Source organism: Streptomyces sp. NPDC012637 (assembly GCF_042954805.1).
Classification (GTDB): Bacteria; Actinomycetota; Actinomycetes; order Streptomycetales; family Streptomycetaceae; genus Streptomyces.
On the sequence record NZ_JBIBDS010000002.1, the window covers coordinates 864,219 to 920,544 of the forward strand.

The window sequence follows — 56,326 nt, forward strand, 5'->3', positions numbered from 1 at the left end:
AGCAGCAGTCCGCCGAAGACGATCACGTAGGCGTTGAAGACCCACTGCAGCTCGCCCTGGGAGAAGCCCAGGTCCTCCTGCATCTTCGGCAGTGCGACGCCGATGATCGAGGTGTCCATGATGACCATGAACTGCGCGGCGGCGAGCACGGCAAGTGCCCACCAGCGCCGGGGATTGACGGTTGACATTGCCCTGACCCTTCACTCGCGGTGACATACCCCTGGGGGGTACCTGCGGGAGCACCGTAGCATACCCATGGGGGGTATGTAAGACGAGATGAGGGCCGGATGGAGCACGCGCTTCCGGCGGCAGGGGCCGGGGCCGGGGCGGCAGAATGCGAGCCATGACCGCCCCGATGAAGGCAGCCCAGGAACAGGAACTCCTCCACCGCTGGACCGCGACCCTGCTCGCGGCACGGGCCGGGCGTGAGGGCCCGGACCCGCTCCCGTACGGCCGGAACCTGTTGTCCCGCTGGACGGAGCCGCAGCGCCGCTACCACACCGCCGAGCACCTGCTGGCGGTCCTCGACCGCATCGACGAGCTGTCCGAAAAGGGCGGCGAGGGCGGCGAGTTGGAGCTGGTCCGGCTCGCCGCCTGGTTCCACGACGCGGTCTACCGCCCGGACCGCTCGGAGAACGAGGAACGCTCGGCGGTCCTGGCCGAAAAGGCCCTGCACGAGGCGGGCCTGACCACCCACCAGGTCGCCGAGGTCGCCCGCCTGGTCCGGCTCACCGCCACGCACGACGCCGCCCCCGGCGACCTCAACGGCGAGACCCTGTGCGATGCCGACCTGGCGATCCTGGCGAGCGACCCGGATACGTATAGGGGGTATACGGCCGCGGTGCGCGAGGAGTACGCCTTCGTCCCGGAGGCCGCCTTCCGCGAAGGCCGGGCGGCGATCCTGCGCCACCTCCTCGCCCTGCCCCGGCTGTTCCGCACGCCGTACGGAGCGGCGGTCTGGGAGGAGAAGGCACGGGAGAACCTGGAGGAGGAGCTGAGGCGGCTGACGGAGGCCTGACCCGGCCCGCCCGCCCGGCCGTCGCGCGTATCCTCTCGCCGTCCCCCGTTGGAGGGGTACACGTCAACGAGAGAGCAGGACCTGTCCCGTGCGACCCAGAGTCATCCGGGCGGCGGCGGCCGCGGCCGCCGCGCTCGCCCTCACGCTCGCGGGTGCGGTGGTCACCGCCGCACCGGCGAGCGCCGCGTCCACCACCTTCGACTACGAGGTGACCCGGAACGCCGACGCCTACCTCGACGTCCCCGGCACCGAGATCGCCTTCGACGCGGCCGCCGGCGAGCGGTCCTACCTGTGGTCCCGCTTCTTCACCACGCAGCCGGTCGACAGCCTGTCCGCCGGCGACAACATCGGCAACACCTTCGCCATCCGCTGCCGCAACGCCGACGGCACCGCGCTCCCCGCCGGTACCGAGGCCGGGGTGTACTGGGCCGCGAACCTCGTTCCGCCGGGCGAGAGCAAGCTGACCGCCGCCCTGCGCTGGGTGTTCGTCGCGCCCTCCGCCGGCAGCTACACCTGCCGCCTCTCGATCGTCTCGTACTCCTCGATCATCGTGAACGGCCGCACCGTCACCATGCGCGTCCCGGCCGGCGCCGAACTCGCCCGCCGTACGGAGCCCGACTACACCGACCAGACGCGCTGGACCCTGCTCGCGGGCAGCGGCACCACGGTCGCCCGCGGCACCACCGCCACCACCCTCGGCTACACGGTCACCCCGACGACCGGCAACCGCCTGTCGATCTACCAGGACGCGGCCCTGTCGACCTGCGCGGCCGGCTCCCCGATCTGCTCCGGTGGCACCACCGCGTACGACGGCACCGTCGTCGAGACCTGGGTCGAGGCCCAGCCGCGCAACCCCGACGGCTCCGTGTGCGGAAGTCCGATCGCCGGCCCGGTCTCCCGCTGGGACATCACCAACGCCAAGCACCACCAGACCGCGGCGAACACCCTCACCCTGACCACCGCCCAACTCGGCGGCTGCACCCAGGTCCGCGCGACCCTGAAGGTCCGCAACGTCGACGGCAACCCGGTCAGGATCCACGACGGCTACGCCTCGGGCACGATCGCGGCGACCCACGGCGCGGCGATCACGTACACGGTGGCCTGACGACGCCTGCCGGCGCGCGTCGGCGGGCGTACCGTACGCCCCGCCGGAAGCCCTCCCCGGGTGATCGTCTCGCATCCCGAGACGATCACCCGGGGGAGGAATGACAGGGACTAACCACAGGTTGCCCATGTCATGCCGTCGACCCCTGCCGAAGCCGCACCGCCCGCTCCCGCCCCGGCCGCCGTCGGCGGCCGCATGCCGCTGGCGGTCTACATTCTCGGACTGTCCGTCTTCGCACTCGGCACGAGCGAGTTCATGCTGTCCGGGCTGCTGCCGCCCATCGCGGAGGACATGAACGTGTCCATTCCCCGCGCCGGGCTGCTCATCTCGGCCTTCGCCATCGGCATGGTCGTCGGGGCGCCGCTGCTCGCCGTCGCCACGCTGCGGCTGCCCCGTAAGACCACCCTCGTCGCCCTGATCAGCGTCTTCGGGCTCGGGCAGGTCGCCGGCGCGCTCGCGCCGAACTACGCGGTGCTCTTCGCCTCCCGCGTGGTGAGCGCGCTCGCCTGCGCCGGGTTCTGGGCGGTCGGGGCGGCCGTCGCCATCGCCATGGTGCCGGTCGGCGCCCGGGCACGGGCCATGGCCGTCATGATCGGCGGGCTCTCCATAGCCAACGTGCTCGGGGTGCCCGCCGGTGCCTTCCTCGGCGAGCACCTCGGCTGGCGCTCCGCCTTCTGGGCCGTCGGCGCGGCCTCCGCCATCGCCCTCGTCGGCGTCGTCACCCGCATCCCGCACATACCCCTGCCCGAGACCAAGCCGCGGCTCAAGGGCGAACTGGTCATCTACCGCGACCGGCAGGTGCTGCTCTCCGTCCTGATCACCGCGCTCGCGGCCGGCGGCGTCTTCTGCGCCTTCTCCTACCTCGCCCCGCTGCTCACCGACGTCGCCGGCCTCGACGAGGGGTGGGTCTCCGCCGTCCTCGCGCTGTTCGGCATCGGCGCGCTCATCGGCACGTACATCGGCGGCCGGGTCGCCGACGCCCACCTCTTCGGCGTCCTCCTCAGCGGCATCACCGCCTCCACCGTCTTCCTGGTGGCCCTCGCCCTCCTCGCGTCCAGCCCGGTCGCCACGATCACGCTGACCTTCCTGCTCGGCGTCTCCGCGTTCTACACGGCGCCCGCCCTCAACGCCCGCATGTTCAACGTCGCGGGCGCCGCCCCCACCCTCGCCGGCGCCACCACGACCGCCGCCTTCAACCTCGGCAACACCGGCGGCCCCTGGCTCGGCGGCACGGTCATCGACGCCGGCCTCGGCTTCGCCTCCCCCGCCTGGGCCGGCGCGGCCATGACCCTGCTCGGCCTCGGCGCCGTCGCCGCGTCCCTGCGGCTGACGAAGTCACGCTCGCGGGTGGTCATGGGGGCGTCCGCGAAGGAGCCGGAGCAGACCCCGGTCACACCTCGCTGACCTCACGGTTCCCGAGGGATCGGTGGATCCGCTCGCCGGCCTCGCCGGCTACTCCACGTCCTGACGCGGCAGCTTCTGCCCCTGCGCCGGCCGTCCCTTCGGACGGCGCAGCCCCGCCTCCGTGATCCGGCGGACGATCTCCTTCGAGCCGACCTCGACCGCGCCGGCCGCGACGGCCGAGGCGTAGTGGTCGGAGGGGACGTCGTAGTGGTCGCGCTCGAAGGCGCGGGGCGGGCAGCCGATGGCGGCGGCGAAGGCGTGCAGCTCCTCGAAGGAGACGTCGCTGACCAGGTGCGACCACATGCGGCCGTGACCCGGCCAGGTCGGCGGGTCGATGTAGAGGGTCACGTGAGGCCGCCCACCGGGGCGACCACCACTCCCTGCTTGCCGCAGACCCAGTGCGGGTCCGGGCCCATCTCCGGTTCGACGTCGAGGGCGTGCGGGTCGCCGGAGGCGCAGACCGGGCACAGCGGCCAGCGGCCGTACCGTTCGAGCAGGGCGTCCTGGACGTCCTGCGCTATCAGACCGGCCACGAAGGCCCGGCCCTCGGGCCACTGCTCGACCCACCAGCGGCGGTGGGCGACGGCGTCCTCCACCATCGAGACGACCTCGGCCATGGCGACCTCGCGGGCCACCAGGTCGGCGAGGACCAGGGCGCGGGCGGCATGGAGGGACTGCTCCAAGGGGTCGATGTCGTCCATGTTCACATTCTGCTCCCTGCTCTCGCGGGGGACCAATGTCCTGCGCCGATGCGGACCCGGCCCGGACGGTACGGGGCCTCCGAGGGCTTGACGCTCCCTCCACCCGAAAATATCTTTCAGGTGTGACCAATGACGTGAAGGAAAGTTTCACCGACGCGGGCGGGCCGGGCAACGGGACGGCCGGCGTCGCCGCCGGCACGGCGGCCCCGCTCGCGGCGGCCCCGCCCGCGCCCGCCGCGCTCGCGGCCAAGGTGCGGACCCTCGCCCCCTCCATGACCCGCTCCATGCAGCGGGTCGCCGAGGCCGTCGCCGGCGACCCGGCCGGCTGCGCCGCCCTCACGGTCACCGGTCTCGCCGAGCTCACCGGCACCAGCGAGGCGACCGTCGTGCGCACCGCGCGCCTCCTCGGCTACCCCGGCTACCGCGACCTGCGCCTCGCCCTGGCCGGCCTCGCCGCCCAGCAGCAGTCCGGCCGCGCGCCCTCCGTCACCGCCGACATCGCCGTCGACGACCCGGTCGCCGACGTGGTCGCCAAGCTCGCCTACGACGAGCAGCAGACCCTCGCCGACACCGCCGCCGGACTCGACACCGTCCAGCTCGGCGCCGCCGTCGCCGCCCTCGCCACCGCCCGCCGCATCGACATCTACGGCGTCGGCGCCTCCGGCCTCGTCGCCCAGGACCTCGGCCAGAAGCTGCTCCGCATCGGCCTCGTCGCGCACGCCCACAGCGACCCGCACCTCGCCGTCACCAACGCCGTGCAGCTGCGCTCCGGCGACGTCGCCATCGCCATCACCCACTCCGGCTCCACCGGCGACGTCATAGAACCGCTCCGCGTCGCCTTCGACCACGGCGCCACCACGGTCGCCATCACCGGCCGCCCCGACGGCCCGGTGGCGCAGTACGCCGACCACGTACTGACCACCTCCACCGCCCGCGAGAGCGAACTGCGCCCCGCGGCCATGTCCTCCCGCACCAGCCAACTCCTGGTCGTGGACTGCCTGTTCACCTGCGTCACTCAGCGTACGTACGAGACGGCGGCCCCTGCCCTCGCGGCCTCGTACGAAGCCCTGGCGCACCGCCACTCCCCCCGCACCCGCTGAAAGAGCCGCCACACATGTCCACCAGGTCCGCCTCCGCCTACGCCGAACTGCGCGCCCAGCTGGCCACCCTCACCACCGAGGCCTTCCGCCCCGAACTCGCCGAGATCGACACGCTGCCCACCGCCGAGATCGCCGCGCTGATGAACGCCGAGGACCAGACCGTCCCCGCCGCCGTGGCCGGGCAGCTCCCGGCGATCGCCGCCGCGATCGACGCCACCGCCGAGCGGATGGCCCGCGGCGGCCGGCTCATCTACCTCGGCGCCGGCACCGCGGGACGGCTCGGCGTCCTCGACGCCAGCGAGTGCCCGCCCACCTTCAACACCGACCCCTCCGAGGTCGTCGGCCTCATCGCGGGCGGCCCCTCCGCCATGGTCAGGTCCGTCGAGGGCGCGGAGGACTCCAGGGAACTCGCGGTCGAGGACCTGACCGCGCTCGGCCTGACCGCCGACGACACCGTGGTCGGCGTCTCCGCCTCCGGCCGTACGCCGTACGCCGTCGGCGCCGTCGAACACGCCCGCGCCCACGGCGCGCTCACCATCGGCCTGTCGTGCAACGCGGACAGCGCGCTCGCCGCCGCCGCCGAGCACGGCATCGAGGTCGTCACCGGGCCCGAACTGCTCACCGGATCCACCCGGTTGAAGGCCGGCACGGCCCAGAAGCTCGTCCTCAACATGATCTCGACGATCACCATGATCCGGCTCGGCAAGACCTACGGAAACCTCATGGTCGACGTCCGCGCCTCCAACGACAAGCTCCAGGCCCGCTCGCGCCGCATCGTGGCACTCGCCACCGGCGCGCCGGACGAGCAGATCGAGACCGCCCTCGCCGGCGCCGACGGCGAGGTGAAGACCGCGATCCTGATGATCCTCGCCGACATCGATGCCAAGGCCGCCGAGCAGCGGCTGAAGGACTCCCGGGGCCACCTGCGCGCGGCACTCCACGCGTAGGGCACGGGCCCGCACCCCCTCACAGCAAGGCACCACCGCACATGAGCACAGACGACAAGAACCGCGCCGTCGCCGCCGCGATCCTCCCCCTCGTCGGCGGGCCCGCGAACATCGACTCCGTGGCCCACTGCATGACCCGCCTCCGGCTGGGCCTCCGGGACCGCGCGCTCGTCCAGGACGAGGCCCTGAAGGCCCTGCCGTCGGTGCTGGGCGTGGTGGAGGACGACACGTACCAGATCGTCCTCGGCCCGGGCACGGTCGCCAGGGTGACGCCCGAGTTCGAGGCGCTGGTGGCCGAAGCGGCCGTGAAGCACACGGCGGCGGACCTGGCGGCGGCGGGCGCGGCGATCAAGGCCGCCCGGAAGGCGAAGAACGCCACGCCGTTCAAGCTCTTCCTCCGCCGGATCGCGAACATCTTCGTCCCGCTGATCCCCGCCCTCATCGGCTGCGGCATCATCGCCGGCCTCAACGGCCTGCTCGTCAACCTCGGCTGGCTGCCCGGCATCACCCCGGCGCTCGCCGCCGTCGCCAGCGGATTCATGGCGCTGATCGCGGTCTTCGTCGGCCACAACACGGCCAAGGAGTTCGGCGGTACGGCGATCCTCGGCGGCGCGGTCGCGTCCGTCATCGTCTTCGCGGGCGTCGCGAAGGTCGAGGTCTTCGGCCGGACCCTGTCCCCCGGCCAGGGCGGGGTGCTCGGCGCGCTGGGCGCGGCGGTCCTGGCCGTGCACGTGGAGAAGTGGTGCCGCCGCCGGGTCCCGGAGTCCCTCGACGTCCTCGTCACCCCCACGCTCACGGTCCTGGTCTCCGGCCTGGTCACGGTCTTCGGCCTGATGTACGTGGCCGGCGAGGTCTCCCGGGCCATCGGCGACTTCGCCGACTGGCTCCTCGCGAACGCCGGCGCCGGCGCCGGCCTCGTCCTCGGCGCCCTGTTCCTGCCGCTGGTGATGCTGGGCCTGCACCAGGCCCTCATCCCGATCCACACCACTCTGATCGAGCAGCAGGGCTACACGGTCCTCCTGCCCATCCTGGCGATGGCCGGCGCGGGCCAGGTCGGCGCGGCCATGGCCGTCTACGTGCGCCTCCCCCGCAACGGGTCCATCCGCCGCACCATCAGGTCCGCCCTCCCGGCCGGCTTCCTCGGCGTCGGCGAGCCCCTCATCTACGGCGTCTCGCTCCCCCTGGGCCGCCCCTTCGTCACCGCCTGCGTCGGCGGCGCCTTCGGAGGCGGCTTCGTCGGCCTGTTCAACATGCTCGGCGACAAGGTCGGCTCCACCGCCATCGGCCCTTCCGGCTGGGCCCTCTTCCCCCTCCTCGACGGCAACAAGGGCCTCGGCGAGACCATCGCGATCTACGCGGGCGGGCTCCTGGTCGGTTACGTGGTGGGCTTCGTGGCCACGTACTTCTTCGGCTTCGGCAAGGGGCTGATCGAGGAGTTCGACGTGGACACGGAGACGGAGTCGGAAAGGGAGAAGGGGAGGGAGAGGGAGAGGGAGAGGGAGACGGCGGGGCCGATCACCGAGGACCCGGACTCGAGCGGGGAGCCGGTCGCCGCTCCCGTGAAGGCCTGAGCCGGCAGGCCCGGCAGGTCTCGGCACCTCGACGGAGCTCAGCAGGTCGCATCGGCGGCCGGACGCTCGCCCGTGAGGAGGAAGCGGGTGACCGTCCGGTCGCCGCAGGCGTTGCCGTTGCCCAGGTACATGCCGTGGCCGCCGTGGTCGACGGAGACGAGGCGGGCGCGGGCGCCGAGGGCCGCGCGCATCTCCAGGCCCGCGGAGTGCGGGGTCGAGGGGTCGCGAAGGCCCTGGATCATGAGGATGTTCGACGGGCCCTCGTCGGTGATGCGCGTCGGCTTCTCGACCGGGGAGTCCTTCCAGAAGGAGCAGGGCGTGATGTTGACCGGCATGCCCGCGGTCAGCGGGTGGGCGGCGCGGTCGGCGGCGACGGCGCGCCGGTGGGAGGGGACGGAGCCGCGCCACCGCACGTCGTTGCAGACGACGCCGACGGTGACGGTCGCGTCCTCGTCGGGCATCGGGCCGGACAGCACGGGCGGGAGCGCGGGCGTCCCGCCGGCTTCGCCCGCCTGCTGCACCAGGCGGGCGAAGTCGGCGAAGGCGGCGTCGGAGTAGAGGGCGTTCTGCAGGGCCTGACGGAGCAGGTTGCCGGTCAGCGGCACGCCCGGCGTGGCCGAGGGCTTCGGCTGCCGGTCCAGGCGGGCGGCGAGGCCCAGGACCAGCGGGCGGACGTCCTCGGGCCGTTCGGCGAGCCGCAGCCCGTCGTTCGCGCGGTCCGGGTGCGCCGCCCAGGCCGCGAAGTCGGGGAAGCGGTCGTCGGCGCCGCGCGCCATGCCGGCCAGCCAGCCCTGGGCGACCTTCCTCGGGTCCGGGTCGGCGCTGCTGTCGAGGACGACGCGGTCGGTGCGGTGCGGGAACTTCTGCGCGTACTGGGCGGTGACGTACGTGCCGTACGAGGAGCCCCACGCCGACAGCTTCCGCTCCCCGAGCGCCTGCCGCAGCCGGTCCATGTCCCGGACCTCGTTGGCGGTGGTGAGGCCGCGCAGTTCGGCGCCGCCGTTGCGGGCGCAGGCCTCGGCGACGCGGCGGGAACGCTCCACGTTCTCGTCGATCGAGCCGTCGGCGGCGGGCCAGGCCCGCAGGGTCACCAGGTGCCGGTCCTGCTCGGCGAGCCCGCAGTGCGCCTTGGTGCTGCCGCCGACGCCGCGCGGGTCGAAGGCCACCAGGTCGTACGCCCCGCCCAGCTCCTTCTTCAGGGCCGGCCCCTTCGAGGTCAGCCGCTGCACTCCGGAGCTGCCGGGCCCGCCGGGCACGACGAGGAGGGTGCCGCGCCGGGCCGCGGGCTCGGTGCTGCGGATCCGGGAGACGGCCAGCTCGACCTGCCGGCCGTCCGGGTCGGCGTAGTCGAGCGGCGCCCGGAGCGTGGCGCACTCCTGGCCGAGGCCGGCAGGCCCGCAGGCGCTCCAGGAGAGACCGGGGACGGACGGGGGAACGGGCGCCGGGCCGTGGGACGGGGCGGCGAGAGGGCCGGCGGAGGCGAGGGCGAGAGCGAGCGCGATTCCTGCGTAAGTCGTCATGCGGCAAGCTTTGTTGATCTGCCGTCAGCTCCCCACCCGGCAGGCACGCGGGTACGGGGTGGGGCTGTCCCCCTAGACTCCGGCCCATGACCGACGCCGACGCCCGCACCCGCGACTCCGATTCCACCTCCGCCTCCGTCCGGGCCCTCGTCGCCGACCTGGCGCCGACCGGGACCCTGCGCGCCTCCATCAACCTCGGCAACCCGGTCCTCGCCCAGGGCACTCCCGAGGCTCCCGGCGGCATCACCGTGGACCTCGCCCGCGAGATCGGCGCCCGGCTGGGCGTGCCCGTGGAACTGCTCTGCTTCGACGCGGCCCGCAAGTCGTACGAGGCGATGGCGACCGGACGCGCCGACCTCTGCTTCCTGGCCGTCGATCCGGCGCGCGAGGCGGAGGTCGCGTTCACCGCCCCGTACGTCGTCATCGAGGGCGTGTACGCGGTGCCGCGCGACTCCGAGCTGAAGAGCCCCGCCGACGTCGACGCCCCCGGCGTCCGCATCGGCGTGAAGGCCGGCTCGGCGTACGACCTCCACCTCACCCGCACCCTGCGCCACGCCACCGTCGTCCGGGGCGCGGAGGGCGTCGACACCTTCGCCGAGCAGGGCCTGGAGGCGGGCGCGGGCATCCGCCAGCCGATGACCGCGTACGCCGCGTCCCACCCGGAGGTCCGGCTGCTCGACGAGCGCTTCATGGAGATCCGCCAGGCGGTCGGCACGACCTCGTCCCGGTCTCCGGAGACCGTCGCCTTCCTGCGCGCCACGGTCGAGGAACTGAAGGCGAACGGCTTCGTCGAGGACGCCCTCCGCCGCGCGGACCAGGACCCGGCCCTGCTCGCCCCGCCGGCCCAGGGGGTGTCCGGAAAGTAGCGCCGTCTGCCCGCAGGCCAGGCGGGACTTTGCGGACACCCTCTGGGCCGTTCCTCTCGGATCGGGGCCGGACAGGCCGCGGACCCGGCCGGGATCCGGAAGGGACGGCCCGGGACCCGCCGGGCGAATCGGGGCCGGGCCGCCGGACGGACACCCGGGGCGCCGGACACGGCCTAGGACACGGTCAGCGGGCACCCGTCCCCGACGCGGGCCACCAACTCGCGCCGCATGCGGGCCAGTTCCTCCATCCGCCCGTCGATGACCCGGATCTTCTCCTCGAACAGCGCGGACAGCCGCTCCGCGCTGTCCGGCGCGTCCCGCAGTTCCGCGCCGATGCGGGCGATCTCCGCGAGCGAGAAGCCGAGGGTCTGGGCCGTACGGACGTAGAGGAGCCACGGCACGGCCTCCGGCGGGAAGTCGCGATAGCCGTTGGCGCGGCGCTCGCCGGTGACGAGGCCGCGCTTCTCGTAGAAGCGGATGGTGTCGCGCGCCATGCCGGTCGCGGCGGCGAGTTCGCCGATGAGCATGCGTCTCCTCGAAGGGCTCGGGCTCGGCCCGGGGTTGACCTTGGACCGTGCTCCACTGTTTAGCGTCGCCGACATGACCGCTGATTCCCGTTCCTACCTCCTCCTCGTCCGCACGAGCGGCTGGTACGACCTCGTCGTCACGGCCGCGTTCGTGACCCCGTGGACGTACGCCCTGCTGCACGAGGCCCTGGCGCTCGGCCCGCTGCCCGAGGGCAACCCGGTACCGGTCCTGTACGCGAACCTCATGGGCTCCGTCATCGTGGTCTGGTCCCTGCTGCGCGTGCTGCGGCCGCTGCCCCTCCACGGTCTCCTCGACGGTGTCGCGCGCGTGCTGTTCACGACCTGGCAGGCGTACGCGCTGGCACACGGCGCGCCCGCCGTGGTGTGGCTCTTCCTCGTCGTCGAGGTGACGTTCGGCGTGGCCCAACTGGCGCCGTGGGCACGGCCGGACGCGTGGAGAAACCGTCCCGGCCTCCGTCCGGAAACCCCCTGAGACGGCGCGCGAAGCCCTCTCCCGGCCCCTGTCCCGCACCTCCGGGACAGGGCCCGCCGCCCCCTCCGCGGACGCCCGCCAAGCCCCCGTACAGCCCCGTCCGCCACCTCACCGAACAGGCTCTGACCTGGGCTTTCGCCAACGGCTCCCGTAGCGTTTCCCTGACACGGAAGGGGATCCGCATGGACCGCACGACCCGTACCGCCGAGGACGTACTCCGGCTGCTGGACGGCCTGTTCGCCGAAGACGCCGACAAGTGGCAGGGGTTCTACGAGGACCGCTCACGGCCGGTCCCGTTCTTCGTCGCCAAGCCGGACGAGAACCTGGCCGACCACCTCGGCACCGGGCTGCTGCCCACCGGCGGCCGCGCCCTCGACCTCGGCTGCGGCCCCGGCCGCAACGCGCTCCACCTCGCGGCCCGCGGCTTCGAGGTCGACGCGGTGGACCTGTCAGCGGGCGCGCTCGCCTGGGCGCGGGAGCGGGCGGACGAGGCCGGCCTGGACAACATCCGCTTCCTCCACGGCGACGCCTTCACGACGGACGGCCTGGTGGGCGACCGAGGCGCCTACGACCTGATCCACGACTCCGGCTGCTTCCACCACCTGCCGCCGCACCGCCGCGTCAGCTACCTCGCCTTCCTCGACCGCCACCTCGCCCCCGGCGGCCACTTCTCCCTGACCTGCTTCGCCGCGGGCCCCGGCGGCATGGGCTCCGAACTCCCCGACGCCGCCTTCTACCGCGACGCCTCCCTCCACGGCGGCCTCGCCTACACCGCGGACGCCCTGCGCGGCACCTTCGACGGCTTCGAGGAACTGACCCTCCGCCGCATGCACGACGAACCCGCCGGCTCGCCCCACTTCGGCGAATCGTTCCTCTGGACGGGCCTCTTCCGCCGTCCCCGGGCCGCCTGAGCCCCCTCGCGCCTTGCCGCTCCCGTCAGCCCGCCGCCCGCGCCCTCCGCGGGCACAGACAGAACGGGTGGCCGGCCGGATCCGTGAGCACGAGGAACCGCTCCGGATCCGGCTGGTACGCGGCCCGCGCCGCGCCCAGGGACAGCAGGCGGGCCTCCGCCTCCGCCAGGTCGTCCACGTCGAAGTCCAGGTGCAGCTGCTGCGGCGCGTCCTGGCCGGGCCAGCGCGGCGGGCGGTAGCCGTCGACGCGCTGGAAGCCGATCATCGGCGCGCCCTCGCGCGACACGGCGGCGAAGTCGGCGCGGTTCGCGGGATGCAGCGGAAGCCCGGTCGCCCGGTGGTAGAACTCGGCGAGGGCGAGCGGGTCGGCGCAGTCGAGGGTGATCGCGGAGAGCTCCATGATCCCCAGCCTAGGGACGGCCTTCGCCGCCCCGCCGCGAAATCCCGCTGCCGACCGTCCGCCCGCACGCCTACCCTGGCGTGCATGAGCTACACCAAGACCTCGTACGTGTGCCTCCCGTGCCGGGCCTCGTACAAGCAGGGCTACGGGCCGGAGCGCGAGCGGCACTGCCCGCGCTGCGCGCGCGTGATGATCCACGCGGGCTCGGCGTTCCAGCCGCCCCGCCGCCGCGACCGGGACGCCTGGCGGGCGCTGTCCGTCGTCCTGAACGCCGGGATCCGCTTCCACAAGAGCTGCTGCGGCGGCCCCGGCTGGCGACCGCGCACCCTGCGCGAGGTCAAGGAGCGCACCGCGTACGCCCGCCGCACGGGCGAACCCGTGGCGCGGGCGCTGCTGCGCCACGAGCTGCCGTAACGCGGCACGTCGGCCCCGAAGCTCAAGTCTCGAGACTCGGGCCTTCTTTCTACGGATCGGGCATGAGCCTGGGACCGAACCCGCCCACCCACCCTGTGAGTTGACGCTTCGCGACCGACTTGCCACGCAGCGTCATATGCCTCTAGCGTGGCGTCCGATAGTCGTGCATGACGCAAACGACCCCCAGCAGGTGCGCCAACACCTGGAGGGGGTCTCACCACCGAATCGAGAAAGCAGTCTCGACGCCATGGTTGATGCCGAGCTTAGTGCTCCCCTCCACCCCCTCGCCAACCCCGGCTACGGCAAGCGCTCCACCGGGTACGAACGCCCCCGCGCCGCCGCCGACTTCGCGCACCTCCCGCCCCGCGAGGCCGCCATCGCCGCGTACATCGACCGGCTGCCCGAGGGCAGCGACATCTCGGTGAAGACGCTGGCCAAGCACCTGCCGTACGGGCAGTGCGCACTGCGCACCGCGCTCAACCGCATCCAGCGGGCCGGGCATCTGCGGCGCGGGCGGGAGTGTCTGGGCGGGCGCTGGATCACCCGAACGTGGTTCACCCGTACGCCCCGTGACCACGTCTGGTGGGCGGCGTTCCGGCGCGGGGACGTGCCCCGGGAGCCGAAACGGCCGACGCGGTCACGGGCCTACGTGCTGCTCGCCGCGCTCGGGCGGACGAACTCCGCCATGTCCCTCTCCCACGCCGAGTGCCACGCCCTCTCCCCGCTCGTCGACGAGTGGTTCGCACGCGACGCCGAGGAGGACGACGTCGTACGCGCCCTGCTCAGCGGCCTGCCGACGCCAGTCCACCACCCGGCCGCCCTCGCCCGCCGCCGGCTGACCGACAAGCTCCCGCCGGAGCCGATCCGCAGCGACCAGATCCGCCGCCGCATGCTCGAATGCGCCGAGTGCGGCGCACCCGACTACACGGACTCCCTCGTCGACGGCCACTGCGCTCCCTGCCGCGGTGCGCCCTCTGCACCCACGAGCGGCTGCCTCCCCCGGGCCGACGTCCACGCCAGGGTCGCCGCCATCCGCCAGGAAATGAAAGGGACCCCTAGATGACCCCCGACATGTGGGGGACCCCAGGGCGTTCTCATGGTCGTCGAGGTCAGGTCCCCCGGCGCCAAGGCCCGCAATCACGACCTCGTCGAGAAGCGCGACGGTTACGCCGCCTCCGGTATCCCGGTCCACCTCCTCGTCGACCGCGAGACGACCACGCTCCACGTCTTCACCGACCCCGAGCGCGGCGCCTACCGTACCGAGGAGCCCTACCCCTTCGGCACCGCCGTCCCCCTCCCCTCCCCCGTCGACATCACCCTCGACACCGACAAGCTCAAGGACTACGTGTCCTGACCTGTACCGTCAGGCCCCCATCGCCCTCAGGTGCTCCGCCAGCCTGTCGTACTCCTCCCGCACGCCCCCCTCCATGCCCGCCGCGAGTGCCTGGTCCCGGATCTCCGTCGTCGGCCAGAAGGACGTGCTGGTCAGGGCCGTGCCGCCGTCGGGTGTGGCGTCGAAGGAGAGGGTCACGCGGACCGGTTCGGCGCCCGGCATCTGTTCGAAGACCTCGGAGTAGACGAGCCGCTCGCGCGGGACGATCTCCTCGTACACACCGGAGAAGACGATCTCCTGGCCGTCGGGAGCGCGCTGCCCCCAGCGCCACGCTCCGCCCGGCCGCAGGTCGATCTCGCAGACCGACATGGTGAGCGCGGCGGCGCCGTACCACTTCCGTACGTGCTCGGGGCGCGTCCACGCCTCCCAGACCCGCTCCACCGGGGCGTCGAAGGTGCGGGTGATGACCAGCTCGCGGTCGGCCGGCGTGGTCAGCAGCGTGATCATCGGATCCTCCCGTACGTAACGGGGCCGACTCCGTCTCCCGGTTCCCTCTCCTCGTTCCCTCTCCTCAGCATGGACCCGGCGGACTTCCCGGGCGAACCGGGAATCGAGTGAACACGTTCAACCGTCAAGCGCTATCGTGCTCCCACGCGGCCTGCGATTTTCCAACGCGCCGCTCTTCCGACCTGTGGGGGGTCCACCAGATGCGCTCAACGCGCACGCTGCCGCATGCCTTGGTACGTGCGGCAACCGTATTCGCACTTTCGGCAGGCGTCGCCCTGCCGGCCGTCGTCGCGGCTCCCGCCGCGTACGCGGCCACCGTCACGCAGACGACCACCCTGGACGACGGCCGGCTGACCCTGGCGGGGCTGCCGAACACCGCGCTCTGGGTGAAGGTGAGCGTCCTCGCCTCCGCCGACGCCGACGCCGCCGTGCTCGCCTCGACGGACGAGCTCTCGGCCACCGGCACCTACGCCTGGACGACCGACGCCCCGATCAAGCTGCCCGAGGGCACCGCCTTCGGCGACTACCCGCTCGCCGTCGAGTACCGCCTCCCCGGCGGCCTCGTCACGCGCTGGACCGGCGGGACCTTCGGCTACAAGCTCCACACCGGTGTCTCCTCGGTCGCCTTCGACCGCGCGACCACCACCTTCGACCAGCGTGACGTCACGCTGTCCGGCAAGGCCACCACCTGGAACCCGGCCACCGGCGAGCGCACGCCCGCCGCCGAGGGCACCTCGGTGAAGGTCACGCTGAACCTGACCGACGCCTACGGCCTGCCGAAGACGAAGACCGCCACCGCCACCACGGTGGCCGACGGCGCCTTCTCGCTGCCCGTCACGCCTGACGCGAAGATCACCGGCGGCACCGCCGAGGTCCAGGCCACGACCGAGGTCGACCCGGACGCCGCGCGCCAGGTGCCCGCCGTGGGCGTCGAGAAGCTCACGTACCGGATCACCTCGGACGCGAGCAAGTACCGCGTCAACGCGGGCACCGACGTCACCGTCTCCGGTCGCGTCGAGCGCCTGACCGAGGACGGCTGGAAGGGCTTCGGCGGCGCCCCGGTGGTCACCACCGGGACCGAGCAGCTGTCGTACGAGAAGGTGCTGCGGAACGAGATCGGTTCCGGCACCTCGCTCCAGGACGGCTCCTTCTCCTACCTGTCGCGGGTCCAGTACTCGACGACCGGCGCCTACACCGGTCTGCGTCCCTCCGTGTACTACGGCGAGGGCAACGATCGCCCGACCGACGTGGTCAAGCTCGCGGTGCCGCAGCAGTTCTCGTTCACCTCGACCGCGCAGACGCTCAGCCAGTTCGGTGAGCTCCAGGTGCGCGGCCGGCTGGGCGACGGCACGCGGTACTGCGACGTGAAGCCCGACTGGGTCGCCCTCCAGGTCTCCCTGGACGGCGGACGCACCTGGGGCCAGATGAAGTCCATGCCGGTGGACACGTGGTGCAACTACACGTTCAACGTCTGGGGTTACGAGAACGCCCTGTACCGGGTCTACCACCCGGAGACGGATCGTTTCGTCACCAAGACGAGCAGCCCGGTCCGCCTGTCCCGCATCCCGACCCGGATCGTCAACGTCACCATCAGCCCCTCGCGTCCGCGCACCGGCGGCAGCATGACCGTCAAGGGCCTGGTGCAGCAGAAGGTCAACGGCGTCTGGAAGGCCATGCCGGGCGCGCGCCTGACGCTCTACTACAAGCCCAAGGGCGACCCGAGCTGGTACTGGGCCAAGAAGGACATCCCGACCAACTCCTACGGCAACTTCAGCTTCAGCACCACCAACTACGGCGACGGCACGTGGGCCCTGGGCTGGCAGGAGAAGGCCGGTTACTTCTACAGCGAGTCGAGGACGATCTATGTCGATGCGCTCTGATCTCCGACGGCTCTCCGCCGTCTCCCTCGTCACGGCCCTCACCCTGGGCGCGGCGGTCGGCCCGGCCTTCGCCGAGGACGCTCCCGCCGCGAGCCCCGTGGGCATCGGCCGTGCGCTCACCAACGACGCCCAGCGCGGCACCTTCAAGGTGACCGCCTGGACCGACGCGCCGCAGGCGACCGTCACCTCCGTCTCCGCGAAGGTCCGGCAGGGCGACACCGTCCTCGCCGAGATCCCGGCGCTGGAGGAGAACACGGCGAGCCGAGGCACCTTCGCGCTGCCCGAGGCGTCCACGCTCAAGCTCACCGAGGACGGCGGCACCATCCCGTCGCTCGGCAAGTACGCGATCGACGTCACCGCCACCGACTCGCTGGGCAACACGGTGACGCGGTCCGACGCGGGCACGCTCGACTTCACGCTGAAGCCGCGGCTGGGCGACTTCACCATCGGCAACCCCAGCTGGACCGACCGGAACCTGCACCCGAAGGGCTCGCTGTTCGGCGTCCAGCCGGGCTCGGGCGACGAGGTGCCGCTGTCCGGCCGCACCGTGTCGTACGAGAGCACCGGCGGGAGCACGACGCTCGGCTCCGCCGTGACCGACGAGACCGGCGCGTTCGCCGGCGAGGCGGTCCCGGTGGCGACGCGGTACTCGTACGCCGAGGCCAGGTTCACCGAGGACAGCGCCCAGGTGCACGGCACCGCGACGTACAACGCGTACACCAGCGGGAACGAGAAGTGGTCCACGGTCACCGCCTCCGCCGACAAGGCCCGCGCGGAGTCCGGCGAGACGGTCACCATCACCGGTCAGGTCACCGACCCGGCCGCCAACGGCGTACCGCTGGCTGACATCCCGCTGTCGGCGCGACTGGGCGGCGGTCTCCCGAAGACCGTGCGCACCGACGCCGAGGGCCGCTTCAGCGTGCAGCTCGTCGCCGCGCCCGGCCGGGACGCGAACGGCTCCACCTGGTCCGGCTGGTCGGTCCAGTCGGCGGACTCGTTCGTCACCTTCTACACCAGCGGGCCGTTGGCGCTGCCCTCCGACTCCCTCACCTCCGTGGTCGGTTACAAGCTCGGGACCGACGCGCGGCTGAGCGTCTACGGCGAGCTCCGCTCCCCGTACCAGAGCTGGACGTCCACCTCGTCCCAGCAGACGGTGGTCCTGGAGCAGTCCCCGGACGGGCAGACCGGCTGGAAGCAGATCGCCTCCACCAACTTCTACAACTACAACGAGGGCCGGACCCCGTTCGTCGCCGCCGCGTGGAACAAGGGCGGCTGGTTCCGGCTGCGCCACGTCGCGAACGACTACTTCGGGGCGTCCGTCAGCAAGCCCTTCTACGTCGTCCGCACCGAGTCCCGGGTCACCGGCCTCAAGGCCTCCCAGGACCCGGTGGCCAAGGGTTCGGCGATCACGGTCACGGGCTCGCTGCAGCACTACACCAGCGGCGCCTGGCGCGGTCTGGGCTCGCAGTCGGTGAGCGTCTGGTACAAGAAGTGGGGCACGACGACCTGGAAGCAGGTCGCCTCCGGCAAGTCCTCCTCGACGGGCGCGGTCTCGCTGAAGACCACGGCGACCGCCGACGGCTGGTACCAGATCCGTTACTACGGCGACGGCACCCACTTCCAGACGTTCAGCGGCCAGGACTGGGTCGACGTCCGCTGAGCCCCTTCCCGTAGGCCCCGGATTCCCGCAGGTCCCGGAAGCACTTCCCGGAAACCGCGGAATCCACGGGACCACGGAACCCCGGAAACACTGAAGGGCGGCACCCTCTCGGGTGCCGCCCTTCGGCGTTGCTCAGGAGATCCGATCCGTCAGGATCAGAAGTCCATGTCACCGCCCGGCATGCCGCCGCCGGCCGGCGCGGCGGCCTTCTCCGGCTTGTCGGCGATGACGGCCTCGGTGGTGAGGAACAGGGCCGCGATGGAGGACGCGTTCTGCAGCGCGGAACGGGTCACCTTGGCGGGGTCGATGATGCCCTCGGCGATCATGTCGACGTACTCACCGGTCGCGGCGTTCAGGCCGTGGCCGACGGGCAGGTTGCGCACCTTCTCGACGATGACGCCGCCCTCGAGACCACCGTTGACGGCGATCTGCTTCAGCGGAGCCTCCAGGGCCAGCTTGACGATGTTGGCACCGGTGGCCTCGTCGCCGTCCAGCTCCAGCTTCTCGAAGACGGAGGAGGCCTGCAGCAGGGCCACGCCACCACCGGCGACGATGCCCTCCTCGACGGCCGCCTTCGCGTTGCGCACGGCGTCCTCGATGCGGTGCTTGCGCTCCTTGAGCTCGACCTCGGTCGCGGCACCGGCCTTGATGACGGCGACGCCACCGGCGAGCTTCGCCAGGCGCTCCTGGAGCTTCTCGCGGTCGTAGTCCGAGTCGGAGTTCTCGATCTCGGCGCGGATCTGGTTCACGCGACCCGCGACCTGCTCGCTGTCACCGGCACCGTCGACGATGGTGGTCTCGTCCTTGGTGATGACGACCTTGCGGGCGCGGCCCAGCAGGTCCAGGCCGGCGTTCTCGAGCTTGAGGCCGACCTCCTCGGAGATGACCGTGCCGCCGGTGAGGATGGCGATGTCGTTCAGCATGGCCTTGCGGCGGTCGCCGAAGCCCGGGGCCTTGACCGCGACGGACTTGAAGGTGCCGCGGATCTTGTTGACGACCAGGGTCGACAGGGCCTCGCCCTCGACGTCCTCGGCGATGATCAGCAGCGGCTTGCCCGACTGCATGACCTTCTCGAGGAGCGGGAGCAGGTCCTTCACCGAAGAGACCTTGGAGTTGACGATGAGGATGTACGGGTCCTCGAGCGCGGCCTCCATGCGCTCCATGTCGGTCGCGAAGTACGCCGAGATGTAGCCCTTGTCGAAGCGCATGCCCTCGGTGAGCTCGAGCTCCAGACCGAAGGTCTGGGACTCCTCGACCGTGATGACGCCTTCCTTGCCGACCTTGTCCATGGCCTCGGCGATGAGCTCGCCGATCTGGGTGTCAGCGGCGGAGATGGAGGCGGTGGAGGCGATCTGCTCCTTGGTCTCGACCTCCTTGGCCTGGTCGAGCAGCGCACCGGAGACGGCCTCGACGGCCTTCTCGATGCCGCGCTTCAGGGCCATGGGGTTGGCACCCGCGGCGACGTTGCGGAGGCCCTCGCGGACCAGGGCCTGGGCGAGAACGGTGGCGGTGGTCGTACCGTCGCCGGCGACGTCGTCCGTCTTCTTGGCGACTTCCTTGACCAGCTCGGCGCCGATCTTCTCGTACGGGTCCTCGAGCTCGATCTCCTTGGCGATGGAGACACCATCGTTGGTGATCGTGGGGGCGCCCCACTTCTTCTCGAGGACGACGTTGCGACCCTTGGGGCCGAGGGTGACCTTGACGGCGTCAGCGAGCTGGTTCATGCCGCGCTCGAGACCGCGCCGGGCCTCCTCGTCGAACGCGATGATCTTGGCCATGTGAAGTGGTCCTCCCGGACATGGGGTGGATAACGCTCCTGGACCGCGCCGACGCCCGCGACGGACGGCCCGCGCTCCTCGTGGGTTCCTTCCCCACTCGGTCCGCGACCTCGTCTGCCCGATCCTCGTAAGCACTCTCACCTTCAGAGTGCTAACGCCAATGATTAGCACTCGCCCTAGGAGAGTGCAAGCGACTCAGGAGGATCGACCACCCTCCGGTCACCCGCGGGCCCACGCTCCGGCCACCGGTGGACCCGCGCGCCGGCACCGGTGGACCCGCGCGCCGCCACCCGTGGGCGCACCCGCCGGTCCCCCACCCGCACATGCCGCCGACCTCCACGGACAAACGCGCGAGGGGCCCGCATCCAGGTCAGGATGCGGGCCCCTCGACGGAAGTGCGTCGGTGGCCGATCGCGCCGCGCTCAGACGGCGAGCTTGACCATGTCCGCCTGCGGACCCTTCTGGCCCTGCGAGATCTCGAACTCGACCCGCTGACCCTCTTCGAGGGTGCGGTACCCGTCCATCTGGATCGCGCTGTAGTGGACGAAAACATCCGCACCACCGTCGACCGCGATGAAGCCGTAGCCCTTCTCCGCGTTGAACCACTTGACGGTGCCCTGAGCCATGCCTAACTCCCCTATTACTGGCCCTTGCGCGGGACCGCACTTCGCGGACCCGGGTCAGACCCTGCGCCGGAACGCGTCGACCGCGGCTGAATGTATCTGCCCAACTGCCCTCTGCAACAGGTCAATCGGACGAGAATTCTGGGCACCCCGGAAAGGGGAATTGGGGAGATTACGCTGAATTCCGGGGCAAGTCGGGCCCGGCAAACGGCGCAGATGGGGCACAAGGCGCGGGCACTTTGGCTGCTTCTTGTCAGGTCGAGGCGCATTCTCATATGCGTCTGGCATGGGCAGCGGAGGGGGCTTCCCCAACTCTATCGCGCTCAACCATGCAGAATTGCCCCTTCCGCTTCTTCCCGCGGAAGGGGCAATTCAGTACTGACCGGTAAGGGTCGGCCTTTACGGATCGGCGCTGACGGATCAGCCGCTTACGGACCGGCCTCTTACGACTCGTCCGCCGAGGGATCGGCCGCTGACGAATCGGTAGCCGATCGATCGGCCGCAGACGGAGCGGTCGCCGACGGATCGGCCGTTGACGGAGCGGTCGCCGACGGATCGGTCGCAGACGGAGCGGTCGCCGACGGATCGGTCGCAGACGGCTCAGCAGCCTCCGGCGACCGCCGGGATGATCGAGACGCCGGCGCCGTCCGGAGTCGCCGTCTCCAGACCCTGCTCGAAGCGCACGTCGTCGTCGTTCACGTACACGTTGACGAAGCGGCGCAGCTTGCCCTGGTCGTCCAGGACGCGGGCGGCGATGCCCGTGTGGTTCTTCTCCAGGTCGGCGATGACCTCGGCGAGGGTCGTGCCCTCGGCGGGGACCTCGGCCTGGCCGCCCGTGTAGGTGCGGAGGATGGTGGGGATGCGGACGTTCACGGCCATGTCTTCGTAACCTCTCGGCGCGTCGGGCGGGTCAGTGGGCCAGGCCCGCGTCGCGGAACGCGTCCAGGCTCGGGCGGATGGTGGCGGTCGCCTGCGAGCTGTCGGCCACAGCGTCCAGGGTCTTGAGGCCGTCGCCGGTGTTGAGGACGACCGTCGTCAGCGTGGGGTCGAGCAGACCGTTCTCGACGAGCTTGCGCGTCACGCCGACGGTCACGCCGCCCGCGGTCTCGGCGAAGATGCCCTCGGTGCGGGCGAGGACCTTGATGGCGTCGACGACCTGCTCGTCGTTCACGTCCTCCACGGCGCCGCCCGTACGGCGGGCGATGTCGAGGACGTACGGGCCGTCGGCCGGGTTGCCGATGGCCAGCGACTTGGCGATGGTGTTCGGCTTCTGGGGCCGTACGACGTCGTGGCCGGCCTTGAAGGCCGCCGACACCGGGGAGCAGCCCTCGGCCTGGGCGCCGAAGATCTTGTACGGCTTGTCCTCGACCAGGCCCAGCTTGACGAGCTCCTGCAGACCCTTGTCGATCTTGGTGAGCTGGGAGCCGGAGGCGATCGGGATGACCAGCTGGTCCGGGATGACCCAGCCGAGCTGCTCGCAGATCTCGTACGCGAGCGTCTTCGAGCCCTCGCCGTAGTACGGGCGGAGGTTGACGTTGACGAAGCCCCAGCCCTCGCCGAGCGGGTCGCCGATGAGCTCCGAGCAGAAGCGGTTCACGTCGTCGTAGTTGCCCTCGATGGCGACCAGGTCGCCGCCGTAGACACCGGCCATGACGACCTTGCCCTGCTCCAGGTCGTGCGGGATGAACACGCAGGAGCGGAAGCCGGCCCGGGCGGCGGCGGCGCCGACGGCACCGGCCAGGTTGCCCGTGGAGGAGCAGGAGAGGGTGGTGAAGCCGAAGGCGCGCGCGGCCTCGATGGCCTGGGCGACGACCCGGTCCTTGAAGGAGTGGGTCGGGTTGCCGGAGTCGTCCTTGACGAACAGCTTGCCGGGCTCGACGCCGATCTCGCGGGCGAGGTTGTCGGCCTGGACGAGCTTGGTCCAGCCGGGGTTCAGGTTGGGCTTCTCCGCGACGTCGGCGGGGACGGGCAGCAGCGGCGCGTAGCGCCAGATGTTGGCCGGGCCGGCCTCGATGCGCTTGCGCAGCGCCTCGGGGTCGCCGGTCGGCAGGTCGTAGGCGACTTCGAGCGGGCCGAAACACAGCTCGCAGGCGAAGATCGGGCCGAGCGGGAAGGTCTCACCGCATTCACGACAGGAGAGGCCGGACGCGGGACCGAGGTCGACGGTGGTACCGGGAGCAGAGGTTCCGGAAGCGGGTGCGACGGTCTGTACAGCCATTGGAGGCGAGGCCCTTTCTCCTCATCTTCCTCATGACGCATTTCGCCATGAGACGGATTTGGCACCTTCCCTAGTCGGGGACCTCACTGGAGGACGAGTAGTGACCGACTGGAGGGTTGCCGGGGCTTCAACGGGCCGTTTCCCTCTGCCCCTCTGGATGAGCGGTATTCGATTGTGAGACGCGGGCGGCACCCCGACATGCATCGGGCATCCGCGTTGTTCAAGACTGTAACCGAAGCCCTGGACGGGCGAGACGGTCGTCCGATCCGCGAGATGGAGATCACGTTGCTGGAAGAAGTGGAGCGCTGGCTGGCCCGGCGGTCCTGGTCCGTGGCCGACCGTCCGCTGGAGCGGGTCCTCGCCGCGAAGCGCGGGACGAAGGTCAGCGTGGTCCTGCCCGCGCTGAACGAGGAGGCGACGGTCGGCGCGATCGTCTCCGTGATCCGCCGCGAGCTGATGACGGAGGCGGTGCCGCTGGTGGACGAGCTGGTGGTGATCGACTCGGGCTCCACGGACCGTACGGCGGAGGTGGCCGCGGCGGCCGGCGCGCGGGTGGTGGCGCGGGACGCGATCCTGCCGCGGATACCCGCGGTCCCCGGCAAGGGCGAGGTGCTCTGGCGGTCACTGATGGTGACGAGCGGGGACGTCGTCTGCTTCGTCGACGCGGATCTGCGGGACTTCTCGGCGGACTTCGTGACGGGGATCGTCGGCCCGCTTCTCACCGACCCGGACGTGGACTTCGTGAAGGCGATGTACGACCGGCCGCTCGGCGACGCCCCTGGTCAGGGCGGGCGTGTGACGGAGCTGGTGGCCCGGCCGCTGCTCAATCTGCACTGGCCGCGACTGGCCGGGTTCGTGCAGCCGCTGGGCGGCGAGTACGCGGCACGGCGCTCGCTCCTCGAGCAACTGCCGTTCCCGGTCGGTTACGGAGTGGAGCTGGGCCTGCTGGTGGACGCGCTGCACACGGTCGGCCTGGACGCGCTCGCACAGGTGGACGTGGGAGTGCGCAAGCACCGCCACCAGGACGGGCAGGCTCTGGGCCGGATGGCGGCGGCGATCTACCGGACGGCGCAGCTGCGGCTCTCGCGCGGCCATCTCGTACGGCCGCTGCTGACCCAGTTCGAGCGGGGCGAGGACGGCTTCGCGCCGCGCACGTACCCGGTGGACACGGAGGAGCGCCCGCCGATGACGGAGATCGCGGAGTACGCGGAGCGGCGCCGCGTGGCGTAACACCCGATAATGCGCCTTTCTGGATAAATTTCCGTTTCATGCGGTTCAGAACGGAAACGGGAATTCTGCTGGGAGCCCTGGGCCTCATCACCGGGGCGCTGTCCTGCGCCGGAGCCGGCCCCGCCGCCGCCGGCACGGTCGAGCCCTCCGGCGAGCGCGAAGCCGGCGTGTACCTCGGCGACGCCAGGACCGACCTCGGCAAGGCCGGCGGGACGGCCCCGAAGATCACGTACACCTCTTCCCCGGCGCACACGCCGTCCGCCATTCCGCGCCCCGGCCCGCACGGCGGCGCGGCCGCCCGGGGCCGCACGACGGCGGCGACCGGCACCGGCACCGAGCGGCTGTGGCTGCTCGGCGGGCTGGGCCTGGCGCTCGCGGCGACCGGCGTGGTGGCCGTGGCGGCGATGCGGGGCCGCAGGGAGTACTGAGAAGGCGGGACGCATGCGCGGAGGGCCCTCCGCACGCGGAAGGCCCTCCGTCTCTCGGCAGGTGCGCCGGTCAGCCGGTGTAGTAGCCGGCCATGTCGGCGATGAGGTCGACGGACCCGCTCCTGTTGTAGAAGGTGATCTTCCCGTCCCTGACCGGGACGACGACCATGTTCGCCACCGTCTGCCCCGCGACGAAGTTCAGGTTCGACGCCGCGGTGCGGGCGGTGCCGTACGGGTACACCGACACGAAGCCGGTCGCGGTCGGGTTGGTCGCGGTCACGTTGAGGACCACCGCCTTGTACCGGTCGCCGACGGTGAGGCTCACCGTCTGCCCCGCTCCGACCTTCGCCTGGGTCACACCGACACCCGTGCCCGTGCGGGTGTCCATCAGCCGCTTGGGCTCCGTGCCGGTGAAGACCGCACCGGTGCCCTGCTTGAAGTAGCCCGCGACGTCGGCGATCACGTCCACCGAACCGGCCCGGTTGTAGAAGGTGATCTTCCCGTCCCTGACCGGGACGACGACCATGTTGGGCACGGTCCGTCCGGCCGGGAAGTTGACGTTCGAGACGTTCGGCCGGGCGGTGCCGTACGGGTAGACCGACACGAAGCTCGCGGCGGTCGCGTTGGTCGCGGTCACGTTCAGGGCCACCGCCGTGGCGTCCGGCTCGGTCACCGGCAGCGTGACCGTGCCGCCGCCCGGCAGCTTCGCCTGCGCCACACCGGTGCCGTCACGGGTGTCCATCAGCCGCTGCGGCGTCACCGGCTGGTACGCCGAAGCCGTGGTGCCCTCGGTGTAGTAGCCGGCGACGTCGGCTATCAGGTCCACGGAACCGTTCTTGTTGAAGAACGACACCGCGCCGTCGACCACGGGCACGGTCACCAGGTTGGACGCCGTCTGGCCCGCGGCGAAGTTGAGGCTGGACGCCGACGACCGGGACGTGCCCGTCGGGTAGACGGAGACGAAGCCGCCGGCCGTGGGACCGGTCGCGGTCACGTTGAGGACCACTGCCGTCAGCCCGCTCGCGGGCACGCCGCCGACACCTGCCACCTCGAGGGAACGCGTCTCCCCCGGACCCACCTTCGCCTTGGATGTGCCGAGGCCGCTGCGGGTGTCCATCAGCCGGGCGGGCGTCAGCGGCGTGAAGGTGCCAGGCACGGTGGTGAGACCCACGTCGAAGGCCTCGACCTGGCCCACGTCCCGCAGACCGGTCCCCGTGCCGTCGGCGGGCTGCGCCGTCATGACGTACGTGTAGAAGGCGTTCTCCACGCCCCGGCCGAGCTGGTCCCGGCTGTCCCAGTCGATCGCGACGCCCGCGCCGTTCCCCCTCGTTCCCTGGTAGGTGCGGACGGCCTTGCCGGCGGTGTTCAGGATCTCGACCTTCCAGGCGCCGACGGCGCGGGAGGTCCGCCAGCGCAGCTGGGTCGTGCCGCCGCTGATCCGCCGCTCGAACGTGTCGAGCATGACGAACGGCTGCGGGGCCACCGGCACCCGCTTGACGTGGATGTTCTTCTCGGCGTCGACGAAGGCGACGTTCGCGCCGAACTTGTCCACCGTCCAGGTGGCGCCCCGGCCGTCCGCGTCCGCCCAGGCGGGCACGGCGGCGAGGTCGCTGGTCTGCCCGGTGGCCGCGTTCGTCACAAGCAGCTTGTGCGCGGTGCGGTCGTGCCGTACGACGAAGCCGTCGCCGAGCAGCGATTCCCCCGCGGTCACGGGCACGTTCTTCTTCAGGGTCCGGTCGAAGACGCCGGCCTTGTCGGCACCGCACGCCCAGTACAGCCAGCGGCCGACGGCCTGGAGTTCGGTGGGCCGGCAGCCGGAGCCCAGCTCGACGGGCGCCGACGTGGCCCCGGTCCTGAGGTCGTAGGCGTTGACCTGGCCGGTGGAGGTGGCCGTCGCGGGCTTCCAGACCTGGCTGCCCCACAGGGCCGCCGCCGACTTGTCCAGGGTGAGCCGGACCTCGTTCCGGTTCAGGTTGTCGATGTCGAGGTCGACGGCGTAGGTCGTGTCACCGTTCCTGGCCAGGACGTACCGGCCGGCGGCGTCCACGACGGTGCTCTCCGCGGGCAGGTCCGTGTAGCGGTAGGAGTCGTCCGTGGGTGCCTTGACGGTCGTCCCACCTCCGTACGCCGCGTTGCCGTCGCCCAGCGACCGAAGCCCGTTCGGCGTCTGCCACAGACGGTGGCGCAGCCCGGGCGCGGTCGCGGCCGGGGTGCCGGTCATGGTCGTGTCGACGTCGAACAGCGCGGGCATGCCGGGCTTCAGGGACCAGGTCGAGTCGGAGAGGTAGCTCAGTCGGCCGCCGCCCAGCGCCAGACCGCTGTACGTGGCGGGCACCTGGGGCACCTTCTTCACGACGTCGACCACGGGGGCGCCGCCGTCGCCGGGAGAGACGCGGTGGACCGCCCAGTCGGTGGCGCTGCTGCCGCCGACGACGAGGACGCTGCCGTCCGGGGCCGTGACGAAGCCCTTCGCCCCGGCGGGCAGCAGGTCCCGGACGGGGCCGCCGCCGAGCGGGACCTCCTGGAGCTTCTGCCGCAGCACGCCGTCCGGGTCGTAGGACGCGGCGGAGTGGACGTAGACGACGTGACCGCCGACCACGGCGAACTCCGGGTACTCGGAGGTGGCGTACGGCTTGGCGACGACCGTGCGCACCGGCGTGGCCGCGGCGTCCGAGCGGGGCACGGTGGACAGGCTGTTGCCACCGCTCGACCAGCCCAGGACGTGCTCGCCGCCGAGCCGGAGGTTCCCCGTCGCTTCGAACGCTCCGGGGAGCCTGACGAGCGTGGCGGTCCCGTAGTCGAGGTAGAAGCGCGCCGAGCCGCCGGCGGAGAAGCGAAGGATCGCGCCACGGGTGTCCTGGGTGACGGGCGCGGCCCGGCCCAGGTCCGCGGGGACGCCGGTGACCGGGGTCTCGGCGGTGCCGCCGTCCGCCGCCAGGCGCACCAGGGTGAGGGCCGTCGTCACGCCGTCCTGATCGGTGCGGGTGACCACGGTGTCGGCGGTGTACGCGCCGAGCCAGCTCTGGCCCGCGGGAAGCGGGATCCTGGTCACGGCCTGGCTGGCGGCGTCGACGATCCGGGCGGTGCCGGCGTCGTCGGAGGCGTAGAGCCCGGAGTGCCCGTACTGGGCCTCCACGCGCCGCGTCGTCGTGGCACCGGTGGCGGTGTCGGTCCACAGCAGGTCGTTCGTGCCGTCCTGCCGGTGGAGGTAGCCGGAGGTCCCGGCGCCGATCAGTCGTTCCAGGCGCGGCTGGTGGCGACCCGGGTCCGGCACGACGACCTCGTCGGCCGGCAGGGTATCGGCGGCGAGCGCCGGTGCGGTGAGCGCGGTGGACAGGCCGGCGGTCATGCCGACGGCGGTCACGAACGCGAGCGCTCCGCGGGTGCGTACGTACAAGGAAGTCCCCTCCGTGAGCCTGTTCCTCAGGCTTCGGGCGGGTGGCCAGTGCTCGCGCGTGTCCCGCGCGGCCCCCTCCGGCGCTTCCCGTCCGAGGCGGTGATCGTAACAGCGGGGATCCGGCCACCTGGCGGCAATTCCGAACGGGTTCAGGCCGCGCGTCGGCTCGATGACCTGCGGCCCGCGCACCCGTCGCGTCCGCGCGCCCCGCATCCGGACGTCTGATATCCGTACGTTTGAGCGTTTACCGGATGGGCTAGGTTCGCCATATGGCTTCCGTCCTCCTGGCATCGAACCGCGGCCCGGTCTCGTACAGCGTCCGTGACGACGGGACGCTGGACACCCGACGGGGCGGTGGCGGGCTCGTCTCGGGCCTGAGCGCCGTCTCCTCCGAGGGCTCCGAGGGCGACACCCTGTGGGTGTGCGCGGCGCTCGGCGACGGCGACCGCGAGGCCGTGCGCCGCGGGGTCGCCGAGCCGGGCGTACGGATGCTGGACATCGACCCGGAGGTGTACTCCGAGGCGTACAACGGCATCGCGAACTCGGTGCTGTGGTTCCTCCACCACCACCTGTACGACGTCCCGCGCGAGCCCGTCTTCGACGCGGCGTTCCGCCGCCGCTGGGAGTCCTACCGCGCCTACAACCGCGCTTTCGCCGACGCCCTCGGGGAAGCCGCCGACGAGGGCGCGGCGGTGCTGGTGCAGGACTACCACCTGGCCCTGGTCCCGGGGATGCTCCGCGAGCTGCGCCCGGACCTGAGGATCGGGCACTTCACGCACACGCCGTGGGCGGACCCGGCCTACCTGCGCATGCTGCCGGAGGACATCCGGGAGGAGCTGGTGTGGGGCATGCTCGGCGCGGACGAGCTGGGCTTCCACACCGCCCTGTGGAGCGGCGCCTTCATGCAGAGCGCGTCCATGGACAACGCGTCCGGGATCGCCGTGCCCTACTTCCCGGCGGGGACGCCCTGGCGGGGCGTGGAGCACCGGCGCGGCGGCGGGCCCGGCCCGCAGCGCACCACCAACGTCACCGTCCGCCCCCTCGGCGTCGACGGCGACGAACTGCGGGCCCTCGCCCACCGCCCCCAGGTGGACGACCGCCTGGCCCGGCTCCGCGAGGAGGTCGGGGACCGGAAGACCATCGTCCGCGTCGATCGCACCGAGCTGTCGAAGAACATCCTGCGCGGACTGCTCGCCTACCGGGAGCTGCTGACCGCCCATCCCGAGTGGCGCGACCGCGTGGTCCACCTGGCCTCCGCCTACCCGTCCCGGCAGGACCTGGAGTCGTACCGCGCGTACACGGCGTCCGTCGTCGCCCTCGCCGAGGAGATCAACGCCGAGTTCGGCACGGCGGACTGGCAGCCGGTCCTGGTCTCTGTCGAGGACGACTTCACCCGCTCCCTCGCCGCCTACCGCCTGGCCGACGTGGCACTGGTCAACCCCGTCCGCGACGGCATGAACCTGGTCGCCAAGGAGATCCCGGTGGTCTCCGAGGCCGGCTGCGCCCTGGTGCTCTCCCGCGAGGCCGGCGCGCACATGGAACTGGGCCAGGACGCGCTCACGGTGAGCCCCTTCGACGTCACCGGGACCGCCGAGGCCCTCCACCGCGCCCTGTCGATGCCGGCCGCCGAGCGTGCGGAACGCACCAAGCGCCTCGCCGCCGCGGCCACGGCGCTGCCGCCTCAGCGCTGGTTCCTGGACCAGCTGGAGGCACTGCGATCCGGATCCTCGGGCGACTCGGGAGCCGACGGCTCCGCATGACCGCGGGGCCGCTCAGGCGGCCGACGGATCCGTAAGACCCCGCCTCGGAGCTGCTCGGACGGCCGACGGCTCCGCATGACCGCGGGCCCGCCCAGGCGCCGATGCGCGCCGACGCGCGCCGTGACGGCCTCGCGGCGGCGGGCCCTCCGCCGCCACCCCTACCCCTCCCCCTGCTGCTCCCCTGTATCCCGGCGGAAATTGTTCGGGGTCTCCCCCTCCTCCCGGCAGGGTCTTCCGTGTCAGACTCTGCGACCGATCGTTCCCCCAGGCGATCCGTAACCCCCGACGGAATCACGCGCACCATGCGTCACCCACGCATGCGAGCGAAGGGATCGCGAACAACGTGAAAAAGATTGTTGTGGGCATGACCCTCGGGTCGGCGCTCACCGCACTCCTCGCAGCGGGGCTCACCCCGGCCGCCGCGCAGGAAGCAAGGGATGCCGGCGCCGGCGCCGGCGCCACGCACCGGCCGGACAACCGCCCCGGACCGCTCACCAAGCAGCGCACCGAACTGCGTGAGCAGGCGATCGACCTGGTCGCCAAGGGCAAGGCGAAGGCGAACGCCAAGGGCGTCGTCGAGGTCGCACCCGGCAAGTTCGCGGAGACCGAGACCACCACCGCCACGCGCCAGGAGAAGATCTTCACGATCCTCTCCGAGTTCGGCACCGAAGGCTCCGGCAAGCTCGGCACCGTCCCCGGCCCGCTGCACAACGAGATACCCCAGCCCGACCGCAGCGTCGACAACTCCAACGCCTGGAGCGCCGACTTCAACAAGGCGCACTACGAGAACCTGTTCAACGGTCCCGGCGAGTCCATGCGGACCTACTACGAGAAGCTGTCGAGCGGCGCCTACTCGGTCACCAACGTGGTCGAGGACTGGGTCAAGGTCCCCGGCAACGCCTCCACCTACGGCGACAACTCCGTCGAGGACACCGGCGGCTCCTGGGCCTTCATCCAGGACACCGGCGACGCCTGGTGGAACGCGCAGATCGCGGCCGGCAAGACCCCGGCCGAGATCGACGCCTACCTCGCCCAGTTCGACGTCTGGGACCGCAACGACTGGGACCACGACGGCAACTTCGACGAGGCCGACGGCTACATCGACCACTTCCAGGCCGTGCACGCCGGCATGGGCGAGGACGCGGGCGGCGGCGCGCAGGGCGAGGACGCCATCTGGTCGCACCGCTGGTACGTGAACGGCGACGACTTCGGCCTCACCGGCCCCGACGTCGCCGGCACCCAGAACAAGGCGGGCGGCGCGCGCATCGGCCAGTCGAAGTACTGGCTCGGCGACTACACCACCGAGGGCGAGAACGGCGGACTCGGCGTCTTCTGCCACGAGTTCGGCCACGACCTCGGCCTGCCGGACTTCTACGACACCGACGGCGGCGAGAACTCCACCGCCTTCTGGACCCTGATGAGCTCCGGCTCCTGGCTCGGCCACGGTGCCGCCGCGAACGAGGGCATCGGCACCCTGCCGGGCCTCATGGGCGCGGAGGAGAAGCTGTTCCTCGGCTGGCTGGACTACGCCGACGCGCCGCTCGGCGCCTCCGGCACGTACACCCTGAACCCGGCGCAGCTCCAGGTCACCGGCAAGGAGCAGGCGGTCCGCATCGCGCTGCCCGACAAGACGAGCAGCACCACCTACGCGACGCCCGTCTCGGGCAGCCACGCCTGGTGGACCGGCTCGGCGGACGGCCTCAACCAGTCCCTCACCCGCTCCGTGCCCGCCTCCTCGCGGATCACGGTCAAGGCGAGCGCCTGGTACGAGATCGAGGCGGACTACGACTACCTCTTCGCCGAGTACTCCCTCGACAACGGCGCCACCTGGTCGCGCGCCGGCGCCGCGGTCTCCGGCTCCTCGGCCGGCAGGTGGACGACCCTGCGCTACTCGTACGACTCCCAGGGCAAGCCGTCCCTCTTCCGCTTCCGCTACCAGTCCGACGGCGGCGTGCACTTCGCCGGTGCCTTCCTGGACGACGTCACCATCGGCTCCGGCGGCACCACGCTGCTGACCGACAACGTCGAGCAGGGTGTGAACGGCTGGACGGCGCAGGGCCGCTGGAAGATCTCCACGGGTACGGAGACGGCCACGTCCCCGCGCTTCTACCTGGTGGAGAACCGCGAGTACGTCGGCAGCGACGCGCTCCTCGCCGAGGGCCCGTACCAGTTCAGCAAGGGCATCACCGCCCCGGACTGGGTGGAGTTCTTCAAGTACCAGAACGGCATGCTGGTCTGGTACGTGGACCGCTCCTACGACGACAACAACGTCAGCGCCCACGCGGGTGCCGGCTCGGCGATGGTGGTCGACGCCCGTCCGGCGCCGTTCCGCTACGACGACGGCACCGCCCCGAGCAACCGTCGCCAGCCCTTCGACGCCACCTTCGGCCTCGAGCCGACGGACGCGACGTGCCTCCACAAGGAGGTCCTGGTGGGCAAGGGCGGCAGCCAGACGGTCGCGACGAAGGCGGCCTGCGCCCCGTCCGTCCCGGGCAAGCCGGTCTTCGACGACACCGACCCGAACGCCTACTACGACCCGACGGCCCCGCAGGCCAGCGTGAAGGTCGCGGGCCACGGCGTGAAGGTCACGGTCACCGGCGACGCGGGCGACGACCTGACGATCAGCGTGGTCAACCCCTCGTAATTCCGACCCTGTTCAAAAAGGGGCGCCCCGGCAGGCCGGGGCGCCCCTTCCCGCTGTTACGCTCCCGTCCACCTGCGGTGGGGGGCACGGCAGGTTCCGAGTTTCGGGGAGGGAACCGGGTGCTTCGACACACCCTGACGCGGGGCGCGTTCGCCGCCGCGACGGCGCTCGCGCTGACGCTGGGCGGCGGCCTGACACCACTGGCGGACACGGCGAGGGCGGAGGAACCGGCGCCGACTCCGCAGGAGGTGGTGGTGCCGGCGGCCCCAGGACAGTCCGTCCTGAGCGCACAGCTCCACCTGACCGGACAGGCCGAGTACCTGCGGGCGGACGCCATCGGTGCCGAGGGTGTGTTCCACACCCAGTCGGGGCACGAAGGCGTCCTGTGGACCCGGTTCGCGGACGGGCGGAGCACTCCCGTGCCGCTGCCCGCCGCGACCGAGGCCACCGTCATGGGCACGGGCACGGCCTCGCTCGCCATGGTCCGGAGCGGTGAGGTCGAGTTGCGCGACACCGACGGCGCCTCGCGACGGATCGCCCTTCCGGAGGGCACGGTGGCTTCATCGGTCTTCGGGTCGACCGTGTACGCGGTGGAGACCGTGACCCAGCCGGACGGCAGCAAGACGGCCGTGCAGCATCTGCTCACCCTCGGCGCAGACGGCACGACCCGCGACGCGACCCTGACCGGACCCGAGGACGGCACGCGCCTGGGCAGGGTGCTGGGAGGTGACGCGTCGGGCGTCGTCGTCACGACGGCGGCACAGGACGGCAAGCGCCGGTTCGGCATCGCTCCGGTGGACACGGGACAGCTCGGGGCACTGACGCCCGAGGTCCCCGAGGCGTACGCGCGCGTCAAAATCTCCCCGAAATACCTGGCGGTGTACTCGACGGTCGCCACCGACGACACGGTGCTAGTCACCTCGCGGACCGACCCGTCAGCCCCGTTCACCGCGATCGACCTGAACAACTACAACCACAGCGGCAGCTCCGACCGCAGGTTCGCCATCGTCGGCGACTGGCTGGTCTTCCTTTCGGCGCGTGGTGCGCTGAACGCCGTGCCGATCGCGGGCGGCCCCGCCGTCACCCTGCTCCCCCGAGCCGACTACAAAGGCCCCTCCGCCGGGCCCGACGGAACCGCCGCCGTGATCGGCGGCGCCGACTCCGTCGACTGGGCGCTCCGGCACATCACGGCGGACGCCTCCGGGAAGCCGGTGGTGACCGTGGCCAAGCGGCTGCCGAAGCCTGCCCTCATCAAGGGCATCGCCCTCGCGCAGGGACGCCTGTCCGTCGTCGACAACTCGAACGGTGACTGGGAGTGGGTGCGCGACATCAGCACCTCCGGTGCCCTCGGCTTCGGCGACCGGACGAAGCTGACCGGCATCCCGATGCACTGGTGCGCGGCGAACGACTCCGCCTGCGCCGCATACCTGGCACTCGGAGACGGACGGTTCATGCGCCGCGTGGACACGGACGACACGCGCTGGCGCTACTACATCAACGGCCCCGGTGACTACGACCTCGACGATGTGTACCTGCCCGTCGGCAGCAGGATCGACGACGTCGCCGCCGACTACCTGGTCTCCACCGCCCCCGGCGACGCCGGCAAGCAGACCGTCTACACCACCTGGGGTCAGTTCCTCGAGCAGCGAGCGCCCGTCGCCTCCGCCCTGTGGGGCGTCCTGCTGTGGAGCGCCGGCACGGAGAAGGGCGCCGTCACGGTCAAGGACCTGAAGACCGGCAAGGCGGTCGAGGCCCTGAACACCGGCGCCCCCTGCGTCCCCGAGGAACTCCAGGCCACCGAGCGCTGGCTTTACTGGTCCTGCGGCGTCAACGGACCGGCCGGGGTCTACGACCGTATGGCGAAGTCCTCGCGGTCCGTACCGTCCGGTGAGGCCCTGCTCGGCGACGGTTACGTCGTCACCCACGACAGGTCCGCAGGCACCCTCGTGCTCACCGGTGCCGCCGCCGAGGGCCCCGCGAGCCGTGTCGTCGGCGCACTGCACGACACCGGCGTCTCCCAACGTCATGTCCGCTGGACCGTTGACAAGTTCGGCGGCCACCTCGCCTATGTCGACGGCGACGAGCAGGTGCACGTCGTCGCGACGGGCATTCCCGCACAGCCGTTGGTGCTGATGGCCGGAGAGACGTGGACGACGGGCCGCACCGACGGCGGTGCGACCGGCAGGCAGCCGTTCCTCACCCGCCGCTTCAGCAAGCCTGTGGGTCCTTGGACCCTGACGGCCCGCCACACCCTGACGGGCCAGGTCAGCGAGCTGGCCAGGGGAACGGAGGTCCGCGGCAGGCTGGAGATCGACTGGAACGGGCGGGACACTGCCGGCACGCTGCTGCCGAACGGCCAGCACGACTGGACGCTCACCGCTCCATCCGCCGACGGCGTCGGTCCCGCTGTCCAGGTCAGCGGCACCGTGACCCTCGTCAACGGCACCTCGCTCGCCTCCAGCCGGTTCACCAACGTCCTGCCGTATCCGACGCATCCCGCCAGGATCCTGGACACGCGCAGCGGCCTCGGCGCGCCCAAGCGCACGGTCGGTCCCGGTGGTTCGATCACCCTCCAGGTCGCCGGCCGCGGCCAGGTCCCGGCGACCGGGGCCACGTCCGTCGCGTTGAACGTGACCGCGGTCAACCCGAGCGCCTCGACGTTCGTCACGGTCCACCCGTACGGCACCGCCCGTCCCACCGCCTCCAACCTCAACGTTCCAGCGGGCCGGATCGTGGCCGGGATGGTCGTCGTACCCGTCAAGGACGGCAAGGTCACGCTCTACAACCATGCCGGCAGTGTCGATCTCGTCGCCGACGTGACCGGTTACTACACGACCGACCAGGGATCGCTCTTCGAGCCGGTGCAGCCGGCCCGGATCGTGGATTCCCGCACCGGCCTCGGCATCACCAAGGGCAAACTCCTCGGGGGCATGCTCGGCTCGACGCCGATCCTCGGGCGCGGCGGAGTGCCGAAGACGGGCGTCTCGGCCGTGGTGCTCCAGCTGACCGCCACGAACCCGACGGCGTCCACGTTCCTCTCGGCCTACGGCACGCTCTACGCCGACAACTACCAGTACTCGCACGTCCAGGTGGCGGCCGGGCAGACTGCCTCGAACCTGGTGGTCGTCCCGCTGTACGACGACTCGCTGTTCTTCCTGAACCGGAACGGCGCGACCGACGTGATCGCCGACGTCGTCGGCTACTACCGCACCGACGACCTCGGCTCGCTCTTCCAGCCCCTCGCCCCCTCCCGCTCCCTCGACACCCGCACCGGCACCGGTGCTCCCAAGGCCAAGGTCGGCCCGGGCAGGACGGTCGCGCTGACCGTCGCCGGGCGGAACGGGGTGCCGGCGGCCGGGGCGACGGCGGTCGTCATGAACGTGACGGCGGTCAACGCCTCCGCCAGCACGGTCGTCACCGTCTACCCGTACGGGACGGCCCGCCCGGGCACGTCGAACCTGAACGTGACGGCCGGGCGGACCGTGTCCAATCTTGTCGTCGTGCCCGTCGTGGACGGAAAGGTGATGCTCCACAACAACTCCGGCAGCGTCGACCTCATCGCCGACGTGCAGGGGTTCTACGCCCCCTGACCCAGCTCCCGCGCCAGCCCGGCGAGCAGTTCCACCACCGCCGCCGGGCCCGGGACCGTGAGGTCGGCGCGGGCCGAGAGGTCGGGGACGGCGGCGGATTCGGCGGCCGAGCAGACGAGGAGGCCCGGGGTGCCGTCGGAGCGGAGCTTCTCGACGGCGGCGTACGCGGGGAGGTCGCCCAGGTCGTCGCCCGCGTAGAGGACGGAGCCCGCGCCGGTCTCGCGGAGGAAGTCCGCGAGGGCGACGCCCTTGTCCATGCCCGGCGGGCGGAGCTCCAGGACCATCCGGCCCGGTTCGAGGACCAGGCCGTGCCGGGCGGCGAGGTCGCCGAGCGGGCCCCTCAGGGCCTCGAAGGCGCCCTGCGGGTCCTCGGCGCGGCGGGTGTGGACGGCGACCGCGCGGCCCTTCTCCTCGATCCACGTGCCGGGCCAGGCCCCGATCCGGTCCAGGAAGCCGGGAAGCTCGGCGCGCACCGACGCCACGCCCGGGTGCGGCGCGGCGGCCTGCACGGTGCCGCTGACGGCGTCCCAGCGCTCGGCGCCGTAGTGGCCGAGGACCACCAGGTGCGCCAGGCCGGGGACGCCCGCGAAGCCTCCGTACCGTACGGCCACTCCGGCGGGGCGGCCGGTGACGACCACGACGGCGGCCAGGTGCGGGGCGAGGGCGGAGAGGGCGGGGACGGCGCCGGGGTGGGCGCGGGCCTGCTCCGGGTCGGGGACGATCTCGGCGAGCGTCCCGTCGAAGTCGAGGGCGACGACGGCCTTCTCGGGCCGCGCGAGGAGCGCGGCGAGGCCGTCGCGGCCGGCGGCGGTGGTCGGGTGCGGAAGGCTGCTGACCATGCCCACGACCCTACCGAGGGATGCCGGTCCCGTCAGCGGCACGCGTGCGGCGGCGCGGACTCAGCGGCGCTGTTCCCGTTCCGCGCGGACCCGGCGCAGCCGGTTGACGGTGACCGGGTCGTGGGCGAGGGCGCGCGGGTCGTCGAGGAGCGCGTTGAGCAGCTGGTAGTAGCGGGTGGCGGACAGGCCGAGCTGTTCGCGCACGGCCCGCTCCTTGGCGCCGGGGCCGGGCCAGGAGCGGCGTTCCATGGCGAGGACGGCCCGCTCGCGCTCGCCGAGGGCGGCCGGGGACGGCCCTTCGGCGGCCCGCCCCGGCTCCCCGAGTTCACTGGTCATACAGACCAACTTATGCCGCGCCGGTCACTCCGCGCTCTCGGCCGCCGTCGCCTGGCGGGCCAGCCGGCCGAGGACGTCGCCGGGCTTGGCGCCGGGCTGCACGGCCTTGCCGATCTCCTGCTTCACCTTGCTGCTGACCTGCGCCCAGGAGGTCTTGCCGACGGGGGGCAGCTGGGAGTCGGGCAGCGCCTCGAGGAACTCGCGGAGGTGCGCGGACTTCGGGTCGGACTGCATGGTCGCGGAGGCGGTGACGGTGGAGGGCAGCAGGTCGTTGTCGCCCGCGAACTTCAGCACGTTCTCGTCGGCGAAGACGAAGTCGAGGAAGGCGCCGACCTCCTTGCGGTGGCCGTTCTGCTTGAAGCCCATGATCCAGTCGGCGACGCCCATGGTGGCCTTGGCCCTGCCGTCGGCGCCGGGCAGCGCGATCTTGCCGACCTTGACGCCCTTCTTCTCGGCCTCCTGCATGAGGGACGGGTGGCCGTTGAGCATGCCGACCTCGCCGCGCGCGAAGGCCGCGAAGGCCTCCTTGCGGTCGAGCTCGCCGGGGGCGGTGGGGCCGGTGAGGCCCTTGGCGACGAGGTTGTCGCGCAGCCAGCCGAACGTGCGGACGTTGGCGGCGGAGTCGAGGTCGTAGTGCCCGGTTCCGTCGGTGTAGCCGCCGCCACCGCTGAGCAGCCACATCATCGTCTCGGCCTGGGCCTCCTCGGGCCCGAGGGGCAGCGCGAAGGGGTAGGTGACGCCCTCCTTGTCCAGCTTCCCGGCCGCGGCGGCGAGCTCGTCCCAGGTGGTCGGCGGCCCGTCGACGCCGGCCTTGTCGAACAGCTCCTCGTTGTAGAAGAGCAGCCGGGTGGAGGCGACGAAGGGCAGGCCGTACTGGGTGCGCTTGTACTCGCCGGCGTCGACGAGCGGGGCCAGGAAGTTGGCCTGGACGGGGATGGAGAGCAGGTCGTCGGCCGAGTACAGCTGGTCGGCCGCCGCGTAGTCCGCGTAGGCGCCGATCTGCGCGATGTCGGGGGCCTGGCCGGCCTTGACGAGCTCGGCGACCTTGCGGTCCACGTCGTTCCAGGACTCGATCTGGACCTGGACCTTCACTCCGGGGTTCTTCGCCTCGAAGGCGGCGACCAGGCCGTCCCAGTACTTCCTGGTGGTGTCGCCGCCGGTGAGGTCGTAGTCGGCGGCCACCAGCTTGAGGGTGACGTCGCCGTCGTCGCCGCCGAGCGTGCCGCAGCCGGAGAGGCCGGCGGTCAGTCCGAGTGCGGTGGCCGCCGCGGCCAGTCCCAGGAATCGTCGCCGCTGCACAGCCGTAACCCACCCTTTGCTCGTCGTCGAGGCAATGTTCGGCCGTAAGTTTCTCCCGGGTAGCCACAGGAGGTCTACACCACTCGCATATCGCTTCTGCAACGCATTGCCTTGCGGCGCGGCGCACTGCTATGCACGACCTGGCAGTACCCGGCAGAACCTTCCCGGATTTCCCGCTGGTCTGGACCATTAGGAGTCGCCGCGCATGTCCCGCACCTCCGCCGCCCACACGTCCGCCGCCCGCACGTCCGCCGCCCGTACATCCGCCGAGATCGCCACCCAGCCCGCCGCCTGGCGCCGCGCCGCCGGGGCGGCGGCCGGTTTCGAGGGGCTGCCGGAGCCCGGGGAGCGGGTCGCCGTGACCGGCTGCGGCACCTCCTGGTTCATGGCGATCGCGTACGCGGCCCTGCGGGAGGCGGCGGGGCTCGGCGAGACCGACGCCTTCGCCGCCTCGGAGTTCCCGGCCGGCCGGAGGTACGACCGGGTCGTGGCGATCACCCGCTCCGGCACCACGACCGAGGTCCTCGACCTGCTCGGCGCCCTCAGGGGGCGCGTCCCGACCACCGCGCTCACCACCGACCCCGCGACTCCCGTCATGACCGCGGCGGACGCGGTCGCCGTGCTCGACTGGGCGGACGAGGAGTCGGTCGTCCAGACCCGCTTCGCCACCACCGCGTTCGCCTTCCTGCGCGCCGGCCTCGGCGACCTGTCCGGCGGACTGCCCGGCGGGCCGGCCGGCCGGACGACCGGCGGGCTGCCCGGCCTGAAGAGCGTCGCCGAGGCCGCCGTCGAGGCCGAGCTCGCGCTCACCGAGCCACTGCCCGAGGCGGTCCTCGGCGCCGAGCAGTGGACCTTCCTCGGCCGCGGCTGGACCTACGGGCTCGCCCTGGAGGCCGCACTGAAGATGCGCGAGGCCGCCGGCGCGTGGACCGAGGCGTATCCGGCGATGGAGTACCGCCACGGCCCCATCGCCGTCACCGCGCCCGGCCGCGTCACCTGGGTCCTCGGCCCGCTCCCCGAGGGACTGGCCGGCGAGGTCGCCAAGGCCGGCGGGACCCTCGTCTCCCGCCCCGGCGCCGACCCGCTCGCCGACCTCGTCCGCGCCCAGCGGCTCGCGGTCACCGTCGCCGAGTCCCGCGGCCTGGACCCGGACCGCCCGCGCAACCTCACGCGCAGCGTGATCCTTTCGCCGTGAGCACGCGAGGGACTCACCGTGAGCACGCGACGGACTCGCCGTGAGCACGTGAGGGACCCCGCGCGGGACACACCTGCCACCGCGGGCCCGAACGCGCCGGAAGCCGCCTCCGCGCGGATTTGTATCCGACCGCAACAATCCTCAGCAGTGGACTAGACCTTTCGGGTCCTGACACGCGAGACTGTCTCCGTGAGACACGTCATCGCCCTCGATGTGGGCGGCACCGGCATGAAGGCCGCCCTCGTCGGGGCGGACGGCACCCTGCTCCACGAGGCCCGGCGCGCCACCGGCCGCGAGCGCGGACCCGAGGCCGTCGTCGAGACCATCCTCGGGTTCGCCGAGGAACTGCGCGCCCTCGGCCAGGAGCGGTACGGCGAGCCCGCCGCGGCCGCCGGAGTCGCCGTCCCCGGAATCGTCGACGCCGCGAACGGCATCGCCGTCTACGCCGCCAACCTCGGGTGGCGCGACGTCCCCATGCGCGCCATGCTCAGCGAGCGCCTCGGTGGCATCCCCGTCGCCCTGGGCCACGACGTGCGCACCGGCGGCCTCGCCGAGGGCCGGATCGGGGCCGGCAACGGCGCCGACCGCTTCCTCTTCGTGCCGCTCGGCACCGGCATCGCGGGCGCCATCGGCATCGGCGGCGAGATCGAGGCCGGCGCGCACGGGTACGCGGGCGAGATCGGCCACATCGTCGTCCGCCCGGGCGGTACGGAGTGCGGCTGCGGCCAGCGCGGCTGCCTGGAGCGGTACGCCTCCGCCTCCGCCGTCTCCCTTGCCTGGGCCGAGGCCTCCGGCGACCCCGAGGCGGACGCCGCCGACTGCGCCAAGGCCGTCGAGTCCGGCGACCCCGCCGCCGTACGGGTGTGGCAGGACGCCGTGGACGCACTCGCGGACGGGCTGGTCACCGCGCTCACCCTGCTGGACCCCCGCACGCTCATCATCGGTGGCGGTCTCGCCGAGGCCGGGGAAACCTTGTTCACACCCCTTCGGGCCGCCGTGGAGCAGCGCGTCACCTTCCAGAAGCTGCCCGCCGTCGTCCCGGCGGCGCTCGGGGACACCGCCGGATGCCTGGGCGCGGGCCTGCTGGCCTGGGACCTGCTCGCCGGCCCGACCGACCGACAGCCGACCGACCGACAGTCCACCGACCGACGGTCCGCCGGCCCGCAGCCCACCGACCGACAGCCGACCGACTCCACCGACCGCCCCACCGCCCCGGAGGTATCCGCCTGATGGCCGTTTCCACAGTTCTCGCCGGGGCCCGCGTGGTGCTGCCGACCGGGATCGTCGAGAACGGACGAGTGATCGTCGAGAACGGCCGCATCGCGGGAGCCGCCCGCGAGGACGTCACCACGCTCGACCTCACCGGTCACTGGCTGGTGCCCGGCTTCGTCGACATGCACAACCACGGCGGCGGCGGCGCCTCCTTCACCTCCGGCACCGTCGACGAGATCCTCACCGGCGTCCGCACCCACCGGCAGCACGGCACGACCACCGTCGTCGCCTCCTTCGTCACCGGCGAGATGGACTTCCTCACCCAGCGCGCGGGCCTGCTCTCCGAGCTCGCCGAGCAGGGCGACATCGCCGGCATCCACTTCGAGGGCCCCTTCATCTCGCCCTGCCGCAAGGGCGCCCACGACGAGACGCTGCTGCGCGACCCCGAGCCGGCCGAGGTGCGCAAGCTGATCGACGCCGCGCGCGGCCAGGCCCGCATGGTCACCCTGGCCACCGAGCTGTCCGGCGGCATCGACTCCGTACGGCTGCTCGCCGAGCACGGCGTGATCGCCGCGATCGGGCACACCGACGCCACGTACGAGCAGACGCGGGCCGCGATCGACGCGGGCGCCACCGTCGCCACCCACCTCTTCAACGCGATGCCCGGCCTCGGACACCGTGCGCCCGGCCCCATCGCCGCGCTCCTCGAGGACGAGCGGATCACCGTCGAGCTCATCAACGACGGCACCCACCTCCACCCGGCCGCCCTGGAGCTGGCCTTCCACCACGCCGGCCCGGCGCGGGCCGCCTTCATCACCGACGCGATGGACGCCGCCGGCTTCGGCGACGGCCGCTACATGCTCGGCCCGCTGGAGGTCGAGGTGAAGGACAGCGTCGCGCGGCTCGTCGAGGGCGGCTCCATCGCCGGCTCGACGCTCACCCTCGACCGGGCGTTCAAGCGCGCGGCGACCATCGACGGGTTGCCCGTCGAGTCCGTCGTCCAGGCGATCTCCGCGAACCCCGCGAAGCTGCTCGGCGTGTACGACCGGGTCGGCTCCCTGGAGCCGGGCAAGGACGCCGACCTCGTGGTCCTCGACGAGGACTTCGAGCTCAAGGGCGTGATGCGCAAGGGCGCGTGGGTGGTTGAGCCGCAAGTGGGCTGATTTCCCCACACGTTGCGTGACGGCGGTTGGTCCGGGGTCTGGGCCAACCGCCGTCTCTTTGGCATGATCAGGGCGCTACCGGCGGTGACACGGAACGACAGGGGGTGGGTCAGGTGATTCTCACGGTCACCCTCAACACGGCGCTGGACCTCACCTACCGCGTCCCGGCCCTCACCCCGCACGCCTCGCACCGCGTCACCCAGGTCATCGAACGGCCCGGCGGCAAGGGTCTCAACGTCGCCCGGGTGCTCGGCGCACTCGGCCACGAGACGGTCGTCACCGGCTTCGCGGGCGGCACCACCGGCGAGACGCTCCGCTCGCTGCTCGCCACCACCACCGCCGGCCGGCCGGTCCACGACGCGCTGGTCCCGATCGCCGGTGCCACCCGCCGCACCGTCGCCGTCGTCGACGCCGCGAGCGGCGACACCACCCAGCTCAACGAGCCAGGCCCGGCCATCACCCCCGGCGAATGGGCCGCGTTCACCGCGCGCTTCGCCGAACTCCTCGACGGGGCACGGGCCGTGGCCCTGTGCGGCAGCCTGCCGCCGGGCATCCACGTCGGCGCGTACGCGGAACTCGTGCGGCTCGCCCGGGCCGCCGGCGTCCCCGCCCTGCTCGACACCAGCGGCGAACCGCTGCGCCGCGGCATCGCCGCCCGCCCCGACATCGTCAAGCCCAACGCGACGGAACTCGCCCAGCTCACCGGCTCCCGCGAACCGCACCGCGCCACCCGCGACGCCCGCCGCCGCGGCGCCCACGCCGTCGTCACCTCCCTCGGGCCGGACGGCGTCCTCGCCGCCACCCCGGAAGGCCTGTGGCAGGCCGCCCCGCCCTCACCCGTGAAGGGCAATCCGACCGGCGCCGGCGACTCGGCCGTCGCCGCGCTCCTCGCCGGCCTGGTCGACGGCTCCGACTGGCCCACCCGGCTCACCCACGCCGTCGCGCTGTCGGCGGCGACGGTCCTCTCCCCGGTCGCCGGCGAGTTCGACGAGAACGCCTACGAGGCCCTGCTGCCCCGCGTCACCGTCCACGACCGAGCAGCCGCGGCCTGACCGGCGGGACGGCGCTCCGGCACGCACGCAACGGAGGAAGCATGCTCGTCCGCACCGCCGACCTCGTCACCGACGCCCGCGCCGCCGGCACCGGCCTCGCCGCCTTCAACGTCATCACCCTCGAACACGCCGAGGCCATCGCCGCCGGCGCCGAACGGGCCGGCGTCCCCGCCGTCCTGCAGATCTCCGAGAACGCCGTGAAGTTCCACGGCGGCCGGCTCTCCGCCGTCGCCGCCGCCACGACCGCCGTCGCCCGCGCCTCCAGCGCGCCGCTCGCCCTCCACCTCGACCACGTCGAATCCGTCGACCTGCTCCGCCAGGCGCACACCGAGGGCTTCGGCAGCGTCATGTTCGACGCGAGCAGGCGGACTTACGGCGACAACGTGAAGGCGACCGCCGAGGCCGTCCGCTGGGGCCACCAGCGCGGCATCTGGGTCGAAGCCGAACTCGGCAGGGTCGGCGGCAAGGACGGCGAGCCGCCGCTCGACGCCCACGCGCCCGGCGTCCGCACCGACCCGGCCGAGGCCGCCGCGTACGTCGCCGACACCGGCGTGGACGCCCTCGCCGTCGCCGTCGGCTCCACCCACGCGATGACCGAGCGCACCGCGACCCTCGACCACGCCCTGATCGCCGCCCTCAAGGACGCCGTCCCGGTCCCGCTCGTGCTGCACGGCTCCTCCGGCGTCCCGGACACGGAGATCCGCGCCGCCGTCGCCGCCGGCATGGTCAAGATCAACGTCGGTACGGCGCTGAACACGGCCTACACTGCGGCCGTCCGCGCCTTCCTCACCGAGGACCCGAAGTCCGTCGACCCGCGCCGGTACCTGCACCCGGCGCGAGAGGCGATGACGGAGACGGTGACGGCGTTCCTGCGGCTGTTCAGCCGCTGATCTTCTCCTTGCTGATCTTCAGCCAGTCGAAGACCGCGTCGCACTGGTTGCCCTGCTCGCACGACAGCTTGATCGTGTTCTGCCCCTGCTTGAGGGTGACCGGCGCCCAGGTCGTCTGCCAGTTCTTCTCCAGGTTCGGGTCCGACGAGGAGATGAAGTTCTTCAGGCCTATCGGGTTGCTGTTGGCCGTGTCGTTGACCGTCAGCGTGGCGTTGGCGTCCTTCGCCGGGATCGCGTACCGCACGTACAGGTAGTAGCTGCCGGCCTCCGGCACGTCCGCCTGCCAGGTCACCGACGAGCCGATCGCGTTGAACCCGGTGACGTACGCGCCGTCCGCGCCCTGTGCGCCCTTGATGTCCCTCGCCAGCGCCGCCGAGCCACCCAGCTTCAGCGTCGCGGCGTCCTGCTGCGGCAGTTCCACCGGACCCTGCGAGGACTGGCTCGGAGCGACCGAGGGAGACTCCGAGACCTGCCCGGGCGCGCCCGTCGGGTTGCCGCCGCCGCCCGCGTCGTTCGACTTGTCGCCGCTGTTGCTGATCACGGCGGCGGTGATGCCCGCCACGACCACCGCGACCACCGCCACGGCGCCGATCAGCAGGCCCTTGGTGTTGGGGCCGCGGCCGCCGCGCGGGGCGGGCTGCGGCGGGGTGGGGCGGTGCTGCCCGCCGCCCGGGTAGGTCTCCGGTGCCGCGTACTGCGGGTGCGGCTGGCCGTAGCCGGGCTGCTGGCCGTACGCCTGCTGCTGCGGGACCTGCGGCTGCTGCGCGTGGCCGCCGTACTGGCGCTCGCCGACCGTGCGGACCTGGTTGTACGAGGTGCGCGGGACGCCCGGCTGTGCCGCCGGACCCGGGTAGCCGTAGCCGCCGCCCTGGGGCCGCTGTGCCCCCGCCGCCTGTCCGTCCGCGTACAGGTAGCCGAACGGATCGTCGTCCTCGGGCGTGTTCGCGCCGTCGTTACCGGCAGCCATCCGGGTCACTCCTATCCACTGCTCGCCAGCCGTCGCCGACCGGCCGAGCCTACCTCGAACGGCCCTCCCGACGTTCCGGTGCCGTGTGTACGAGCGGTGAACGAACCGCCCTCGCGACCGCCGGACCGGGCCCTAGCCCGCCCGCCTGTGCACCTTCGAACGGGACCGCTTCTCTATGTACATCCGCTGGTCGGCACTGTTCAGGACCTCTTCGACGGTCATGCCGCACTCGGCCCAGCCGATGCCGAAACTGGCGCCGACCCGCACCGCCCGTCCGTCGACCCGGATCGGCGGGATGATCGCGTTCCGCAGCCGTACCGCGAGGTCGGCCGCGTCGGCCGAGCCCAGGCCGTCGGCGAGGACGACGAACTCGTCGCCGCCGAGCCGCGCGACCGTGTCGCCGTCCCGTACGCCCGTGGTCAGCCGGCGGGCGACCTCGATGAGCACGGCGTCGCCGGTGTGGTGCCCGAAGCGGTCGTTGATCGACTTGAAGCCGTCCAGGTCGCAGAAGAGGACCGCGAGCCCCTTCGTCCCGTCGTCGATGTCGCCGCCGGTGGGAGCGACCGTGTGCACGTGGTGGTCGTACGGCCCGGCGCCACCGCCGGCCGGCGAGAAGCCGAAGCCGTGCTCGTGCTCGTAGTCGTATTCGTACGGGGGCTCGAAGCCGGACGCTGTCTCCTCGGGCGCCGCCGCGCCGGCGGCGAACGGGCGCTCGCAGAGCCGGGCGGAGAGCCGGGAGCGCAGTTCGGCGCTGTTGGGGAGGCCGGTGAGGGCGTCGTGCGAGGCGCGGTGGGCGAGCTGGAGCTCGTGGCGCTTGCGTTCCTCGATGTCCTCGACGTGGGTGAGGAGGAAGCGGGGGCCGTCGGCGGTGTCGGCGACGACCGAGTTGCGCAGGGACACCCAGACGTAGGTGCCGTCGCGGCGGCCGAGGCGCAGCTCGGCGCGTCCGCCCTCGGCGGAGGTGCGGAGCAGGGTGCCTATGTCCTCGGGGTGGACGAGGTCGGCGAAGGAGTAGCGGCGCATCACGGAGGCGGGCCGGCCGAGCAGCCGGCACAGGGCGTCGTTGGTGCGGAGCAGCCTGCCGTGCTGGTCGCCGCCCATCTCGGCGATGGCCATGCCGGAGGGCGCGTACTCGAAGGCCTGCCGGAAGGACTCCTCGCTGGCGCGCAGCGCCTGCTGCTCGCGTTCCAGGCGGACGAGGGCGCGCTGCATGTTGGAGCGGAGCCGGGCGTTGCTGATCGCGATGGCCGACTGGGAGGCGTACATCTGGAGGGCTTCGCGGCCCCAGGGGCCGGGGTGGCGGCCGTTGCGCGGGCGGTCGACGGAGATCACGCCGAGCAGCTCACGGCCGGAGCCCGGGGGTCCCCCCGGGTGGGCGGAGCGAGATCCGCTGGAGTACATCGGGGCGTAGAGCCGGTCGTGCGGGTGCCACTCGTCCTCGAAGCGCGGCGCGGGCCCCTCGGTGTGCCACTGCGGGACGTCGTCCTCGATGAGCACCCAGCCCTCGGTGTGCGGGATGAAGCGCAGGTCGCCCCAGGCCTGGCCCATGGCGAGGCGGCGGTCCCAGGAGGCGCGGGAGCCGACCCGGCCGGTGATCAGGGCCTCGGCGGCGGGGCTGCCGGCGAAGGCGGCGACGACCAGGTCGCCGTCGGGGCGTACGAGGTTGACGCAGGCCAGCTCATAGTTGAGGCCCGCGACGATGCCGTCCGCGACGGCCTGCAGGGTGTCCGCAAGGCTGCGGGCGGTGTTGAGGTCCGCCACGACCTGATGCAGCTGCCGCAGGGTCGCAAGACGGACGTACGGCTCCGACTCGGTCTCCATCGCTCGCTCTCCCCGAGACCTCGACAGCTGACTCCTGGGTTCTCATCGGCTTCATCGGCTTCGTGGTGCACTGTCCCCGCCACTGAATCACAGCGAGCTGTGCACCCGGTACACAGGGTCAACAAATACTGCTCTCTGTGACTCAAGTCACAAGCACCTGCGGGGCTTCGGTCCCTACCCGGAGAACGCCTCCCGATCCGCTCCCGGGTCCTAGGACCCGGGAGGGAAGCCGGGTGGTCCCGGGGCCCGATGCCCCCGCACCGGGGCGCGGACTAGCGTGCGAGGGTGCTGCAGAAGACGCCCGCCTCGGGGACCACCGCCGTCGACCTGGCCATCCCTCATGCTGAGGGGGTGAGCAACGACGCGTTCAAGGCCGCCATGTCCCGCCTGGCCGCGGGCGTGGTGCTGGTGACGGCCCATGACCCGGAGGACGGTCCGCACGGCGAGGACGTCGGCATGACCGCCACCGCCTTCCTCTCCGTCTCCCTCGACCCGCCGCTGGTCATGGTCAGCCTGCGCAACGGCTCGCGCATGGACGACCTGCTCGCGGACGTCCCGGTGTGGGCGGTCTCGCTGCTCGCCGAGAGCCAGCGGCACGTCGCCGGCCGCTTCGCGATGAAGGGCCGGGTCAGCGACCGGCTGCTCTTCGCGGACCTCCCCTGCACGCGCGGCACGCACAGCAACGCCCCACTGATGGGCGGCGCGCTCGCGACCCTGGAGTGCCGTACGGAGAACCGCGTCCTGGCGGGTGACCACACCCTCGTCATCGGCCGCGTCCTCGACACCCGGCTGCCGTCGGCGGAGGGCGGCCCGCTGACGTACTTCCGCGGCAGGTACCGGACGCTGGGCTAGGGCCCCGGCCAGCGGGCCGAGGACCGGGCAGGCGGACAACGGTCCGCGCCAGGCCCGGTCACGGCCAAGATCCACCGGATGGGCCCGGCGCCGGTCGGGCCCCAGGCCCGGTCGAGCCCCAGGGCCGGTCGGGCCCTGGTCCACCGGCCGGTCCCTAGGCCCAGTCGCGGCCCTGGCGGCCGCGCTTGGTGTCCGAGCGCTGCTTCTTCTCCCGCAGCCGGCGCTCGTTGATGCCGCGCGGGATCCTCGTCGGGCGGCGCGGCTTCGGCGGCGGTGCCGTGGCCTCCGCGAGGAGCGCGGCGAGCCGGACGGCAGCCGTCTCGCGGTTGCGCCACTGGGAGCGGTGCTCCGAGGCGCGTACGGTGACGACCCCGTTCACGAGGCGCGACGCGAGCCGCTCCAGGGCCCGCGCCTTCCACACCTCCGGCAGGGCCTCGGTCGCCGCCAGGTCGAAGCGGAGCTCCACCTGCGAGTCGCTGGTGTTGACGTGCTGGCCGCCCGGCCCCGAAGACCGCGAGAAACGCCACATGAGCTCGGCCTCGGGCAGCGAGACGGAGCCGCGGATCGGATAGGGACCGGACATGTCTTCCATGTTCCCCGCCGGGCCCGCCGTGCGTCACCCTGTTTTCGCACTGGAACCACCGGGCCGCCGTAGGCGTTATCCGGTAGGAACACACCGCGATGAAAGGGACTTCCCATGGCTGTAAGCCTCTCCAAGGGCGGCAACGTCTCCCTGACCAAGGAGGCCCCGGGCCTCACCGCCGTCACCGTGGGCCTCGGCTGGGACGTCCGCACGACCACCGGCACGGACTTCGACCTCGACGCGTCCGCCATCGGCGTGGACGCCACCGGCAAGGTCGTCTCCGACGGCCACTTCGTCTTCTTCAACAACAAGTCCACGCCGGACCAGACCATCGTCCACACCGGTGACAACCGCACCGGCGAGGGCGGCGGCGACGACGAGCAGATCAACGTCAACCTGGCGGGCCTCCCGGCCGGCGTCGACAAGATCGTCTTCCCGGTCTCCATCTACGACGCGGTCAACCGCTCGCAGAACTTCGGCCAGGTCCGCAACGCCTACATCCGCATCGTCAACCAGGCCGGCGGCGCCGAGATCGCCCGCTACGACCTGTCGGAGGACGCCGCCGTCGAGACCGCCATGGTCTTCGGCGAGCTGTACCGCAACGGCGCGGAGTGGAAGTTCCGCGCCGTGGGCCAGGGCTACGCCTCCGGCCTCGAGGGCATCGCCCGCGACTTCGGCGTCAACATCTGACGTACGGCGGGAACGTGAGACCGGAGCCCCGGCGCATCCCGCGCCGGGGCTCTACGCTTGCGCGGGTGATCGTCGAACCGCTGACCGCCAAGGACCCGCACGACATCCCCGGCCCGCTGCTGACCGAACTCACCGGGCTGTACGCATCGAACGAGGAGTTCCAGCAGCTCAGCGGCGACTTCCCGGACCCGGGCCGGATCCTGCCCGAGCAGGTCGCCGCCGCCCTCGCAGACGAGCTCGCGCAGCCCACCGCCGAGGTGCTGCTCGCCCGCTCCGCCGGCCGCCTCGTCGCGATCGCCGTCACCCTCGGCCGGCACCCGGACCCGGCCGAACCCGATCCTTGGCTCGGCCTGTTGATGGTCCACGCCGCCGGGCACCGCGCGGGCCACGGCCGCCGCCTCGCCGCGTACGTCGAGGAGGGCTTCCGCTCCCAGGGCCGTACGGGACTGCGCCTGGCCGTCCTGGAGAACAACCCGCGCGCCCTCGCGTTCTGGACCGCGCTCGGCTACGAGGAGACCGCGCGGCGCCCGGACCTGGCCCACGGCCGGCCGTGCATCGTGATGCGGAAGTCCCTCCAGAGCCATACGGACACCCAGGGCCTCTAGGACTTCCCTCCCATTGCCGGGGCTTCCAGAGCTCCAGGGTTTCCGGGACTCCAGGACTCCAGGACTCCAGGACTCCAGGACTCCGGGACTCCGGGACTCCAGGGCTCCAGGGCTCCAGGACTCCGACACCCCAGGACTCCAGGGCGCAGGATCCCCGGCCCTCGGCCCTCGGTCCCGGCCTCCGCCCCTCGGCCCCGGCCCCCTAAGGCTTCTCCGGGCGTCCGTCCCCGTACAGCCACACGTCCCACAGCTCGCTCAGGTCCCGGTCCGCGACCGACTCCACGTACTCCGTGAAGTCCTCGGTGTCGGCCGTGCCGTGACGGTACTTCGCCGGCCAGCCCGCGAGGATTTCGTAGAAGACGTCGTCGCCGAGCGTCTGGCGGACCTTGTGCAGCACCATCGCCCCGCGCTGGTACACGGGGACACCGAACAGGTCCTCGGCGGCGGGCGGTTCGGCCGGCGGGAAGGCCCACGCGGCGTCGTTCGCGAAGGCCGTCTCGAAGCTCTTCTGCGCCGGGAAGTGCTCGAAGTCCTCCTTGTAGAGCCACTCGGCGTACGTCGCGAAGCTCTCGTTCAGCCACATGTCCTTCCAGGTGGCGGGCGACACGGAGTCGCCGTACCACTGGTGGGCCAGCTCGTGGACGAGTGTGGTGGTGTCGAAGGAGCCGGCGGGGAAGACCGGGCGGGTCTGGGTCTCCAGGGCGTAGCCGACGTCGTCGTCGCGCTCGACGATCGCGCCGGCGGCGGCGAACGGGTAGGGCCCGAAGTTCTCCGTCTGCCACTCCAGGAGTTCCGGGATCCGGGCCCGCAGCGCGGCGGTCTGGGCGGCCACCACCGGGTCGGCGGCGGTGAGGACGGGCACCTTGCCGAGCGCGGTCGTGGTGGTCGTGTCGTAGCGGCCGATCGCGAGGGTCGCGAGATAGCTCGCCATCGGCTCGGCGGCGTGCCAGACGGAGGTGGTGCGGCCGTCGGCGGTCTTCCGCTCGGCGTTGAGCACCCCGTTGGAGAGGGCCTTGAGCCCGGCCGGGACGGTGACGGTGATGTCGTACACGGCCTTGTCGGAGGGGTGGTGGTTGCCGGGGAACCAGGCCATGGAGCCGACCGGTTCGCCGAGCGCGAGGGCGCCGTCGGCGGTCTTGAGCCAGCCCTCCTCCGAGCCGTCCGAGTCGGTGATGGTCTCCGGGACGCCGTCGTACGTGACGACGGTCCGGAACTCGGAACCCTTGTCGACGTCCTCGCGCGGGCGCACGGTCAGCTCGTTCCCCGCCCGGTTGACGGCGGCGGGCGCCCCGCCGACGGTGGCGCCGCGGACGGTGAGCCCGGCCAGGTCCAGGTTGAAGGCGCTGAGGTCCTGGGTGGCCTTCGCGGTGATCTCGGCGCGCCCGTCGAGCCGGCCGGTGGCGGGGTCGTAGGAGAGGGTGAGCGCGTAACGGCTCACGTCGTAGCCGCCGTTGCCGAGCTTGGGGAAGTACGGGTCGCGCAGGCCCGCCGCGCCGGGCGTGCCCCGCACCCCGCCGCCGTCGCCGCCGGCGGTGCAGGCCGCGGCGAGCAGGGCGAGGGCGAGGGCCGGGGCTCCGGTCCTGACGCCACGGCGACTGGAGTCGCTGCGGCGGCTGCGGCGGCTGCGAGTGTTCACGAACCGATCCTAAGCAGACATACGAAAACAGTCGTACGAATACGCCGATGGCGCCCGGCGGGGGGCCGGGCGCCATCGGGGACCGTGGGGCGTCAGTCGTCGAGCGACGCCACGCCCGCCTGGGCGAACTTCTCGTCCAGGTCGCCGGAGGGCGCGCCGGCCACGCCGATGCCGGCGATCGGGGCGCCGTTCGCGGTGACGGGGGCGCCGCCGGCCAGGAAGAGGGTGCCCGGGATGTCCTTCAGGTTCGGAGCCTGGGCGAGGCGGCCCGCGAGGACGGAGGTCGGGGCGTTCCAGGAGACGGCGGTGAACGCCTTGCGCTCGGCCGACTCGTACGACTGCGGGCCGGCGCCGTCGCCGCGCAGGGTGACGATGGTGTTGCCGTTGCGGTCGACGACGGCGACGGAGACGCGCTGGTTCTCCTTCTCGGCGGCCTTCAGGGTGGCCTGCGCGGCCTTCGTCGCGGCCTCGATCGTCAGGTGGGTGTCCTGGCGCAGGTTGTCGTCGCCCGCGTCGGCCTTCTTGGCGACGGCGGCGACCGGGGCGGCCTGCGGGGCGGAGGAGGCGTTGGCGGAGACGGCGCCGAAGGTACCGGCCGCGAGGACGACGGCGGCGGTGGTGCCGAGGAGGAACTTCTTCTTCATTGCGGGCTCCTGAGGTGGTTGTTCCGTTCGCTCTGCATCGATCCTCCGCCCGGGAACGGGGCCCGCCGGTCGACGTTCCGGCTCGGTCCGGCGCGCACAGTGGATGACGGGCGTGTCAGCCGATCGGTTGATGCCGCCCTGGTCCTCCTGGGCCAGGATGGACGCGTATCCCCAGGTCAGATCCTCGGGAAGGGATCGGCGGCAAGGGATCCCCGAGAGGAGTCCTCGAGAGGAGTCCTCGGGAGGAGTCCTCAGGAGGAGTCCTCCCGAAGAAGATCCTCGGAGGACATCCCCAGGACGAGGTCTCCCGGACCGGGATCTGCGGGACGAGATCTCCGCGACGGGATCTCAAGGACCAGGCCTCCGGGACCAGACGGACCAGGCGGACCAGGCCTCAGGACGGGATCTCCCGGGCGGGATCCCCCGGACAGCGATCGAAGCAGGTGAACGATGGACCGGACGACCGACCGGGCCACGACCCCGGAGCGGGACCCGGACGCCCGCTGGCTGGCGCGGGTCATGCACGTGGCCTTCTTCCTCCTCCTCGGCGCGTCCCTCGCCCGCTTCCTGCTGCGCCACCCCTGGGAGGACCGCAGCCCCTGGATCGTGGCGCTGTCCGGCGCCCTCGCGTCCCTCTACCTCCTCGGCCCCGTCCTCGGCACCCGCGCCACGCCCCGCCGGATCGCCTGGCTGGGCACGGTCGTCGCCGTCTGGATGGTCCTCGTGGTGCTCGCGCCGAGCTTCGCCTGGTGCGCGGTGCCGCTGTTCTACACGGGCCTGCGCACGCTTCCGCCGCGCGCCGCGCTCGGCCTGGTGACGCTGCTCACGGTGTTCGTCGTGACCGCGCAGGTGCAGCTGTCCGAGGGCGGCTTCGACCCGAACCTGGTGATCGCCCCGCCGGCCGTCGCCGCCATCGCCACCGCCGTCTTCGTGCACGCCGACCGGCAGGCCGAGCGGCAGCGGACGCTCATCGAGGACCTGATCCGCACGCGCCGCGAGCTGGCCGCGACCGAGCGCCGCGAGGGCACCCTGGCCGAGCGGCAGCGGCTCTCCATGGAGATCCACGACACCCTCGCGCAGGGCCTGTCCAGCCAGCAGATGCTGCTCCAGGCCGCCGACCGCACCTGGGACGCCGACCCCGCCACCGCCCGCCGCCACGTCCGTACGGCCGAGTCGATCGCCGAGCGCAACCTCGCCGAGGCCCGCCGCTTCGTGCACGACCTCGCGCCGGCCGACCTCGCCGAGGGCGGCGGCCTTGAGGAGGCCCTGCGCGGGCTCGCGGCCCGCGAGTCGGCCGTGTTCCGGGTCGACGGTCCGCCGGTGCCGCTGCCGGACCGGGTGCAGTCGGCGCTGCTGCGGATCGCGCAGGGCGCCCTCGCCAACATCCGCGAGCACGCCGAGGCCGCCTCGGCCGCGCTCACCCTGACCTATCTGGACGACCAGGTCGTCCTCGACGTCGCCGACGACGGCCGCGGCTTCGACCCGGCGGCCGCGCGGGAAGACGCCGGGGTGCGCGGTCACGGGCTGCCCGCGATGCGGGTGCGCGCCCGGCAGCTGGGCGGCACGCTGACGATCGAGTCCACCCCGGGCGAGGGCACCGTGCTCTCGGCCGCGATCCCGCTGGAGGTACGACAGTGAGCGCGCCCGCAGCGCCCGTACGGATCCTGCTCTGCGACGACCACGCGGTGGTCCGCGCCGGGCTGCTCGCGCTGCTCGGCAGCGCTCCGGACATCGAGGTGGTCGGCGAGGCCGGCAGCGGTGAGGAGGCCGTCGCGATGGCCTCCCACCTGCGGCCGGACGTGGTCCTGATGGACCTCCAGCTCGGTCCCGGCATCGACGGCGTCGAGGCGACCCGGCGGATCGCGCCGACCGGAGTCCACGTCCTCGTCCTCACCACGTACGACACGGACGCGGACATCACCCGGGCCATCGAGGCGGGCGCGACCGGCTACCTCCTGAAGGCCGAGCGCCCGGAGGAGCTGTTCGCCGCGATCCACTCGGCCGCGCAGGGCCGTACGACGCTGTCGCCGCCGGTCGCCAGCCGGGTGATGGACCGGATGCGGGGCGCGGCGGGCCCGTCCCTGACCGACCGGGAGCGCGACATCCTCGGGCAGCTCGCGCACGGCCTGGGCAACCGTGAGATCGCCCGCGCCCTGTTCATCAGCGAGGCCACGGTCAAGACCCACCTGGGCCGGATCTACGCGAAGCTCGGCGTCGACACGCGGGCGGGCGCGGTGGCGGTGGCGAAGGAACAGCGCCTGCTGCCGTAGCGCCCGCGAAGCCGGCGCCCGCTGCCGAAGCGCCTGCCGAACCGGCGCCCGCTGCCGCGGCGGTACGAGGCGCGGGGTGCTTCACCCGGGCGGGCGGACCGGGCACGGCTTTCCGCTTCCGGCGGTGCGCGCGCTGCTACCGTGCGTTGCCACTTCAGCGCACCGTGTCATGTCCTCGTGGGAGCACCCGTGAAGATCACCATCGTCGGCGGCGGGCCCGGCGGCCTCTACTTCTCGATCCTGATGAAGCGTCAGGATCCCTCCCACGACGTCACCGTGTACGAGCGGAACCCGGAAGGCTCCACCTACGGCTGGGGCGTCACGTACTGGGCCGGGCTCCTCGACAAGCTGCGCGCGGGCGACCCGGAGTCCGCGGAGGCGATCGCCGCCGCATCGGTCACCTGGACCGACGGCGTGGCGATCGTCCGCGACGAGCGGACCGTCCACCGCGGCGACGCGGGCTTCGGCATCGGGCGCCGGCGGATGCTCGCGCTGCTCGCCGACCGGGCCCGGGAGCTGGGGGTACGGGTCGAGTACGAGCACTCCGTGAGCGGCCCCGACGCTCCCGAGCTCGCGGACGCCGACCTCGTCGTGGCCGCCGACGGGGTGAACAGCGCGCTGCGCGAGGCGCACGCGGACCGCTTCGGCACCGAGGTCACCAGCGGCCGCAACCACTACGTCTGGCTGGGCACGACGAAGGTCTTCGACTCCTTCAGCTTCGCCTTCAAGGAGACCGAGCACGGCTGGATCTGGTGCTACGCCTACGGGTTCAGCGGCGAGCAGTCGACGTGCGTGGTGGAGTGCGGCCCCGAGACCTGGTCGGGCCTCGGGCTCGACCGGCTGAACGAGGCCGACAGCCTGAACCTGCTGGAGAAGCTGTTCTCCGACCTCCTCGACGGCGAGCCGCTGATCGGCCGCGAGCAGCACGGCGACGGCGCCCCGGCCCAGTGGCTGCACTTCCGCACCCTCACCAACCGGGTCTGGCACCACGGCAGACTGGCCCTGCTCGGCGACGCGGCCCACACCACCCACTACTCGATCGGCGCGGGCACCACCCTGGCCCTGGAGGACGCCCTCGCCCTCGCCGCCGCCCTGCGCGACCCGTCGGTGCCCGTGCCCACGGCCCTCGCCGCGTACGGCCGGCGGCGGCGCTCGGAGCTGGTCTCGGCGCAGAGCGCGGCCCGCTACAGCGCCCAGTGGTACGAGAACCTGCCCCGTTACATGCGCCTGGAGCCGGCGCAGATGTTCGCCCTGCTGGGCCAGCGCCACTCCCCGCTGCTCCCGCACGTCCCGCCGCAGCTGTACTACCGCCTCGACCGCGCCGCCGGGCAGCTGGAGGCGCTGCGCCGCCTCAAGCGCTGGCTGGGCCCGCGGGTGGCGAGGGCCGTCCACCGGGGCTGAGGCACCCGACGGGAAACCGGCCGAGCACGCGGCGGGCAACCGGCCGGGCACGCGGCGGAGCGTCCGGCCGGGCACGCGGCGGAGCGTCCGGCGGGCCCCGCGAGGCCCGTCAGGGCGGGGAAGCCCGGCCCCGGCGAGGGGCACCGCCGCGGCATGGGACCATCGACCCGTGCTCGACATCGGCTACTCGCTCTCCCGCCGCTTCCCGGACCCCCCGCAGACCGACTACCGGGCCGTGGACGTCCACACCCTGCGGCACGACCTCTTCTGCGGCGACGTGTACCTCGCGGACACGGAGAAGGACGAGGAGCTGTCCACAGCCTGGGGATGGGTGCCGGTGCTCGACTTCGCGTGGGCGCTGTGCGACATCGTCGAGCAGATCGACCGCGACCCGCGCGGCAGCCGGGCCTCCCGGCCCCAGTACGCGGAGCTGGACTTCACGGAGTCGTCCGACGTCATGATCTTCGAGCGCCGCTTCGGCTGGGTGGACGTCGAGGCCGACTGGATGCCGGGCGACCAGCCGCCGCTCACCTTCAACCACGCCGAACTGCGCCGTGAGGCCCGCGACTTCCTGCACGACCTGATCGCCGACCTCACGGACATGCACGAGGGCCTGGCGGACAACCCCGCGATCTGGGACCTCCAGGCCCGCTTCCCCCGCGTGTCCTAGGCCCTGTCGTCACCCTCCCGCCTGCCCGCGACGCCGTACACGCGCTCTCGCCGCACCGGGCACAAGCCCGAGTACGTCCCGTACGAGGCCTTGCGCCCGGCACGCCGAGAGCACGCACCTGACGCCGCAGGGCCGCCCTCGGGACGACGACGGGAGTTCGACGACAGGACCTAGAG

At 72.3% G+C, this 56,326-nt stretch carries 50 protein-coding genes, 1 pseudogene and 1 riboswitch (1 of these 52 running past the window's edge); of the genes and pseudogenes, 31 read left to right on the forward strand and 20 right to left on the reverse strand.

Annotated elements, in window-relative coordinates:
• A protein-coding gene (locus ACFY8W_RS12135) for an MFS transporter (protein WP_391103448.1) crosses the window boundary here: on the reverse strand, positions 1–188 show its start. Its footprint begins 1,255 nt before the window's first position; 188 of the gene's 1,443 nt are visible here — the first part of the coding sequence; the start codon lies at positions 186–188; its stop codon lies off the left edge, out of view.
• A 146-nt stretch (positions 189–334) separates the two neighbouring features.
• Here ACFY8W_RS12135 and ACFY8W_RS12140 point away from each other — a divergent pair, with 146 nt between their 5' ends.
• The 3 genes from ACFY8W_RS12140 to ACFY8W_RS12150 all read left to right on the forward strand — a co-directional run bounded on the left by ACFY8W_RS12140 (position 335) and on the right by ACFY8W_RS12150 (position 3,527).
• Positions 335–1,018: a hypothetical protein gene (locus tag ACFY8W_RS12140; protein WP_391103450.1), complete on the forward strand. Its 684-nt coding sequence runs from the start codon at positions 335–337 to the stop codon at positions 1,016–1,018.
• 88 nt (positions 1,019–1,106) lie between these two features.
• Positions 1,107–2,123, forward strand: a complete 1,017-nt coding sequence (locus ACFY8W_RS12145; RefSeq protein ID WP_391103452.1) for a hypothetical protein — start codon at positions 1,107–1,109, stop codon at positions 2,121–2,123.
• A gap of 195 nt (positions 2,124–2,318) precedes the next feature.
• On the forward strand, positions 2,319–3,527 hold the full coding sequence (locus ACFY8W_RS12150; protein ID WP_391103898.1) for a Cmx/CmrA family chloramphenicol efflux MFS transporter: 1,209 nt from the start codon (positions 2,319–2,321) through the stop codon (positions 3,525–3,527).
• Between the two features lie 48 nt (positions 3,528–3,575).
• Here ACFY8W_RS12150 and ACFY8W_RS12155 read toward each other — a convergent pair whose 3' ends face one another.
• On the reverse strand, positions 3,576–3,875 hold the full coding sequence (locus tag ACFY8W_RS12155) for a DUF4031 domain-containing protein (RefSeq protein WP_391103455.1): 300 nt from the start codon (positions 3,873–3,875) through the stop codon (positions 3,576–3,578).
• On the reverse strand, positions 3,872–4,228 hold the full coding sequence (locus ACFY8W_RS12160; protein WP_391103457.1) for a hypothetical protein: 357 nt from the start codon (positions 4,226–4,228) through the stop codon (positions 3,872–3,874). The genes ACFY8W_RS12155 and ACFY8W_RS12160 overlap by 4 nt, the downstream gene beginning before the upstream one ends.
• Positions 4,229–4,350: 122 nt before the next feature.
• On the opposite strand from ACFY8W_RS12160, the gene ACFY8W_RS12165 reads away from it, so the two are divergent.
• The 3 genes from ACFY8W_RS12165 to ACFY8W_RS12175 are packed head-to-tail and all read left to right on the forward strand — an operon-like array spanning position 4,351 to position 7,846.
• The gene (locus ACFY8W_RS12165; protein WP_391103459.1) at positions 4,351–5,328 is read left to right on the forward strand and encodes an SIS domain-containing protein; all 978 of its coding nucleotides are present in this window, start codon (positions 4,351–4,353) and stop codon (positions 5,326–5,328) included.
• 14 nt (positions 5,329–5,342) lie between these two features.
• A complete protein-coding gene (gene murQ, locus ACFY8W_RS12170) occupies positions 5,343–6,275 on the forward strand; it encodes an N-acetylmuramic acid 6-phosphate etherase (RefSeq protein WP_391103461.1) in 933 nt (310 codons plus the stop codon).
• Positions 6,276–6,316: 41 nt separating this feature from the next.
• Positions 6,317–7,846, forward strand: coding sequence for a PTS transporter subunit EIIC (locus tag ACFY8W_RS12175; protein ID WP_391103463.1), 1,530 nt, complete (start codon positions 6,317–6,319; stop codon positions 7,844–7,846).
• Positions 7,847–7,884: 38 nt separating this feature from the next.
• Here ACFY8W_RS12175 and ACFY8W_RS12180 read toward each other — a convergent pair whose 3' ends face one another.
• Positions 7,885–9,366: an alpha/beta fold hydrolase gene (locus ACFY8W_RS12180; RefSeq protein WP_391103465.1), complete on the reverse strand. Its 1,482-nt coding sequence runs from the start codon at positions 9,364–9,366 to the stop codon at positions 7,885–7,887.
• An 86-nt stretch (positions 9,367–9,452) separates the two neighbouring features.
• On the opposite strand from ACFY8W_RS12180, the gene ACFY8W_RS12185 reads away from it, so the two are divergent.
• On the forward strand, positions 9,453–10,232 hold the full coding sequence (locus tag ACFY8W_RS12185; protein WP_391103468.1) for a transporter substrate-binding domain-containing protein: 780 nt from the start codon (positions 9,453–9,455) through the stop codon (positions 10,230–10,232).
• Between the two features lie 173 nt (positions 10,233–10,405).
• Here the strand turns inward: ACFY8W_RS12185 and ACFY8W_RS12190 are convergent, their stop codons facing one another.
• Positions 10,406–10,759, reverse strand: coding sequence for a MerR family transcriptional regulator (locus ACFY8W_RS12190; protein ID WP_391103470.1), 354 nt, complete (start codon positions 10,757–10,759; stop codon positions 10,406–10,408).
• Between the two features lie 73 nt (positions 10,760–10,832).
• Here ACFY8W_RS12190 and ACFY8W_RS12195 point away from each other — a divergent pair, with 73 nt between their 5' ends.
• Together ACFY8W_RS12195 and ACFY8W_RS12200 are read left to right on the forward strand one after the other, a co-directional pair.
• The gene (locus ACFY8W_RS12195) at positions 10,833–11,252 is read left to right on the forward strand and encodes a hypothetical protein (protein WP_391103472.1); all 420 of its coding nucleotides are present in this window, start codon (positions 10,833–10,835) and stop codon (positions 11,250–11,252) included.
• A 182-nt stretch (positions 11,253–11,434) separates the two neighbouring features.
• A complete protein-coding gene (locus ACFY8W_RS12200) occupies positions 11,435–12,163 on the forward strand; it encodes a methyltransferase domain-containing protein (protein WP_391103474.1) in 729 nt (242 codons plus the stop codon).
• A 25-nt stretch (positions 12,164–12,188) separates the two neighbouring features.
• On the opposite strand, the gene ACFY8W_RS12205 is transcribed toward ACFY8W_RS12200, so the two are convergent.
• Positions 12,189–12,563 carry a VOC family protein gene (locus ACFY8W_RS12205; RefSeq protein ID WP_391103477.1) on the reverse strand — a complete coding sequence of 125 codons (375 nt, stop codon included), beginning with the start codon at positions 12,561–12,563 and terminating at the stop codon, positions 12,189–12,191.
• An 84-nt stretch (positions 12,564–12,647) separates the two neighbouring features.
• On the opposite strand from ACFY8W_RS12205, the gene ACFY8W_RS12210 reads away from it, so the two are divergent.
• The 3 genes and pseudogenes from ACFY8W_RS12210 to ACFY8W_RS12220 form a co-directional block, all read left to right on the forward strand.
• The gene (locus tag ACFY8W_RS12210) at positions 12,648–12,977 is read left to right on the forward strand and encodes a deoxyxylulose-5-phosphate synthase (protein ID WP_391103478.1); all 330 of its coding nucleotides are present in this window, start codon (positions 12,648–12,650) and stop codon (positions 12,975–12,977) included.
• 247 nt (positions 12,978–13,224) lie between these two features.
• Positions 13,225–14,040 carry a hypothetical protein gene (locus ACFY8W_RS12215; protein WP_391103480.1) on the forward strand — a complete coding sequence of 272 codons (816 nt, stop codon included), beginning with the start codon at positions 13,225–13,227 and terminating at the stop codon, positions 14,038–14,040.
• Between the two features lie 30 nt (positions 14,041–14,070).
• A pseudogene (locus ACFY8W_RS12220) lies at positions 14,071–14,331 on the forward strand (Uma2 family endonuclease); the annotation flags it as partial.
• 9 nt (positions 14,332–14,340) lie between these two features.
• On the opposite strand, the gene ACFY8W_RS12225 reads toward ACFY8W_RS12220, so the two are convergent.
• Entirely contained in the window at positions 14,341–14,817 is a 477-nt protein-coding gene (locus ACFY8W_RS12225) for an SRPBCC domain-containing protein (RefSeq protein ID WP_391103482.1), read from the reverse strand.
• Positions 14,818–15,047: 230 nt separating this feature from the next.
• Here ACFY8W_RS12225 and ACFY8W_RS12230 point away from each other — a divergent pair, with 230 nt between their 5' ends.
• On the forward strand, positions 15,048–16,697 hold the full coding sequence (locus ACFY8W_RS12230) for a hypothetical protein (protein ID WP_391103484.1): 1,650 nt from the start codon (positions 15,048–15,050) through the stop codon (positions 16,695–16,697).
• Positions 16,687–18,357, forward strand: a complete 1,671-nt coding sequence (locus ACFY8W_RS12235; protein WP_391103486.1) for a hypothetical protein — start codon at positions 16,687–16,689, stop codon at positions 18,355–18,357. The genes ACFY8W_RS12230 and ACFY8W_RS12235 overlap by 11 nt, the downstream gene beginning before the upstream one ends.
• 155 nt (positions 18,358–18,512) lie before the next feature.
• Here ACFY8W_RS12235 and groL read toward each other — a convergent pair whose 3' ends face one another.
• The 4 genes from groL to thrC all read right to left on the reverse strand — a co-directional run bounded on the left by groL (position 18,513) and on the right by thrC (position 22,976).
• On the reverse strand, positions 18,513–20,135 hold the full coding sequence (groL, locus tag ACFY8W_RS12240; protein WP_128985003.1) for a chaperonin GroEL: 1,623 nt from the start codon (positions 20,133–20,135) through the stop codon (positions 18,513–18,515).
• A 422-nt stretch (positions 20,136–20,557) separates the two neighbouring features.
• Positions 20,558–20,761, reverse strand: a complete 204-nt coding sequence (locus ACFY8W_RS12245) for a cold-shock protein (protein WP_005315736.1) — start codon at positions 20,759–20,761, stop codon at positions 20,558–20,560.
• A 597-nt stretch (positions 20,762–21,358) separates the two neighbouring features.
• Positions 21,359–21,637, reverse strand: coding sequence for a MoaD/ThiS family protein (locus ACFY8W_RS12250; protein ID WP_391103488.1), 279 nt, complete (start codon positions 21,635–21,637; stop codon positions 21,359–21,361).
• A 31-nt stretch (positions 21,638–21,668) separates the two neighbouring features.
• Positions 21,669–22,976: a threonine synthase gene (gene thrC / locus ACFY8W_RS12255; RefSeq protein WP_391103491.1), complete on the reverse strand. Its 1,308-nt coding sequence runs from the start codon at positions 22,974–22,976 to the stop codon at positions 21,669–21,671.
• An 18-nt stretch (positions 22,977–22,994) separates the two neighbouring features.
• Positions 22,995–23,140: riboswitch (SAM riboswitch) on the reverse strand.
• 121 nt (positions 23,141–23,261) lie between these two features.
• Between thrC and ACFY8W_RS12260 the strand changes: the two genes are divergently transcribed.
• Positions 23,262–24,206 (forward strand): glucosyl-3-phosphoglycerate synthase, encoded by a 945-nt coding sequence (locus ACFY8W_RS12260; RefSeq protein ID WP_391103900.1) that lies wholly within the window; start codon positions 23,262–23,264, stop codon positions 24,204–24,206.
• A 38-nt stretch (positions 24,207–24,244) separates the two neighbouring features.
• Positions 24,245–24,634, forward strand: coding sequence for a hypothetical protein (locus ACFY8W_RS12265; RefSeq protein WP_391103494.1), 390 nt, complete (start codon positions 24,245–24,247; stop codon positions 24,632–24,634).
• 70 nt (positions 24,635–24,704) lie between these two features.
• Here ACFY8W_RS12265 and ACFY8W_RS12270 read toward each other — a convergent pair whose 3' ends face one another.
• Complete coding sequence (locus ACFY8W_RS12270) at positions 24,705–28,031, reverse strand: hypothetical protein (protein WP_391103497.1); 3,327 nt, start codon at positions 28,029–28,031, stop codon at positions 24,705–24,707.
• 269 nt (positions 28,032–28,300) lie between these two features.
• Between ACFY8W_RS12270 and ACFY8W_RS12275 the strand changes: the two genes are divergently transcribed.
• The 3 genes from ACFY8W_RS12275 (at position 28,301) to ACFY8W_RS12285 (ending at position 36,025) form a co-directional block, all read left to right on the forward strand.
• Entirely contained in the window at positions 28,301–29,791 is a 1,491-nt protein-coding gene (locus tag ACFY8W_RS12275) for a trehalose-6-phosphate synthase (protein WP_391103499.1), read from the forward strand.
• A 364-nt stretch (positions 29,792–30,155) separates the two neighbouring features.
• Positions 30,156–32,435, forward strand: coding sequence for an immune inhibitor A domain-containing protein (locus tag ACFY8W_RS12280; protein ID WP_391103502.1), 2,280 nt, complete (start codon positions 30,156–30,158; stop codon positions 32,433–32,435).
• A gap of 119 nt (positions 32,436–32,554) precedes the next feature.
• The gene (locus ACFY8W_RS12285; protein ID WP_391103505.1) at positions 32,555–36,025 is read left to right on the forward strand and encodes a hypothetical protein; all 3,471 of its coding nucleotides are present in this window, start codon (positions 32,555–32,557) and stop codon (positions 36,023–36,025) included.
• Here ACFY8W_RS12285 and otsB read toward each other — a convergent pair.
• The 3 genes from otsB to ACFY8W_RS12300 are packed head-to-tail and all read right to left on the reverse strand — an operon-like array spanning position 36,013 to position 38,499.
• On the reverse strand, positions 36,013–36,864 hold the full coding sequence (gene otsB / locus ACFY8W_RS12290; protein WP_391103506.1) for a trehalose-phosphatase: 852 nt from the start codon (positions 36,862–36,864) through the stop codon (positions 36,013–36,015). The two genes, ACFY8W_RS12285 and otsB, sit on opposite strands and share 13 nt — an antisense overlap.
• A 60-nt stretch (positions 36,865–36,924) precedes the next feature.
• Positions 36,925–37,200, reverse strand: coding sequence for a DUF3263 domain-containing protein (locus tag ACFY8W_RS12295; RefSeq protein WP_391103508.1), 276 nt, complete (start codon positions 37,198–37,200; stop codon positions 36,925–36,927).
• Between the two features lie 24 nt (positions 37,201–37,224).
• Positions 37,225–38,499: an extracellular solute-binding protein gene (locus ACFY8W_RS12300; RefSeq protein ID WP_391103510.1), complete on the reverse strand. Its 1,275-nt coding sequence runs from the start codon at positions 38,497–38,499 to the stop codon at positions 37,225–37,227.
• 205 nt (positions 38,500–38,704) lie between these two features.
• Here ACFY8W_RS12300 and ACFY8W_RS12305 point away from each other — a divergent pair, with 205 nt between their 5' ends.
• The 5 genes from ACFY8W_RS12305 to ACFY8W_RS12325 all read left to right on the forward strand — a co-directional run bounded on the left by ACFY8W_RS12305 (position 38,705) and on the right by ACFY8W_RS12325 (position 44,011).
• Entirely contained in the window at positions 38,705–39,694 is a 990-nt protein-coding gene (locus tag ACFY8W_RS12305) for an SIS domain-containing protein (protein ID WP_391103512.1), read from the forward strand.
• A gap of 189 nt (positions 39,695–39,883) precedes the next feature.
• Positions 39,884–40,924, forward strand: coding sequence for an ROK family protein (locus ACFY8W_RS12310; RefSeq protein ID WP_391103514.1), 1,041 nt, complete (start codon positions 39,884–39,886; stop codon positions 40,922–40,924).
• On the forward strand, positions 40,924–42,069 hold the full coding sequence (gene nagA, locus ACFY8W_RS12315) for an N-acetylglucosamine-6-phosphate deacetylase (RefSeq protein ID WP_391103516.1): 1,146 nt from the start codon (positions 40,924–40,926) through the stop codon (positions 42,067–42,069). The genes ACFY8W_RS12310 and nagA overlap by 1 nt, the downstream gene beginning before the upstream one ends.
• 113 nt (positions 42,070–42,182) lie before the next feature.
• On the forward strand, positions 42,183–43,121 hold the full coding sequence (locus ACFY8W_RS12320; RefSeq protein ID WP_391103903.1) for a hexose kinase: 939 nt from the start codon (positions 42,183–42,185) through the stop codon (positions 43,119–43,121).
• A gap of 41 nt (positions 43,122–43,162) precedes the next feature.
• Complete coding sequence (locus ACFY8W_RS12325; RefSeq protein ID WP_391103518.1) at positions 43,163–44,011, forward strand: ketose-bisphosphate aldolase; 849 nt, start codon at positions 43,163–43,165, stop codon at positions 44,009–44,011.
• Here ACFY8W_RS12325 and ACFY8W_RS12330 read toward each other — a convergent pair.
• The gene (locus ACFY8W_RS12330; RefSeq protein WP_391103520.1) at positions 44,001–44,978 is read right to left on the reverse strand and encodes a CBM35 domain-containing protein; all 978 of its coding nucleotides are present in this window, start codon (positions 44,976–44,978) and stop codon (positions 44,001–44,003) included. The two genes, ACFY8W_RS12325 and ACFY8W_RS12330, sit on opposite strands and share 11 nt — an antisense overlap.
• 132 nt (positions 44,979–45,110) lie before the next feature.
• Positions 45,111–46,799 (reverse strand): diguanylate cyclase CdgB, encoded by a 1,689-nt coding sequence (gene cdgB / locus ACFY8W_RS12335; RefSeq protein WP_391103523.1) that lies wholly within the window; start codon positions 46,797–46,799, stop codon positions 45,111–45,113.
• Positions 46,800–47,084: 285 nt separating this feature from the next.
• On the opposite strand from cdgB, the gene ACFY8W_RS12340 reads away from it, so the two are divergent.
• Entirely contained in the window at positions 47,085–47,651 is a 567-nt protein-coding gene (locus tag ACFY8W_RS12340) for a flavin reductase (protein WP_391103525.1), read from the forward strand.
• A gap of 154 nt (positions 47,652–47,805) precedes the next feature.
• Here the strand turns inward: ACFY8W_RS12340 and arfB are convergent, their stop codons facing one another.
• Positions 47,806–48,243 (reverse strand): alternative ribosome rescue aminoacyl-tRNA hydrolase ArfB, encoded by a 438-nt coding sequence (gene arfB, locus ACFY8W_RS12345; RefSeq protein ID WP_391103527.1) that lies wholly within the window; start codon positions 48,241–48,243, stop codon positions 47,806–47,808.
• 105 nt (positions 48,244–48,348) lie between these two features.
• Between arfB and ACFY8W_RS12350 the strand changes: the two genes are divergently transcribed.
• Complete coding sequence (locus tag ACFY8W_RS12350; RefSeq protein WP_365347616.1) at positions 48,349–48,924, forward strand: TerD family protein; 576 nt, start codon at positions 48,349–48,351, stop codon at positions 48,922–48,924.
• A 65-nt stretch (positions 48,925–48,989) separates the two neighbouring features.
• Entirely contained in the window at positions 48,990–49,529 is a 540-nt protein-coding gene (locus ACFY8W_RS12355; RefSeq protein WP_391103529.1) for a GNAT family N-acetyltransferase, read from the forward strand.
• Positions 49,530–49,731: 202 nt separating this feature from the next.
• Here ACFY8W_RS12355 and ACFY8W_RS12360 read toward each other — a convergent pair whose 3' ends face one another.
• Together ACFY8W_RS12360 and ACFY8W_RS12365 are read right to left on the reverse strand one after the other, a co-directional pair.
• Positions 49,732–51,165 carry a M1 family aminopeptidase gene (locus tag ACFY8W_RS12360; RefSeq protein WP_391103531.1) on the reverse strand — a complete coding sequence of 478 codons (1,434 nt, stop codon included), beginning with the start codon at positions 51,163–51,165 and terminating at the stop codon, positions 49,732–49,734.
• Positions 51,166–51,257: 92 nt separating this feature from the next.
• Positions 51,258–51,809 carry a heme-binding protein gene (locus ACFY8W_RS12365; RefSeq protein WP_391103533.1) on the reverse strand — a complete coding sequence of 184 codons (552 nt, stop codon included), beginning with the start codon at positions 51,807–51,809 and terminating at the stop codon, positions 51,258–51,260.
• Positions 51,810–52,259: 450 nt separating this feature from the next.
• Between ACFY8W_RS12365 and ACFY8W_RS12370 the strand changes: the two genes are divergently transcribed.
• The 4 genes from ACFY8W_RS12370 to ACFY8W_RS12385 all read left to right on the forward strand — a co-directional run bounded on the left by ACFY8W_RS12370 (position 52,260) and on the right by ACFY8W_RS12385 (position 56,150).
• Positions 52,260–53,447, forward strand: a complete 1,188-nt coding sequence (locus ACFY8W_RS12370; protein ID WP_391103535.1) for a histidine kinase — start codon at positions 52,260–52,262, stop codon at positions 53,445–53,447.
• On the forward strand, positions 53,444–54,079 hold the full coding sequence (locus tag ACFY8W_RS12375; RefSeq protein ID WP_391103536.1) for a response regulator: 636 nt from the start codon (positions 53,444–53,446) through the stop codon (positions 54,077–54,079). The genes ACFY8W_RS12370 and ACFY8W_RS12375 overlap by 4 nt, the downstream gene beginning before the upstream one ends.
• 189 nt (positions 54,080–54,268) lie before the next feature.
• Complete coding sequence (locus ACFY8W_RS12380; RefSeq protein ID WP_391103905.1) at positions 54,269–55,480, forward strand: FAD-dependent monooxygenase; 1,212 nt, start codon at positions 54,269–54,271, stop codon at positions 55,478–55,480.
• Positions 55,481–55,649: 169 nt separating this feature from the next.
• Positions 55,650–56,150 carry a hypothetical protein gene (locus ACFY8W_RS12385; protein ID WP_391103539.1) on the forward strand — a complete coding sequence of 167 codons (501 nt, stop codon included), beginning with the start codon at positions 55,650–55,652 and terminating at the stop codon, positions 56,148–56,150.
• Positions 56,151–56,326 lie beyond the last annotated feature (176 nt).

Excerpts from the sequence above, each read along its gene's own strand:
- ACFY8W_RS12140 (WP_391103450.1), top strand. The coding sequence starts at position 335 with ATGCGAGCCATGACCGCCCCGATGAAGGCAGCCCAGGAACAGGAACTC.
- ACFY8W_RS12150 (WP_391103898.1), top strand. The coding sequence starts at position 2,319 with ATGCCGCTGGCGGTCTACATTCTCGGACTGTCCGTCTTCGCACTCGGC.
- ACFY8W_RS12160 (WP_391103457.1), bottom strand. The coding sequence starts at position 4,228 with ATGGACGACATCGACCCCTTGGAGCAGTCCCTCCATGCCGCCCGCGCC.
- murQ (WP_391103461.1), top strand. The coding sequence starts at position 5,343 with ATGTCCACCAGGTCCGCCTCCGCCTACGCCGAACTGCGCGCCCAGCTG.
- ACFY8W_RS12175 (WP_391103463.1), top strand. The coding sequence starts at position 6,317 with ATGAGCACAGACGACAAGAACCGCGCCGTCGCCGCCGCGATCCTCCCC.
- ACFY8W_RS12180 (WP_391103465.1), bottom strand. The coding sequence starts at position 9,366 with ATGACGACTTACGCAGGAATCGCGCTCGCTCTCGCCCTCGCCTCCGCC.
- ACFY8W_RS12185 (WP_391103468.1), top strand. The coding sequence starts at position 9,453 with ATGACCGACGCCGACGCCCGCACCCGCGACTCCGATTCCACCTCCGCC.
- ACFY8W_RS12190 (WP_391103470.1), bottom strand. The coding sequence starts at position 10,759 with ATGCTCATCGGCGAACTCGCCGCCGCGACCGGCATGGCGCGCGACACC.
- ACFY8W_RS12195 (WP_391103472.1), top strand. The coding sequence starts at position 10,833 with ATGACCGCTGATTCCCGTTCCTACCTCCTCCTCGTCCGCACGAGCGGC.
- ACFY8W_RS12200 (WP_391103474.1), top strand. The coding sequence starts at position 11,435 with ATGGACCGCACGACCCGTACCGCCGAGGACGTACTCCGGCTGCTGGAC.
- ACFY8W_RS12205 (WP_391103477.1), bottom strand. The coding sequence starts at position 12,563 with ATGGAGCTCTCCGCGATCACCCTCGACTGCGCCGACCCGCTCGCCCTC.
- ACFY8W_RS12210 (WP_391103478.1), top strand. The coding sequence starts at position 12,648 with ATGAGCTACACCAAGACCTCGTACGTGTGCCTCCCGTGCCGGGCCTCG.
- ACFY8W_RS12215 (WP_391103480.1), top strand. The coding sequence starts at position 13,225 with ATGGTTGATGCCGAGCTTAGTGCTCCCCTCCACCCCCTCGCCAACCCC.
- ACFY8W_RS12225 (WP_391103482.1), bottom strand. The coding sequence starts at position 14,817 with ATGATCACGCTGCTGACCACGCCGGCCGACCGCGAGCTGGTCATCACC.
- ACFY8W_RS12235 (WP_391103486.1), top strand. The coding sequence starts at position 16,687 with ATGCGCTCTGATCTCCGACGGCTCTCCGCCGTCTCCCTCGTCACGGCC.
- groL (WP_128985003.1), bottom strand. The coding sequence starts at position 20,135 with ATGGCCAAGATCATCGCGTTCGACGAGGAGGCCCGGCGCGGTCTCGAG.
- ACFY8W_RS12245 (WP_005315736.1), bottom strand. The coding sequence starts at position 20,761 with ATGGCTCAGGGCACCGTCAAGTGGTTCAACGCGGAGAAGGGCTACGGC.
- ACFY8W_RS12250 (WP_391103488.1), bottom strand. The coding sequence starts at position 21,637 with ATGGCCGTGAACGTCCGCATCCCCACCATCCTCCGCACCTACACGGGC.
- thrC (WP_391103491.1), bottom strand. The coding sequence starts at position 22,976 with ATGGCTGTACAGACCGTCGCACCCGCTTCCGGAACCTCTGCTCCCGGT.
- ACFY8W_RS12265 (WP_391103494.1), top strand. The coding sequence starts at position 24,245 with ATGCGGTTCAGAACGGAAACGGGAATTCTGCTGGGAGCCCTGGGCCTC.
- ACFY8W_RS12275 (WP_391103499.1), top strand. The coding sequence starts at position 28,301 with ATGGCTTCCGTCCTCCTGGCATCGAACCGCGGCCCGGTCTCGTACAGC.
- ACFY8W_RS12280 (WP_391103502.1), top strand. The coding sequence starts at position 30,156 with ATGACCCTCGGGTCGGCGCTCACCGCACTCCTCGCAGCGGGGCTCACC.
- otsB (WP_391103506.1), bottom strand. The coding sequence starts at position 36,864 with ATGGTCAGCAGCCTTCCGCACCCGACCACCGCCGCCGGCCGCGACGGC.
- ACFY8W_RS12295 (WP_391103508.1), bottom strand. The coding sequence starts at position 37,200 with ATGACCAGTGAACTCGGGGAGCCGGGGCGGGCCGCCGAAGGGCCGTCC.
- ACFY8W_RS12305 (WP_391103512.1), top strand. The coding sequence starts at position 38,705 with ATGTCCCGCACCTCCGCCGCCCACACGTCCGCCGCCCGCACGTCCGCC.
- nagA (WP_391103516.1), top strand. The coding sequence starts at position 40,924 with ATGGCCGTTTCCACAGTTCTCGCCGGGGCCCGCGTGGTGCTGCCGACC.
- ACFY8W_RS12325 (WP_391103518.1), top strand. The coding sequence starts at position 43,163 with ATGCTCGTCCGCACCGCCGACCTCGTCACCGACGCCCGCGCCGCCGGC.
- ACFY8W_RS12330 (WP_391103520.1), bottom strand. The coding sequence starts at position 44,978 with ATGGCTGCCGGTAACGACGGCGCGAACACGCCCGAGGACGACGATCCG.
- cdgB (WP_391103523.1), bottom strand. The coding sequence starts at position 46,799 with ATGGAGACCGAGTCGGAGCCGTACGTCCGTCTTGCGACCCTGCGGCAG.
- arfB (WP_391103527.1), bottom strand. The coding sequence starts at position 48,243 with ATGGAAGACATGTCCGGTCCCTATCCGATCCGCGGCTCCGTCTCGCTG.
- ACFY8W_RS12350 (WP_365347616.1), top strand. The coding sequence starts at position 48,349 with ATGGCTGTAAGCCTCTCCAAGGGCGGCAACGTCTCCCTGACCAAGGAG.
- ACFY8W_RS12365 (WP_391103533.1), bottom strand. The coding sequence starts at position 51,809 with ATGAAGAAGAAGTTCCTCCTCGGCACCACCGCCGCCGTCGTCCTCGCG.
- ACFY8W_RS12370 (WP_391103535.1), top strand. The coding sequence starts at position 52,260 with ATGGACCGGACGACCGACCGGGCCACGACCCCGGAGCGGGACCCGGAC.